Source organism: Butyrivibrio sp. (assembly GCF_017635265.1).
In the GTDB taxonomy this organism is placed as follows: domain Bacteria; phylum Bacillota; class Clostridia; order Lachnospirales; family Lachnospiraceae; genus Butyrivibrio.
Window position 1 is genome coordinate 1 of the sequence record NZ_JAGBLU010000031.1, and the last position, 57,671, is coordinate 57,671.

At 38.4% G+C, this 57,671-nt stretch carries 42 protein-coding genes (1 of these 42 running past the window's edge); 7 read left to right on the top strand and 35 right to left on the bottom strand.

Features of this window, described 5'->3' with window-relative positions:
- Positions 1-227: 227 nt before the first annotated feature.
- The 16 genes from fucO to J6O61_RS04760 form a co-directional block, all read right to left on the bottom strand.
- Complete coding sequence (gene fucO / locus J6O61_RS04685; RefSeq protein WP_292210208.1) at positions 228-1,376, bottom strand: lactaldehyde reductase; 1,149 nt, start codon at positions 1,374-1,376, stop codon at positions 228-230.
- Positions 1,377-1,498: 122 nt separating this feature from the next.
- Positions 1,499-2,266, bottom strand: a complete 768-nt coding sequence (locus tag J6O61_RS04690; protein ID WP_292210210.1) for a response regulator — start codon at positions 2,264-2,266, stop codon at positions 1,499-1,501.
- 14 nt (positions 2,267-2,280) lie between these two features.
- Positions 2,281-5,286 carry an ATP-binding protein gene (locus J6O61_RS04695; protein WP_292210212.1) on the bottom strand — a complete coding sequence of 1,002 codons (3,006 nt, stop codon included), beginning with the start codon at positions 5,284-5,286 and terminating at the stop codon, positions 2,281-2,283.
- A gap of 19 nt (positions 5,287-5,305) precedes the next feature.
- Positions 5,306-6,862, bottom strand: a complete 1,557-nt coding sequence (locus J6O61_RS04700) for a GGDEF domain-containing protein (RefSeq protein ID WP_292210214.1) — start codon at positions 6,860-6,862, stop codon at positions 5,306-5,308.
- Positions 6,863-6,927: 65 nt separating this feature from the next.
- On the bottom strand, positions 6,928-8,235 hold the full coding sequence (locus J6O61_RS04705) for an MFS transporter (protein WP_292210218.1): 1,308 nt from the start codon (positions 8,233-8,235) through the stop codon (positions 6,928-6,930).
- A gap of 18 nt (positions 8,236-8,253) precedes the next feature.
- Positions 8,254-9,891: a CoA transferase gene (locus J6O61_RS04710; RefSeq protein ID WP_292210220.1), complete on the bottom strand. Its 1,638-nt coding sequence runs from the start codon at positions 9,889-9,891 to the stop codon at positions 8,254-8,256.
- Positions 9,892-9,994: 103 nt separating this feature from the next.
- Positions 9,995-10,201, bottom strand: a complete 207-nt coding sequence (locus J6O61_RS04715; RefSeq protein WP_292210221.1) for a hypothetical protein — start codon at positions 10,199-10,201, stop codon at positions 9,995-9,997.
- Positions 10,202-10,290: 89 nt separating this feature from the next.
- Positions 10,291-13,371: a hypothetical protein gene (locus J6O61_RS04720; protein ID WP_292210222.1), complete on the bottom strand. Its 3,081-nt coding sequence runs from the start codon at positions 13,369-13,371 to the stop codon at positions 10,291-10,293.
- Between the two features lie 10 nt (positions 13,372-13,381).
- On the bottom strand, positions 13,382-14,626 hold the full coding sequence (locus J6O61_RS04725) for a glycoside hydrolase family 28 protein (RefSeq protein WP_292210224.1): 1,245 nt from the start codon (positions 14,624-14,626) through the stop codon (positions 13,382-13,384).
- Positions 14,627-14,630: 4 nt separating this feature from the next.
- Positions 14,631-15,527, bottom strand: a complete 897-nt coding sequence (locus J6O61_RS04730) for a carbohydrate ABC transporter permease (RefSeq protein WP_292210226.1) — start codon at positions 15,525-15,527, stop codon at positions 14,631-14,633.
- A gap of 11 nt (positions 15,528-15,538) precedes the next feature.
- Positions 15,539-16,480: an ABC transporter permease gene (locus J6O61_RS04735; RefSeq protein WP_292210228.1), complete on the bottom strand. Its 942-nt coding sequence runs from the start codon at positions 16,478-16,480 to the stop codon at positions 15,539-15,541.
- A gap of 67 nt (positions 16,481-16,547) precedes the next feature.
- Positions 16,548-18,305, bottom strand: a complete 1,758-nt coding sequence (locus tag J6O61_RS04740; RefSeq protein WP_292210230.1) for an extracellular solute-binding protein — start codon at positions 18,303-18,305, stop codon at positions 16,548-16,550.
- A 123-nt stretch (positions 18,306-18,428) separates the two neighbouring features.
- A complete protein-coding gene (locus J6O61_RS04745; protein WP_292210233.1) occupies positions 18,429-20,084 on the bottom strand; it encodes a response regulator in 1,656 nt (551 codons plus the stop codon).
- The gene (locus J6O61_RS04750; RefSeq protein ID WP_292210236.1) at positions 20,059-21,807 is read right to left on the bottom strand and encodes a sensor histidine kinase; all 1,749 of its coding nucleotides are present in this window, start codon (positions 21,805-21,807) and stop codon (positions 20,059-20,061) included. The genes J6O61_RS04745 and J6O61_RS04750 overlap by 26 nt, the downstream gene beginning before the upstream one ends.
- Positions 21,808-21,920: 113 nt before the next feature.
- Positions 21,921-23,720, bottom strand: a complete 1,800-nt coding sequence (locus J6O61_RS04755; protein WP_292210239.1) for a GDSL-type esterase/lipase family protein — start codon at positions 23,718-23,720, stop codon at positions 21,921-21,923.
- A gap of 174 nt (positions 23,721-23,894) precedes the next feature.
- Positions 23,895-24,764 carry a Uma2 family endonuclease gene (locus tag J6O61_RS04760; RefSeq protein WP_292210242.1) on the bottom strand — a complete coding sequence of 290 codons (870 nt, stop codon included), beginning with the start codon at positions 24,762-24,764 and terminating at the stop codon, positions 23,895-23,897.
- Between the two features lie 275 nt (positions 24,765-25,039).
- On the opposite strand from J6O61_RS04760, the gene J6O61_RS04765 reads away from it, so the two are divergent.
- Both J6O61_RS04765 and J6O61_RS04770 read left to right on the top strand, forming a co-directional pair.
- Complete coding sequence (locus J6O61_RS04765) at positions 25,040-26,680, top strand: ABC-F family ATP-binding cassette domain-containing protein (RefSeq protein ID WP_292195559.1); 1,641 nt, start codon at positions 25,040-25,042, stop codon at positions 26,678-26,680.
- A 138-nt stretch (positions 26,681-26,818) separates the two neighbouring features.
- Complete coding sequence (locus J6O61_RS04770) at positions 26,819-27,694, top strand: phosphoribosylaminoimidazolesuccinocarboxamide synthase (RefSeq protein ID WP_292210245.1); 876 nt, start codon at positions 26,819-26,821, stop codon at positions 27,692-27,694.
- Positions 27,695-27,739: 45 nt separating this feature from the next.
- On the opposite strand, the gene J6O61_RS04775 is transcribed toward J6O61_RS04770, so the two are convergent.
- From J6O61_RS04775 to J6O61_RS04820, 10 genes are all read right to left on the bottom strand, one after another.
- On the bottom strand, positions 27,740-29,449 hold the full coding sequence (locus tag J6O61_RS04775) for a hypothetical protein (protein ID WP_292210248.1): 1,710 nt from the start codon (positions 29,447-29,449) through the stop codon (positions 27,740-27,742).
- A gap of 72 nt (positions 29,450-29,521) precedes the next feature.
- Entirely contained in the window at positions 29,522-31,861 is a 2,340-nt protein-coding gene (locus J6O61_RS04780; RefSeq protein ID WP_292210250.1) for an ABC transporter permease, read from the bottom strand.
- 14 nt (positions 31,862-31,875) lie between these two features.
- The gene (locus J6O61_RS04785; RefSeq protein ID WP_292195565.1) at positions 31,876-32,607 is read right to left on the bottom strand and encodes an ABC transporter ATP-binding protein; all 732 of its coding nucleotides are present in this window, start codon (positions 32,605-32,607) and stop codon (positions 31,876-31,878) included.
- Positions 32,582-34,273: an HlyD family efflux transporter periplasmic adaptor subunit gene (locus J6O61_RS04790; RefSeq protein WP_292210252.1), complete on the bottom strand. Its 1,692-nt coding sequence runs from the start codon at positions 34,271-34,273 to the stop codon at positions 32,582-32,584. Before J6O61_RS04790 ends, J6O61_RS04785 begins: the two co-directional genes overlap by 26 nt.
- A gap of 120 nt (positions 34,274-34,393) precedes the next feature.
- Entirely contained in the window at positions 34,394-36,424 is a 2,031-nt protein-coding gene (locus J6O61_RS04795) for a methyl-accepting chemotaxis protein (RefSeq protein WP_292210255.1), read from the bottom strand.
- Between the two features lie 204 nt (positions 36,425-36,628).
- A complete protein-coding gene (locus J6O61_RS04800) occupies positions 36,629-38,662 on the bottom strand; it encodes a methyl-accepting chemotaxis protein (RefSeq protein ID WP_292210257.1) in 2,034 nt (677 codons plus the stop codon).
- Between the two features lie 80 nt (positions 38,663-38,742).
- The gene (locus J6O61_RS04805; protein WP_292210260.1) at positions 38,743-40,764 is read right to left on the bottom strand and encodes a methyl-accepting chemotaxis protein; all 2,022 of its coding nucleotides are present in this window, start codon (positions 40,762-40,764) and stop codon (positions 38,743-38,745) included.
- Positions 40,765-41,151: 387 nt separating this feature from the next.
- Positions 41,152-41,754, bottom strand: a complete 603-nt coding sequence (gene thrH / locus J6O61_RS04810; RefSeq protein WP_292210263.1) for a bifunctional phosphoserine phosphatase/homoserine phosphotransferase ThrH — start codon at positions 41,752-41,754, stop codon at positions 41,152-41,154.
- Between the two features lie 70 nt (positions 41,755-41,824).
- Positions 41,825-43,204, bottom strand: coding sequence for a TrpB-like pyridoxal phosphate-dependent enzyme (locus J6O61_RS04815; RefSeq protein ID WP_292210266.1), 1,380 nt, complete (start codon positions 43,202-43,204; stop codon positions 41,825-41,827).
- Between the two features lie 135 nt (positions 43,205-43,339).
- Positions 43,340-44,338, bottom strand: coding sequence for a radical SAM/SPASM domain-containing protein (locus J6O61_RS04820; protein ID WP_292210270.1), 999 nt, complete (start codon positions 44,336-44,338; stop codon positions 43,340-43,342).
- 122 nt (positions 44,339-44,460) lie between these two features.
- Here J6O61_RS04820 and J6O61_RS04825 point away from each other — a divergent pair, with 122 nt between their 5' ends.
- Both J6O61_RS04825 and J6O61_RS04830 read left to right on the top strand, forming a co-directional pair.
- A complete protein-coding gene (locus J6O61_RS04825) occupies positions 44,461-45,393 on the top strand; it encodes a UbiA prenyltransferase family protein (protein ID WP_292210273.1) in 933 nt (310 codons plus the stop codon).
- Positions 45,394-45,400: 7 nt separating this feature from the next.
- Positions 45,401-46,912 carry a glycosyltransferase family 39 protein gene (locus tag J6O61_RS04830; protein WP_292210276.1) on the top strand — a complete coding sequence of 504 codons (1,512 nt, stop codon included), beginning with the start codon at positions 45,401-45,403 and terminating at the stop codon, positions 46,910-46,912.
- A 66-nt stretch (positions 46,913-46,978) separates the two neighbouring features.
- Here the strand turns inward: J6O61_RS04830 and J6O61_RS04835 are convergent, their stop codons facing one another.
- The 6 genes from J6O61_RS04835 to pheA all read right to left on the bottom strand — a co-directional run bounded on the left by J6O61_RS04835 (position 46,979) and on the right by pheA (position 53,599).
- The gene (locus J6O61_RS04835) at positions 46,979-47,797 is read right to left on the bottom strand and encodes a Cof-type HAD-IIB family hydrolase (RefSeq protein ID WP_292210279.1); all 819 of its coding nucleotides are present in this window, start codon (positions 47,795-47,797) and stop codon (positions 46,979-46,981) included.
- Positions 47,798-47,803: 6 nt separating this feature from the next.
- The gene (locus J6O61_RS04840) at positions 47,804-48,058 is read right to left on the bottom strand and encodes a glyoxalase (protein ID WP_292210282.1); all 255 of its coding nucleotides are present in this window, start codon (positions 48,056-48,058) and stop codon (positions 47,804-47,806) included.
- 14 nt (positions 48,059-48,072) lie between these two features.
- The gene (locus J6O61_RS04845) at positions 48,073-48,657 is read right to left on the bottom strand and encodes a Maf family protein (protein WP_292210285.1); all 585 of its coding nucleotides are present in this window, start codon (positions 48,655-48,657) and stop codon (positions 48,073-48,075) included.
- 20 nt (positions 48,658-48,677) lie between these two features.
- Positions 48,678-50,834 (bottom strand): RNA degradosome polyphosphate kinase, encoded by a 2,157-nt coding sequence (locus J6O61_RS04850; RefSeq protein WP_292210287.1) that lies wholly within the window; start codon positions 50,832-50,834, stop codon positions 48,678-48,680.
- 16 nt (positions 50,835-50,850) lie between these two features.
- Positions 50,851-52,404: a Ppx/GppA phosphatase family protein gene (locus J6O61_RS04855; RefSeq protein ID WP_292210290.1), complete on the bottom strand. Its 1,554-nt coding sequence runs from the start codon at positions 52,402-52,404 to the stop codon at positions 50,851-50,853.
- A 64-nt stretch (positions 52,405-52,468) separates the two neighbouring features.
- Entirely contained in the window at positions 52,469-53,599 is a 1,131-nt protein-coding gene (gene pheA / locus J6O61_RS04860; RefSeq protein ID WP_292210293.1) for a prephenate dehydratase, read from the bottom strand.
- 117 nt (positions 53,600-53,716) lie between these two features.
- On the opposite strand from pheA, the gene J6O61_RS04865 reads away from it, so the two are divergent.
- The 3 genes from J6O61_RS04865 to J6O61_RS04875 are packed head-to-tail and all read left to right on the top strand — an operon-like array spanning position 53,717 to position 56,197.
- The gene (locus J6O61_RS04865; protein WP_292210296.1) at positions 53,717-54,718 is read left to right on the top strand and encodes a DUF5050 domain-containing protein; all 1,002 of its coding nucleotides are present in this window, start codon (positions 53,717-53,719) and stop codon (positions 54,716-54,718) included.
- Between the two features lie 47 nt (positions 54,719-54,765).
- Positions 54,766-55,713 carry an aspartate carbamoyltransferase gene (gene pyrB, locus J6O61_RS04870; RefSeq protein WP_292210330.1) on the top strand — a complete coding sequence of 316 codons (948 nt, stop codon included), beginning with the start codon at positions 54,766-54,768 and terminating at the stop codon, positions 55,711-55,713.
- 43 nt (positions 55,714-55,756) lie between these two features.
- Positions 55,757-56,197, top strand: coding sequence for an aspartate carbamoyltransferase regulatory subunit (locus J6O61_RS04875; RefSeq protein WP_292210299.1), 441 nt, complete (start codon positions 55,757-55,759; stop codon positions 56,195-56,197).
- A gap of 49 nt (positions 56,198-56,246) precedes the next feature.
- Here J6O61_RS04875 and J6O61_RS04880 read toward each other — a convergent pair whose 3' ends face one another.
- From J6O61_RS04880 to J6O61_RS04890, 3 genes are all read right to left on the bottom strand, one after another.
- The gene (locus tag J6O61_RS04880; RefSeq protein ID WP_292210302.1) at positions 56,247-56,417 is read right to left on the bottom strand and encodes a hypothetical protein; all 171 of its coding nucleotides are present in this window, start codon (positions 56,415-56,417) and stop codon (positions 56,247-56,249) included.
- A 272-nt stretch (positions 56,418-56,689) separates the two neighbouring features.
- Positions 56,690-57,247, bottom strand: coding sequence for a CAP domain-containing protein (locus J6O61_RS04885; protein WP_292210305.1), 558 nt, complete (start codon positions 57,245-57,247; stop codon positions 56,690-56,692).
- Positions 57,248-57,381: 134 nt separating this feature from the next.
- Positions 57,382-57,671: the 3' portion of a class B sortase gene (locus J6O61_RS04890; protein WP_292210307.1), read on the bottom strand. 478 nt of this gene lie beyond the right edge of the window; the window shows 290 of its 768 coding nt (coding positions 479-768); the start codon falls outside the window, past its right edge; it ends in the stop codon at positions 57,382-57,384.

The window sequence follows — 57,671 nt, forward strand, 5'->3', positions numbered from 1 at the left end:
ATATGAGCCAAAACTCCTTTATTCAAGCTTGGTTGGCGAACCCAAAAATCTTGTAATATCGGAGTTTTTCTACTTTAAGCTAAAGCAGCTGTTGTCCCCCTGCATAGCAGGGGGTTTTATTAAAGATGCTACACAATAAAATAACAGGGATTGTATGAGTGCCAAGCGCCAAACAATCCCTGTTATCACTTTTTATTCTTAAAATTTTAATTTAAGAATGCATGCTTTTATGCCATCAGCATGCGGAACATTTCGATAACCTGCTCTTTAGTAGCTTCTCTTGGGTTTCCTGGATAGCATGCATCATTAAGTGCATCTGTAGCAAGTGTATCAAGATCCTCTTCCTTGATCTTATCAAGAGTCTTCGGAATTCCTACATCCTCAGAAAGCTTCTTAACTGCTGCAATTGCTGCATCGCGGTACTCTTCCTGACTCATATTGTCAACGCCTTCTACACCCATTGCTCTTGCAACTTCGCGAAGTCTCTCTCCTGTATATTCGCGGTTGAACTCCATGGAAATAGGAAGGAACATAGCACATGCAACACCATGTGGTGTGTCATAATGAGCTGAAAGAGTATGTGCCATAGCATGGTCGATACCAAGTCCGACATTAGAGAATCCCATACCGGCGATATACTGGCCAAGTGCCATTCCCTCACGACCTTCTTTGGTATTTTCAACAGCTCCGCGAAGATTCTTTGAAATAAGTCTGATAGCTTCGAGATGGAACATATCTGTCATCTCCCAGGCTGCTCTTGTTGTATAACCTTCGATAGCATGTGTAAGAGCATCCATACCTGTAGCTGCTGTAAGTCCCTTAGGCATTGAACCCATCATTTCAGGATCAACAACTGCAACGATAGGCATATCATGTGTATCTACACAAACAAACTTTCTCTCTTTTTCTACATCTGTAATAACGTAATTGATTGTAACCTCAGCTGCTGTTCCGGCTGTAGTAGGAACTGCAATAATAGGAACACAAGGATTCTTTGTAGGTGCTACGCCTTCAAGTGAGCGAACATCTGCAAACTCCGGATTTGTAATGATAATACCGATTGCCTTTGATGTATCCATAGATGAACCACCACCTACTGCTACGATGCAATCAGCCCCGGACTTTTTAAATGCTTCAACGCCGTTTTTTACGTTCTCAATAGTTGGATTTGGCTTAATATCTGAATAAATTTCAAAAGGAATACCAGCCTTTTCTAAAAGGTCTGTAACCTTAGCTGTTACACCGAACTTGATTAGATCTGGATCTGATGCAACAAAAGCCTTTTTAAAGCCATGTCCATTGATTTCATTTACAATCTCATTGATTGCCCCTGCCCCATGATAGGATGTTCCGTTAAGTGATATTCTGTTTGCCATATAACCTTCCTCCGTTTGTAATTTTGCGGCTTTGCCGCTGGTAACCCAATAAAATTTTATCATATAATACCGGTGGAAAGTTATTCGAAAACGCTTAATTATTGTGCATTTTCAATCATTTTTCAGTTGAATTTTTTTGCCTTTTGTTTTTCAAAAAACTCATCAATATTGGCAATCAGTTCAGCAGGTGGCATTGTCTTTAAAAGATATTTCTCAGGTTTAAGATCAATGACCTGCATTACACTTTCCTTGTCGCTCTTTACAGTCAAAAACATTACAGGCAAACTACTGGTTGAAGGTTCTGACCTTAACATTTTTAGAACCTGAGGTCCTGTAGTAACCGGCATTTCATAATCAAGAAGTATCAGATCAACTTCATTTTTTGCCAAAAAGGTTATGGCTGCCATTCCGGAATTAACCATAAAAACCTGATATTTTTCAGAAAGCCAGCTCTTAATAGTTCGAAGCATTGTTCCATCATCATCTACTACCAGAATTTTTTTCTTTTGAAGGCGCAGATCTTCTTTCTCCACAACTTCAATCATTTTGTTTCCAAGTTCTTTTACATTCACAGGGCGCTCAAAAATTGCCGCTATCCTGTCCTGTGGCACACTGACTCTTATCTTGTTTATTTCATCAGGAGATCCGATAATGCTTATTGACAGATCGTCTTCAACAGCCTGATCTCTTATATAAACCAGAAACTCCATCATATCTTCAAGATCATCTATATAGATAAGATATACCTTTGGTTTATTCTCTATTCTCTCCACTTCTGTTACATTTGCACTTGCCTGAACCACTTCAAAATTCTTTTCCTTTAACTCCTTGGCAATTGATGTAACCATAAAGCTCTTTCCGCCGCCTATAAGTAATACTCTTTTTTCCATTTACGTTCTCCTTGTCATAGGATAGAAAGCAGTGAATCTCTATCTACTAAAGCCATAAACTCCGCTACCTTTTTATATTTTTCCTTGTAGGAATCCGGTATTTTATATCCTTTCAGCATATCCATGATTCCATCCGCAGTATCATAATCATAGGCCTCAACAAGCTCTTTTATATCTGAAAATGCACTTAAAAGCTCATCCTCTGAAATCTCCGGTAAATCCGAATCATCTTCGTTTTCTGCTGCTGCCTTGAATTTATCCTTATAGCTCCTGTAAAGATATAACAGTTGTGGCGTTTTTTCTGCAATCTCTGCTTCATTCTCATCATTGCCGCACTTCTCAAGGTATGCTGCTTCTTTGGACAGTTTCATAGCTCCCACAAGCCTTGCAGAACTCTTAAGAGCGTGAACCGCAACCGTGTAGTTTCTAAAGTCTTTGCTATGGGCAAAATTTTCTATGTCATCAGCTTTTTTATTAAGACTTATCAAAAACTCCTTTACAACCGTAGTCAAAACCTCACGGCTGCCGCAGTTATTTAGTGCTTCCTTAAGATCAATCCCCTCAAGAGCATCGAGGAAATCCTCATGACTTGTTTCTTCTTTCAGCTTTGAATCAGAAGACTCTGTTATCGCCTCATCCTCGCTGCCTGCAGTTTGCAGTTTTTCTTTTGGAAGAAGCTTATACAGCATATCTTCCAGCGTCTCACCATTTACCGGCTTCGAAAGATAATCATCAAACCCTGCTGCAATGTATTCTTCTCTTGCCCCTGATCCGGCATTTGCAGTAAGAGCAATACACGGAACTCCGATATTCTTATTACCTTCCAGTGTCTTCATTGCTGCCAGAGTCTCAACTCCATCCATCTCCGGCATCCTGTGATCTATAAAAATAACGTCATAATGCTTCTGTTTAACCTTTTCAAGAGTTTCCATTCCGCTCTCGGCAGTATCAATCCTTATCTGTGTATTCTTTAAAAGCCCTTTTACAACCGTCAGATTCATTACTGTATCATCCACAACCAGAATTTCAGCTTCCGGCGCCCTGAACTTTTCATGGTATTTTTTCAGGCTGTTTAAATATTCCTTATATTTTTGCTTGAAATCTCCAAGCTCTTCCCACGAAAATACCTGCTGCCTTACTTCAAAAGAAAAATCAGACCCTTCTCCGTAAACACTCTTAACTTCCAGCTTAGTATCCATCAGTGCAAGAAGCTTTTTTACAATGCTCATTCCAAGTCCTGTTCCCTCAATGGATCTGTTCCTTATCTCTTCAATTCTTTCAAACGGTGAAAAGAGCTTGTTAAGATCCTCCTCTTTTATTCCTATTCCCGTATCCACCACCTGAAATCTCAGGAAAATGTTATTTTCATCTTCCTTGCGATATGATACGTTCATGGTAACAGAGCCTTCCTCCGTATACTTCACTGCATTGGTAAGAATATTTGTGACACATTGCTTGATTCTTATTTCATCTCCAAAAAGAGAAGACGGAATTGTCTCATCCACATTTATTTCCAGTTTTAATCCCTTGTCCTGAGCCTTTGTTGCTATCATGTTAAGAAGATCATTTATCATAGAGCCTAAATGATAGGGCACAGGTAAAATGTCCATTTTTCCTGCCTCGATTTTTGAAAAATCAAGAATATCATTTACAATTCCCAAAAGAGAGTTGCCTGCACTTTTTACATTCTGGGCGTACTCTTCTATCTGTGGATCATTGGTTTCTCTGATTATCATCTCATTCATTCCCAGAACAGCGTTTATAGGTGTCCTTATTTCGTGAGACATATTTGACAGGAAACTGCTTTTTGCTTCACTTGACTGTTTGGCAACCTCAAGCTCAGTCTTTAATTTCTGCTCTTCCTCAATCCTTCCGATATAGTCTTCAATGGAATGAACCATAGTCCGCGAAGACTCAAAAACCACACCTATTTCATCCCTTGTTCCGGATTTTATCTTATCAATTTTTTTCCCGACTTTAAGCTTTTCATCATCATCTGCATTGGCAAATTCGTACATAAAATCAGAGAGTACACCAAGAGGCGCACCTATAGACATCTTCGTGTAATAATTGGCAAAGCCTCCAAGGGGGACACCTACACAAAGCAGCAAAAGAACCATTTTTATATCATAATTGATAACAGATGTATCAAATGTAAACTCAAGCATTCCAATTCCTTTGGCAAAATCATCGCTTGTTATGTCAGTATCTTTACCAAGATTTTCTTCAATGACAGCATCCATTGCTTCCTTATTGTTCTTAAGGCTATTGATCATAACGTCTTTCATGTCAGGAAAAAGAGCTATCATAAACGCCGCAGCAGATATTCCCAAAAAAACTTCAATCCCTATTATTATCGTTGTTATTTTGACACTTACCCTTGTTTTTCTATATGTTCTCTGAATCTCTGCATTTTTTTGATATGCATCTGTGTATCCTGTGGCAATCGGAAAAGGCAGCTTACAAATATCAGGAGCTTTTGTAAAAAAGAAATGAAGTGCAAAGCCAACAGCAAATATAAGAACTACATCCCTTGATAAATATATTGTGAGATGTTTTAGCGCCGAAATATCATATTCTTCATTTTGAATTACAGTCAAACAGATCACTTCAGTAAATGAAGTTGCTAAAAGCGTATATAAGCACGCCAAAATAGTCTTTTTCCTGGTCTTAAACCAAAAATACTGCCCAAACAGAGCAAAACACGTGGTGGCCACCAGATAAATTGCCATGAAATAGACAGTATCCATGCTAATAAAAAATGTTGTTAGAAAAGACAGAAAAAAGGCTGCATATGCAAGAAGATACCCGTAAAGCCCTCCAAGAAGCAGATATGGCAGCAGAAAAAAAGTAGCAAAAATGATCCCCCATCTGTGAAATATCATATTATCTGCATGCAGTGAACAGTACACACACAGTCTTGTCAAAGAAAGCCATACCACAACAGAAATAAATCTCACCAAAAACCTTAACCACTTTTTATCAATATCTTTGATTTTCCGAATCTGTTTCATAAGCATTCATTACCTCATAAATACTTTATTCTCTTGCAGCCTTCATTGCCTTTTTGTCCTCATACATCAGGTTATCTGCTCTTTTAAATACGCTCTGCACTCCTTTATCATTTTCAGGATCAAACATTGTCCAGCCAATTGCAGCTGACACCTTCTCCCATGGCTCTAAAAAATCATCTCTTGCGATTTCTTCCAAAGTACTTCTGAACTTTTCCACAAGAAAAGAAGCATTGTCATAGTCTTCATTTTCAAGGACAATAACAAACTCATCTCCTCCTATTCTGAAAACAGGAGAATGAGCAAAATTCTTACACACTATCATACATATTTTCCTAATAGATATATTTCCCTTCTCATGCCCATAATTGTCATTGATGACCTTCAGGTAATTAAGATCAACCATGGCGATTCCAAACTTATCAAAGCCTTCATTTGCTATTTGGTGTTCTATTTTCTTAACTTCTTCGTCATAAGAGGTTTTGTTTCTAATACCTGTAAGCGCGTCTTTGTTAGCAAGTTCATTAACAGTTCTTATCTTATCCTGCGCCTCTGTAAGAAGCCTGTTTGTTTCAATAAGACTATTCATGTAAATTCTTATTGATGAGATCATGATGGAAATCTGAACTGCCAGATCATGTATTTCATCATTTCCTTTTATCCTGGAATTAACTCTGTCAACCACTGTTTCATCTCTGGTTTCAGTAAAGTAAACTACATCATCCTTTAACTCCAGTAATCTCTTAATGTACTTGGAACCAATTACAAAAGACAATACTCCACCAAATAAAACCATTAGTATCGCCATAATAATGGTTTGCCTGACAGCATTTTTAAAAATAGTATTGCTCACGTTTTCTATTTCAATTTCAGCTCCTACAACTCCTACTGTCACGTCTTCTATTACCAGAGGATAATAACATGCGTAGGTATGTCCATACTCATTATCAAATACATCATAGCCAGGCGTAAATTTACCTGTTTTCAATGCCTGCCATAAGTGTTCGTGCTCCTCAGTAGCTTCATATATATCCTGGTCAAGCACTATAAAATCTTTACCATCAACAGTTTTTGTTTCAGGTACAGGATCAATAATATAATATACATGCTCTTCTTCACCTGTAGGAACCAGGTAATATGTGTAAAAGACACCAAAATTTTCACTAGTGGATTCAAATATATGCATCCAGTATTCTTGTCTATACGTAACATACAATATCTGAAGTTTTTGGGGCATAGCCTTATAAGGCACTTCTTCACCGGGAGTTTTCCCCGGATATTTTCTGTTAAACGCATTGTAAAAAGCAATTTTAGCTTCATGATAATTGCCATCAAAATCAGCCGGAATATTTATCTCATCTTTAAGAGCAATAGAAAGCTCCTGATAGGCAAGAAAATCCCTCCCATCAGCCTTCATAAGTTCTGATAAAAAAGTGACCGTATTCTGGAGCTTTTTTTCAGATTGTTCCCTGTAAACACTTAACTGGCTAAAATACGCACTAAAGCCTGTTAGTGCCAACACGGAAACCAACAGAATAAAAAAGAAAATTATTAACTTTTCAACAAGGCCATGTCGTCTAATCATGACATAATTGTACTATATATCGTCAATCTTTTCCTCGTTTTTATGTATTTTTTATAATTGCAATCTCAATCATCAACATCGAAGTTTTCAAGTATATTCTCTTTTTTGGGTGGCTTAACATCTCCATGCTTTACCATCATCATTGAACAAAAAGCCAGCACCGAAAAAACAACTGCATAGGGAAAAAGTGTTCTGTATGAAATGTACTCAAGAAGCATTCCCGAAAGAATTGGCGTAAATACCTGCGCTGCCATCGAAAATGTATAATATGTTCCTGTATATTTGCCAATATCCCCGGATTTACTCATCTCAACTACCATCGGATAAGAGTTGACATTTATTGCAGCCCAGCCTATTCCGATAAGTGCAAAAAATATGTTTATCGAACTTGAATAACTAGGCATAAATGCTGCCACAAGGTAACATATAGTCATAATAATGACACCGCCAAGAATAGTCTTTTTTCTGCCTATTATTCCGGAAATAAAACCGATAGGAATATAGCTAAGTACTGCTGCCACTGTAGCTATAAGAAGTGTAGTTGCATATCCTCCGTCGCGAAGGTTCCAGACTTCCTCAACATATCTGGTGTAAGCAGTTGTAACTGCATTATAAGCCATATACCAGAAAGCGACTGACATAAGAAGAAAACAAAGGCTCTTATATACTTCCTTCGGAAGCTTTTTGGCAGAATCAGAAGTATTTTCTTCCTTCTCAATCTGCTCTCCCAAAGACTTAAGGCCGCCCTCTTTTTCTATTTGCTTTTTTATCTCTTTTTCTCTTGTAGTAAATACGAGAATACAAACAGAAACCGCCATAAGTATCACAATACTAAGCATAAGCGGTGTGTAATTGGTATCAGCAGGATTATCAGCGGACTTTAAAAGAACAATTGTCATAACCAAAGTAAAGACTCCGCCAAGTGCTCCCATTAGATTGATAACCGCATTTCCTGCACTTCGAAGCGGTGCCGGTGTAAGATCAGGCATAAGTGATACTGCGGGCGATCTGTATATTCCCATGGAAACAAGGAGCATTAAAAGAATAATTATAAAGAACACAAGATTCCCACTTGGTCTTGCCACTTGAATAAGTGTTACCAGAAAAACAATTGCCAAAAAAGTTCCTGCCAAAATATAGGGAATTCTTTTTCCTAACTTTGTATTGGTTCTATCTGACAGTGTTCCGAATAATGGAAGTAAAAACAGAGCAAATACATTATCAAGTGCCATAATCGCACCGGTAGCAGTTTCCCCAAGATTAAAACTATATTTTAGGATTTTTGGTATTTCATTGTCGTAGAACTGCCAAAAAGCGCAGATTGATAAAAATGCAAAACCAATAAATATAGTTCTCTTATAATTAAGTTTCATAATAGCCCCCAAAGTGATTTATGCTTTTTTCCTAAACCCAATCTTCCCATCATTAAAATACATATTCCCGTTTCTGTATGTATTATCTTCTTTTCCTATATTGGTAGCAGGAGTTGTAAAATAGACATCTCCTACAGCAGTATCGGGAACTTTAGTGAATACTTCATTCCATGCAGATACCTTGGAATTATGTACTATTGTGCTTTTTCTGGTATCAAAGGTCACTCTTCCCTCGGATTTTTCCCAAATATCTGTACACTCATGAAGCCAGTATCCACCTCTTGATAGAGAACCTGTAACTGTATAACTTCCACCCTCTGTAAGCTGCAGTTTCAGAGCCTTTAATATTCCGGCGCAAAGAATCATTCCCGGAATATAATCAAGAGGTACACCGTTAAGGTTCACAGGCTTTTTTAATGATCCATTTCGCACACTAAGTCCTGTAATATCTTCTGCACATGGGGCCCACCCCGGTCTTTCATTCCAGACGGTATCAGAAAAACACCGTAAACTACCATAGATAACATTTGGATTTAACTTGTGAATATCTTTTTCCGAAAGTCCAAATTTATCCAAGGCTCCAACCTGATAAGAACAAACAACAATATCCGCTTCCTTAACAAGCTTTTTGGCCTTTTCAAGCTGCTTGGGATTATTAAAATCAAGCTGAATACTTCTCTTGCCTGCCCATCCGTCAAGCTCAAGCATCGCCTGTTCCTGTTCCGCGTATTTGCCTCTTCTGACCATGAGAACGTCAGCGCCTGCTTCCGCAAGAAGTCTGGTACACGCAGGCCCTGCAATAATATGTGTAAGATCCAGAACTTTTATACCTGAAAGCGGACCTCTTTCCTTGTCGTATTTTCCAAGCTTCTTTTTAACATCTGCCTTTTCTTTAGTCAGCCTGAAAAGCGGCATTTCACATACTGCTTTTCCAACTTCACTTTCTTCCCATTCCTGCCTGGTGCGGATCATGCATCCACAGGCTCCGTTTTCAAAGGTCTTCTCTTCAAGCTCTGCAGCGTTCCAATTTCTTACCGCCCTGGCTGTAAGAATCTTGTCAAATGGAAGTGAGCTCAGGACAAATTTTTCAGGCTCTTTCGTGATTCCTAAAGTATCCATCATTATTTTTTTCTGAGACTCATAATAAACATGCGCAGAAAACTTTCTTTTGTCTTTTGTCTTATATTTGTAAAAAGAACCGTTTAATGCATTGTCCACGCGAACTGCAGAGTTGTACCTCGCCTTAACAAACTCCTTGTTCCCTTCATATGAACTCATGTAAAGCCTTACTACCTGAAGCCCTGCCAAATCAACATCGCATATGACAGGCTGCTTTTCTTTTATGTTATTCCTTATATTACCAATTTCCTGAACAAGCACAGAATCAAGTGCAAGAATAGCCGCAGCCGGTCCTGTCTGAAGAACTTTCTCATCTTCGTACAGGCGCTTGACAGCCTTTTTTCTGAGTGATAAAAGAACCAGCTTAAGAAGACCGGGAAATGGATTATGTCCATATACCGACCTCTCTATCTGCTTTTTTCTCTCATCGGAAAGATTAAAAATAACCGGAGTATCTACTTTTAAATCCAGCTTTTCTAAAAGGTCATCATAGCACACAATTGCCTGAAGAGCCTTTTTCCCCATTACATTCCCCATAGCCTTCTCCTGTTTTTTTATTTTTTCTATTCAGTTTTTTACTCATATTCTCACGAAATCCGCAGTATATGCGGATTTCTGAAATTCAGTTCAAGAAGTCATGCTAACTTAACTTATTAAGAATTTCCGCAGCCCTTTCACTTCCATGTTTTGCCGCGTATGAAGCCCATTTTTTAGCTTTCACAAGATTCTTTTTTCCTTCAAGACTTCCTGTAAAATAAGCCAGAGCTATCTCCTCAGCCGCTTCGATACTGCCCTTCCCCGCTTTATCGATAAGATCAAGGAGCTGTTGTTTCTTTTGAATATCCATCTAAAACCTCAATATATCAATTGTACTTCAGTTATGAGTATACCACGATGTAGGAATAAGATACATCTGTAATCAAGCAAAAAAAGATTTCAATACACTATTGGCTCACTTTTTAACCCCCATTCTCTGATAATATATGAGGACGTATAGTTTTCTCCCTCCATCCTATAGGCTGCAGGTCCCACCCACAAAAAATCTTCGTTGGCATTATGAAGCGGACCAAAACCATTGTGACGGTTTCCATAAAGCTTAACCGTAATAGTATGCTGCCCCTTTTGTATATGTCCAAGTGACAGTCTATGAGGGGAAAAAGCGATATTTCCCACTTCCTTGCCATCAACATATACTGACGCGACAGGAGCGCTTAAATCCAACAATTGTAATGTATACTCCTTGTCAGAAAAAGATTCAAACAAAAAGGAATAGTTAAGGTTTCCCGTGTAAAAAGGAAGTCCCTGTCTTGTTACATCTCCAAGTCCTTTGTCTTCTTCTGAGGTTAAAACTCCTTTATTTCCAATCAGCTTCACTCCAAAATTGCCCAAAAGATATATCGGCTCAAGGCTGCTTTTCTGATTATATAATACTTTGATCACAAGCCTGTTTGTCCCTTTGTTTAAGGGGCTTATTGGTGTTATCCTTATGCACTCGTCCACATAATAGCCCTGATCTATAAAAGGTATTTCATTGTCGTTTAATAAGATGGTAGCCATTTCCGGATGCTCTAAGGCCAAGGTTACATCATTAAGATCAGCTTCAGATTCAAATAAATACTCAAGTGTAACTTCATGCGTCTCCTTTTCATCTAAAAACCATGGCTGCTCAACCTCATCGCCATGAGGCGTAAAGCCAATTTTTCGCCTTATCTTGTTGTCGAGCCTTAGTATGTCGTCTTCTTCAAACTCAAATTCACTGTCGACCAGAACCTTAGCCCTATCAAGTAAAAGCATGTTGGGCTCATCTCTGGTCACAGATATGAGTTTTTTTAGAACGGTTACATTCTCCTGTTCTAAAGCGTTGTTTAAGAGAAGCTCATGATCCTTATCTATAAAAGTTTGACTTTCATCTTTAACCTCAGGTATACCTTTCCTTAGCCTAAGTAACAATGAATCCTCGCCGTAACACTCCCATTCAAAAGAAGTCTCTGCGTCATTATAGGAAAGCATAAAATCCGATATTTCCCCACTTAGCGCATCATATCTTTGGGCGCATAATAATCCTTTTATATTGACTGTATAATGCTCCGCCTTAGTGCAGTCGCTCTTCTTGGGATACACATGGGATAAGAAAAGCCACATACATTCCCCATCTTTTCTTAACTGGTAAAAGATATTCTCAGACAAAAGACCATCCGCATTCCTGATCATAATATCTCTATAAATACTTAACGCATCAATCAGATCAATGTCACAAAAAACATTTTCACATTTACAGATATCTGTCAGATATAAAATAGCTTGTCTGTCAAGATGCTCGTCAGGTGTTTTTCCATTAATAAGCCTCGGTTTTTGCCCAAGAATAATTACTTTACCGCCGTTTTTCAAAAATGCATCCAGGCATTTCAAGGTGGTACTTCTTATAGTCAACATTCTTGGAAGAATAATGGCTTCATAATCCGATAAAATCTGCGTATTATCAGCCAGAATAGATTCTGAAATAAGGTCATAATCAATAGTCGCTTTAAGAAGTGTGCTCACTGTCTCTGAAAAGGCGTTATCATAGCTTTTTAGCTTATCTCCAAGTATATCTCCAGCTCCCATGTAAAGCCATGCGCTTTCAACCGGATGAATCATGCCAACTCTTACAATGGCTTTCCCCCTGGATAAACATAAGTTTAATCTCCCAAAATAATCCTCGATAATACTAAACTTTTTATACCAGGGTGACTGATAAAAGATAGATCCAGGCCAGTCTCTTTTAGCTTCCCCCTCCATTGACATCCATGAAAGATGAGGGACTCTAAAGGTCACTCCTAGAGCCGCCTGCCAGTCTCCCTGCAATTTAAAGGTCTTAAAGCTGCAATCCCACTGAGTTACTCCATAGAGCTCGCTCACAACACCTTCTTTGCCAAGTTGCCTTTGCACACTTACAGCCTGCTTTACTGCGAGAAAATTCCTATCATCCACAAGGACGTCAATTCCTGGAATATCCATTTTCCTATAGACTCTCATACATTCACCCAAGGCATATATCTGAGATGTAAGGCTATCCTCAGAAAGTACATGCCCAGTCATTGCAATTCCGTTTTCTTTGCACCAGTCTGCAATGTTGTCCATAAATGCTCTGGTAAAGCATTCCGAAAGGGCATCCTGATATCTGTATCTAAAAGTAGAAGGTCTGCCACTTTGGTCGTCCCATACGTATTCAGGCAGCATATCAAAAATATCCTCTTTGTAGTTAGATTTATAGAAATCAGCAACACTTTCCGAGTATGGAATCAGGATATCTTCCTCAGAAAATGCACTGGAAATGCGAAGGTTCTTTTTCCTTGGCGCCATCCTTGGTTCATCTGTAAAAATAGCCGGAGAAGAAGTGTTAAACAGTTCTCCCATTTTTACTTTGTATTTCTTATGGGTACTGTCTATAAAATCATCCACAGCATCTTTGTTCAAGGTATCTAAATAAGTCTGCCCCTCAAACCATCTCTCTTCGTCAAGAAGCTTTACAAAAGCTGCTCTTATCTGTGAGTTCTTAGAAAGTGTTATATCATCTGAGTCAGTAATTCTTTTGTATTCCGACAGATTACCCGAATCAGAAAGCTTCACATAGTAGACGATGTCATAATTATTAACCTGTTCCAGGGAAATACTGTGAAGAACAAGATATCTTCCGCGGTTTTTTATTTCCCTGGTCACAATTCCACCCGCTGCCCCAGAAGGAAATCTGTCATCATCATATAACCAGCAATATAGCCCCATCTCCCCACATTTTAGAGAAGCATACTTTGTAAGCTCAATGTATTCATCTCCAAGGTACTCTGTATCAAGGCCTGTGCGTGGATGAATTACCACTCCGCCAAAGCCCATTTCCTTAAAGATAACCAGCTGTTTATCAATCAGCTTTTTTGTCACTTTGCAGTTCCATGACCAAAATGGCAGTCCCCGGTATACTGATGAGGGATTTCTAAAATCTTCCTCACTCAGCTCATTAGTATTTTTTATGTCAAAAATCATTGTATTTTCCTCAATCAATAGTTAGCGTAACGTTAACCTCTTTTATAAACTCAGGGCAGCTGCCTTTTTCATTTGCCTGAACACAAATATCAGACAGTGCAAATCTTTTTATATCAAAATCTTCACCAAGCTCTGACATGCTGTAGAACCTCTTGCACTTCACATCGCAGTAGGAAATATCAAAATCATTTGCTTTAGAATAAGAAGGGGTTTCTATGGTGTCCCTTTCTGCAAATTGTTTCCATCTATACACGTTAAGGAAGTTATCCGTCTGGCCGTCAACCTCGCAAACCTTACAAAACTCATAATGCTGAGGCGTATCAGGTCTGAATTTAAGCCATATCAGATTAAAACCTGAATCCACACGTATTCGTCTCATAATAATATTTCTGTCATGAACTGACTCTGAGCCAAATGTAAGGCAGCTATGACAAAAACCATACTTACAGTCTTCAATCACGATTCTCTGATTGGACCCATTCTCAGGAAGCAAATTAGCCATTTTCCCTTTGCCCCCTTTAAGTGCAACAGCATCGTCATTTACAGACATATAGCATCCCTTAATAAGTACATCCATGCAAACATCTATATCAATTGCATCCGTACTCGGCGCTTTAATTGGCTCTTTAGGTGATAAAATCTTTAAATCCAAAAACTTCACGTATTGGCACTTGTAAATATGATTCGTCCAATAGTGGGAATTCTGCATGGTAATGCCTGATATGACAACATTAGTGCAGCCAGAAAGATATAATAACCTCGGCCTTTGCTCATCCTTATTGGTGCAATCAGGATTCCATTTTCGTCTTATCCAGAAAGCCTGCCACGATTTTATTCCATTTCCATCGATAGTTCCCTTTCCTCCAATTTTAAGTCCATCAACAGAATCAGCATTTATCAGAGCAGGGAAATAGAGGCAAGTCTCTCCCTCAATTCTGGTCTCACAAACCGGGTAATCCGAAATATCATCACTTCCAAGAAGCGTACCGCCCTCTTCAATAAAAAGGTTCACTCCCTGTTTAAGATGCAAAGCTCCGGTCTTGTAAATGCCTTTGGGAATAACTATGCATCCGCCTCCGTTTAAATGTATCTTATCAATCAACTCCTGGATTTTCCTGGTATGTACTTCGTTATCATTTTTAATCCCATAATCCGTTATGACATATCTTTTACCATACTCATGCAAAAGAGGAATACTACCATCATAGAAAAATTCTGCAATTTCAGTTCCATCTGGAAAAAAATCATTAGTCATATAATCAGCCTTTCACGCTACCAACAGTGAGTCCTGTGGTGAAATATTTCTGTAAAAACGGGTAGATAAGCATCAGGGGAATGATTGAAATAAAGATCATCGCCGACTGCATATTTGTCTCATTAACATTCATCATATCAAGCATACGATCGACATCCATATCCTCAAGTGAAAAAGAAGTGGATGTTACCAGCGTCTGCAAATAAGACTGCATAGGATAATTCTCCGTATGATTGGAATATATAAGTCCATCGAACCAGGAATTCCAATGATTTATCAGGGCAAATAATGTGACCGTAGCTATTGATGGCTTTGATATAGGCAGATATATCTTTGAAAGTACCTGGAACTGATTAGCGCCATCAAGCAAGGCAGATTCTTCAAGCTCTTCAGGGACTCCCCTAAAGAAATTCATCAGTACAATGCATGAAAACACCGGCACTGCCCCCGGAAGAATCAATGATGCCAAAGTATCAATAAGTCCTGTCTTGGAAACAATAAAATAAGTAGGCATCATTCCACCCGAAAAGAGCATAACACATAACATAAATGCCACATAGTACTTGCGGGCATGAAATTTGTGATCAGGTTTGGATAAGGGGTATGCCACCAGCATGATCATTATGACATTTACAATAACTCCAAATACTACCCTAAGTACTGTTACCTTCATTGATGTCCAAAATCTTGCATTACTGAGCACATATTTATATGCCTGAAGTGTAAAATCCTGAGGAATTATCGATACACGGTTTTCGATAATTGCCTGCGAAGAACTAAAAGAGTATGCCAGAATATTGATTATTGGCACAAGACAACTGATAGTAAGAAATGCAATAATAATAAAATTTATAACCTCAAACAGTATTCTTCCCTTAGATTTTTTGATTTTCATTTCCATAAGTTTCCTCCTTACCATACCCTATAGCCTGCAAATTTATCCGCAAGCTTATAACTTGTAAGAACAAGGATGCATGAAACAATGGATTTTAACAGACCAACCGCCGCTGAAAGAGAGAACTGCTTATTTACTAATCCCAGTCTGTAAACCAATGTATCAATAATATCACCTGTCTCATATACAGCAGGGTTGTACATATTAAAAATCTGATCAAAACCTGCACTTAACACATTTCCTATAGCCAGTACAGTCATAAGAATAATGAAAGGTGCAATACCGGGAATGGTAATGTGAACAGTCTGCTTCCATCTTCCGGCTCCATCAACTGCTGATGCTTCATACAGAGTCGGATCTATTCCTGTAAGCGCCGCAAGATAGACGATAGTGTTATAGCCAAAATTTTTCCAAACATCACTCACTACCATAGTCTGTCTGAAAGTTGAATTGGTCCCAAGAAAATAAACCGCCTCTTTTATTATTCCCAGTTTTAATAGAATCGTATTAAAGAGTCCCGGACTTGTAGCGGCTGAGCCTGGGGACAAAAATTTTATCAAAATACCTGAAAGTATTACCCAGGATAAAAAGTAGGGCAGATAAGTAACTGTCTGAACAGTTCTTTTTAACAACTTAACACGTACTTCGTTAAGAAGAAGTGCAAATCCTACCGGAATGACAATGTTACAAGCTATCTTTTCAATAGCAATTATCAGCGTATTTCTAAGTGCCGGTAAAGTATCGGGTAAAAGAAACAACTTTTTAAAATTATCAAATCCTACAAATTTAGATCCAAAAAAGCCTTTCCCTGGCTGAAAGTTTTCAAATGACATGAGTATGCCTGCTGGAATAGGCAGAAAATGATATATAAAAAGAAACAACACCGGCAAAAACAACATTCCATGAAAAAACAACTGGTCTGTGCTTCTCTTTTTTCTATTTAATTTAATCTTGCTCATATACTTCGTTCCTCTTTAGTTAAAATGCGAGAGGCTTAAACCTCTCGCATCTTCTTAATCGTAATGCTTACTTTGCTGCATTTGCCTCATCCATCGCGTCCTGGCCACCCATTGCATACCAGGTATCAACAAAGGAATCATAACTGTCCACATCCTGAGCTTTTGTAACTATCTTTACAATAGTTTCCACGAGAAGCTTCTGCAGGGTTGCTGATTCGCTTGAAACCATATCAGAAGGTATTCCATTATAAGCCGCAAGAACATAGTCATCATCAGCAATCATCTTGTGAAGCACTGACCAGGCACTCTTTTCATCTGCATGAACTGTATAGAGAGCAAGACCTCTCTGATGTGTGGGATCTGTAGGATCAAACGTTCCATCAGCCACAGCATCAATATAAGTTTTTATAGCAGTATAGTTTTCAAGTTGTTTCGAAGTAAGAGTAGAATCATCCCCTGATTCCAAGGCAGCCAAAATAGCCTTGTTTGTGGAACGTCCATTTGGAGCCTCTCCTCCAATTATAGAAGTCTTCCATCCGGTGAAATTTGCGCTATCTCCAAAATACATCTTGTATTCTTCTGCTGTGCAAAGATCTGCATTTTGATACTTGACGCTGAGGTTAAAGAGCTTTATAAGGACCTCCGGATTTTCGCACTGGCTGCTTACACAATAAATTGTTCCCGCACTGGAAGCAGCATAGGCCTTTGTTGCTGAACCTGTTCCTGAAGGAACAGCAGCCGCTACCATATGACAATTAATATCATTCTGAGTAGCCCCTGCTGAAGGCTGCATTGCTCCCCAGTTAGGCCCAAACCAGATTCCACAGTTACCTGCACCGGTTTCATTAAATACGCTCTCAGAATCCATAGTAATAAAATCCTTAGCAAGACTTCCGTCAGAATACACCTCCTGAAGCCAGGAAAGTGCAGCCTTCATAGCTTCTGTGTCAGCTCCGCCCCATACTATTTCTCCATCTTGTTCTATGTATGTAAGGCCATTCGTTCCAAGATAGGCTCCAAAAGCTTCAAAAACAGGCTCTGTATTTCCGACTGAGCTGCTAAGAACATTAATACCATCAAGAACCAACCCATAGGTGTCATCCTTGCCGTTCCCATCCGGATCATCATAAGTAAAAGCATGCGCAACCTCTTTTAACTCCTCCATTGTTGTAGGAATCTCAAGTCCCAGATTATCAAGCCAGTCCTGTCTGATCCACATCACATGTGCACTTGCCTTAGCATCTGATACTTTAGGAAGCCCATAAAGCTTTCCATCAATGTATAAGCTCTCAAGAGCCATTCCATCATCATATCCCGTCATATATTCCTTAAGCTCATCGCTTGCGTATTTTTCATATGCTTCTGTAATATCCGCAACTACCTCTGAATCTACATAATTCTGATATTCGGCCCCTGTAGATGTAAACACATCAGGATAATCTCCCGACATGATTGCTGTGGATAGTTTAGTATCAGCCTGAGAAGGATCAACTTCATAGAGAATCTCCGGAAATATATTATTCTCATGATATAAGTCCATCCAGGCGTTATTCTCTACAGTTTCCCCTCCATAAAAAGTAAAGTCTGCTGCTGATGCATAGCTTACTCCAATCTTGATATCTACTTGCTCATCAAAACCGTAGTAGTTAACTGTTTCTTCAGGCACCGCCTCTGTACTATCCGCTGCCTCTGTGCTCTCACTCTGAGCTGCGTCTGAAACATCACTTATCTGGTCTGTTTCATTTTTTCTTGCGCTTTCCCCACAAGCTGCTAATGATAATGCCATTGTTGCCGACAATAATATGGCAACTGCTTTTTTCTTCATGATAAACCTCCTATGACCTTTTGTTGTGAATTATAAACATCTATGTTTTTTGACAAGGTCATTATATCTTTGGAAAGCTTTCAAAATAAATGTGCATGTTTTTACATTGGTTGCATTAGATTACTACTTTTGTTCCATTCTCATTTCTCTGTATTCGGTCGGGGATAATCCTGTTGCCATCTTAAACGCTCTGGTAAAAGAATGCGGTGAAATATACCCTGTTTTTTCTGCCACAGCCTGTATTTGTATTCCGGGGGTTTCAAGAAGATTCTTTGCCAAAGCTATCCTCTTATCAAGTATATAATCGCTAAGTGTTCTTTGCATTTCCTGCTTAAAGAGCCTTGAAAGGTAACTTGAATTGAAGCCTCCTACCTCTGCCAAAGCAGTTAATGACAGCTCATCAGATAAATGCTCATCTATATAATCTATAACTCTCTTAAGAGCCCTGTCAGAGATAGAACTGTCATTATCTGTTAAAAGCGTAAATACTGCTTTTGATATTTCTTCAAGGTAGTCTGCTGCATCCTTCCAGGATTCATGAGCCTGGGCCATAGTAAGCTTATACGGTGCTGATTTAAAAGCAATTGCTTCATTCAGATTATTGGAGTTTATGAACTGTAAAAGAAAAACAGATATCCCGTAATATATCTGGAGCGAATAAGGATCATGCATGCTTTGAGCCTTTATCATATAATCTGATATCTCATCAAGTATTTCAAAATACTTTTCTTTTTTGCGCAGCTCAAGATAGTTTCGCATACGCATTGTATATGAATATACATCCGGACCAAATAATTCAGATCCTCTATCCTCCAAAGCATCACTATTACCGACAAGCTGCGGCAAAAGTATAGCACCCCTGGCTCTTCCCAGAAATCCTGCCAGATGGCTCTTCAATATTTTAAGCTCTGCCCACAGTTTATCAAAGTTCTGAGCCGTCCTTGGAACAACAATAGAAAAAGATCCCTGGCCGGTGGCCAAAAAACGTTCCTGGACATACTCCAATGCCCCCTGGATAATGTATGAATCCATCTGCCATTCCTCGTCGCTTTTCCGCTTGTTATTGGGCTGAACCATCAAAAGCATAAGGTCATTCTCCAGATCATGAACATAAAATGCAAATCTATCAGATATACTTGTTCTAAGCTCATCAGAAAAAATGCCTTCTTTTAAAAGCTTGAAGGAATAGAAATTTTCGTTTTCTTCATCCCTTTCCAATCTGATAAGAAAAGAGAGCACTTTATCATCTCTTAGAGGTGAGCCAAGCTTTTTTAGTTTCTCATCTATGTTTTCTATTCTTTCCCCACGCAGCAGTCTGTCAAAAAAATCTTTAAGCATAAGCCTGGCAGATTCTTCAAGAAGCTTATCCAAAGCATCCTGATTCTGAAGCTTTAAAACTTCTTCTTTAGCTTCAGTTAATGAAGCCTCTACCTGTCTTTTTATCACCTCATCATCCTCGCTTTTAAGCACGTACTTAACACCAGGGTTATTTATGACACTGTATATATCCTCAAAATTTCTATACCCGGTAAGAAACACTGTCCTGCATCTTGGCCAGTTTTCTTTAACATGCTTAAACAAGGTAATTCCATCCATTCCAGGCATCTTTATATCTGTAAGAACGACGTCAAATCGAATTTTAGATAAAAGCTTTATAGCCTCTAAAGCTGAGGAAGCTGTGTAAACAGATAACTCCTCAGGATGTTCGAATCTGAACATTTCTTCAAGCCAGGACAATATTTCTCTTTCATCATCAACTATTAATAGATTCTGCACCATAGTCTATTTCCTTTGGAATAACAAGCATTACCCTTAGTCCACCAAGAGAGCTTCTCTTTATTCTAATTCCATAATCCTCTCCAAAATAAATTTTCAACCTTCTGTGAATGTTTATAAGTCCGGTAACTTCCTTTGTTGCATTATTATTTAGCTGTTCATTCAGTCTATTGATTGAAGCCTGGGTTACAGCTTCTCCATTATCCTCCACTATAATAACAAATGTATTTTCCACATATGCAAAAGATACCTTTAGAAGAGCGTTTTCAGCTTTATCCTCAAGGCCATGCTCAAATGCATTCTCTAAAACAGGCTGCAGTATCAGTCTTGGAACTAACCTTTTTCCCTGCTCATCAGGGAGTTCTGCAAATTCCGCCGTAAATCTTCCGCTAAAGCGCTCCTGCTGAATTGCTACATAGCTTCTTGCATGCACAACCTCCTGATAAAGCAGAATGTAGTCAGCTCCGTCTCTTGTAAGATATTTGAAATAATTGCTAAGATGAATTGAAAGTTTCTCCGCTCCTTCAATGTCTTCTCTCTTTATTCTTCTGGATAAAATAAAAAAGCTATTATACAGAAAATGGGGACTAATCTGAGCCTGAAGTTGTTTCATTTGAGCCTTCTGCGCCAGGTTTTTTTGGACATACACCTCATCAATAAGTTTATTTAGCTTATCCTCTGTATCATTGAAAGCCTCATAAATATAAGAGAATTCATCTTTGGAACTATGATGGATTCTACTATTTAGATTACCTTTTTTCATCTCATTAAATGCATCCATAAGCACCATGATCGGTTTGTGAACTATCTTATGAATATATGCAATAAATAAAGCAGACATAACAATCAGTGCTATGAAGAAAAAAACATAATATATAAGCATTGTTCTTAAGCCTTTTTTTACAACAGACTCTTTTATATACTGAACATATATTCCAAGCTCACCGGGACTACTGACAGTGACATAGTATTTTTCACCGGCAATTATTATCTTTTGCTTTTCTAAACTGTCGAGCTTGTTATTATCTACATTAAATCGTCCCAATATCTCTTTTCCTATTTCTGAGGAATTATCATCCGATATGAGTACATTTCTTTGAGAATTATATATAAAGCTCCCTTTTTCTCCATCATACGTATCATTTAGATAATTACGAATCTTTTCTGTAGAGAAAAATAACACGAAAACAAATTGTGCATTCTCTGTATACATGTTTCCTTTCTGTCCTGTCCTAACTGAATAAAAATCCTGTCCATCATGCTGAAGTCCGCTGCTATCAACACTCAGGTAGTTAAGCATATTATTAACATCATCAGCATTCATTCTTCTTATTTCACTGTCGGATATGTAATAGTCAGTTCCTGGAATGTAAAGAATCCCCTTGGATACGAACTTACCGGAATCAACAATAGTCAATATTCGTTCCTGAACACTAAGTGCATCTTCTCTCTCCTCATATGCATTTTTTTCCATGTTAGGAATAGCAAGAAATGGAAGTTTTCTATTGTTAAAAAAATCTATTTGCAAATCTAAAATGCTTTGAATATCCCAATTCAACGCATCATTAAAATACACTCCCTCCTGTTCCATTTTTTCATAAGCATTTGCCTCAAGACTCTTAGAGTTCTCTATATATAAAGAAATAGTAATCAGCATAATTACAGCGATTACTACGGAAAATGCCATGGCAAGCTTGGACTGCAATGAGTTTTTAATTCCAAACATACAAAAGCCTCCCTGATGTTTAGCATAAATATACACTAATCATACACCAGGGAGACTGATATTTGTTTACATTGTTTAGGTACAATTTTTTACATATAGGACACAATTTTACATTAGTGAACCGGATGAATATCAAGGCCTGATGGCAAATCACTTTCTATACCACCTGCTATATCCATAAAACGGGACAGCCCGGCATAAACTTCAGCTCTTGAAATGTTATCCCCTTTTGCTACTTCATACTTTTCTTTCTCTAAAACAGTCTTTACCATGCCAAAGCTTTGTTTATACTCTTTACTATGTTCCTTATCCCCTAGCAATTTTAGTTCATCCGCTTTTTTCAGACATTCCGCCATTGACAGTTTCTTTCTTTTTTCTATATCTTTTTCTAAAAATCTCACAAGAAAACTGATAAATTCATCATACTTAAGGGGATCATCCGGTCTGAACATAAGCTTGCCTGTAACCTTTTCTTCCGCTATTGTTGCATCATCTATAAGTTCTTCATCAATAAGCGCCTGAACATATCCGGCATCCCAATCATATTCATTTATGTCTGAAAACTTTTTTTCATAAGGACGCTTTCCTGCCATTCTGAATGCCTTGAACATAACCATGAGAAGCTGTGCTCTTGGCATAACAGCATATGGATGAAGATACATTACACAAGGATCTAATAGTCCGTAATTATATGCCTTTTTTACTCCCTCACTATCTGGAATATCTGTTATATCAACATATGGAGGTTCAATACTGAAAATATCAGGTCCCGAATATTCTTTTGGAAGTTCTTTTTCTGCCTGTTCTATTGAATATTCATTACAATCATCATCTATAAATATCTGCCTTCCAAACACTCCATCTAAACATTCAGAGTAGCCACATGAGGCTGATTCCAAAGTTTTTTCCTTAAGAATTTCTTTTACAAAATAATCTGCAATAAGCATCGCACCATACTCATTGGTATGTGTAATATCCCCGGGAATAAAATAATCTTTTGCATTTTCTCCAAATTCCTGCCATTTTTCAAAGGTGAAATCATGAAGATCAATAAATGGAATATCCAGCTCCTTGGCTGCTTCAAGGCAGGCATCTCTGTATGGTTTTAAAAGAGAAAAATCAGAATTACGGCTTATGGGTGAACAAATTACAGGCTTTGCACCAAGTTCTCTTACTTCACAGGCATACCTTTTCAGATTTTCTTTATAGCCTTCAAAAGCCTTTAGATTTCTTCTCTTTTGGTCATTATGTCCAAACTGTATGATAAAAAAGTCCCCCTTCTTTATCATCTCTTTTGCTATATCAAAATGTCCATCATCCCTAAAACAATTGGTTGTCATTCCCGAATGAGCCAGATTGCAGACAGCACCTTTACCTGTATATCCAAGAAGCATCTGAGCCCAGCCCGCGCAGCTTCCATATGGATAATACGGTATCCCGGCATTCTGATCAGTAAGTGTAGAGTCACCGGCTACCCAGATAACAGGCACTTCCTCTTTAACCACCTTTATATCGCAAAGCTCAACAATATCAGCATGAGTAAAGCTTACATATATAGTCTTGTCATCATACCTCTTTGCTGATAACGCCGGAATATATGGAGTAACGGCAATGTAAAAGCTCTTTTTATACTTTTCGCCCTTGGCTAGGTTTATTCCCCGGGAAACCATATTCCTTCTGCCTGCAAAAAGTGACATATCCCTGATATTATCTTTTGCCATAAATTCTAAATCTACTCTGTAAGTTCCAAATTCAGAAACATCGACTTTTTTTACAGCAATGGCTCTCTTAAAGTCCTCGCACTTATAGCCTTCTTTCAACCTCCTATTTGTCCATCCGCCATTATTAAGCGCTTTCCAGGTGTCAGTATCCTTAATATTCATATCCAATACATTTTCAGTTTCTCTACTCATAATGTGCAGCTCTCTTATCCTTTCAAAAGGTAAAGAACTATAGCAAAATACCTTTAATTCCGCTATTGTTCCTGATATATGTGTTAATGCCACACAAATATACTACTTTTTCTCTGACAGAATATAAACTAAATTAACTAACATTGTTGCGCATTTTCGCCCATTTTTAGAAGTTTACTCTCCAAACTCATCTATGGATGCTGCTATCTCGTCCAGACTGATTTTCAATTTTCCGTCATATATAGCCACCGGTGCCTCACCCTTTAAAGGCATCATAACAGGCATAAAGTCCTCTTCCATAAAGTTATATATAATCAGCATACGTTTGTGAGGATCAACTATCCAATACTCCCTTACCCCGGCTTCACTATATTTTGTAAGTTTAATTGTCATATCTTTTTTTCTGGTGGACTTAGAAAGTATTTCAACCAAAAAATCAGGAGCACCATATATTCCAAATCCTTTTATCTTTTCCCTGTCACAAATTACCAAAACATCCGGCTGTACCATGGTCTTGTCGTCACAATCAATCTGAACATCCACAGGAGCAGAAAAAGCTTTGCATTTGCCTTTATTCTTTTTAATATAGTCTGCAATTGCTGAATGTATCACATATGATATATCCTGATGAACAACCCTGGGAGCAGACATATCGTAAAAAACGCCGTCGATGAGTTCAACCCTCTGTTCATCAGGCAATGCATAATAATCATCAAGCGTAAATTCGCCCTGTCTTTTCCCAGGATTACCATATTTAATTCCATCGGGATTTCCAAATACAGGCTCCTCTTCCCTTAAAATATTGCCATGATCATCACCGGTAGAATAACCGCTTTTTCCATATTCAAAGGCCTTGCCCTGAAACTGCTCTTCAGCTCCACCAAGCACCTTCTCAATAGCATTTAGCGTTGCAACTCTTGGTGATTTGGTCTTTCCAGAAAAAATTTTCTGTAGAGTTATTGCCGGAACTCCCGTATACTCTGAAAGTTGTGCATAACTATATCCTCTTTTTTCCTTAATTTCTCTCATCTGCTTTATTGTCATGTAAGTGCCCTCCATTAGTCCCATACGTGTATCATGGATACAAAAAGATATTATCATCCTGTATTTCATATACTTTAATATACTTTTGTATATAATTATATCTTTCGATATCCTTATAGTCAATATAGAATCTGCTATGCTTTTTCACAATATTGCCGCCAAGCAGATGCTTGATATTTATTCATCATTTTTCGATTGCATTTTATAGTAGATTCTCATATAATACGAACTGTTGCAAAGGTATATTTTTGTTTTTTAGAAAGGCTATTTTGTAAATGATAAGTGCAAATAACGTAACACTCAGAGTAGGTAAAAAAGCTCTTTTTGAAGATGTTAATATTAAATTTACACCAGGCAACTGCTACGGAATTATCGGAGCAAACGGTGCCGGTAAGTCAACATTTCTCAAGATCTTGTCAGGTCAGATAGAGACAACAAATGGTGATGTTGTTATTTCTGATGGCGAGCGTCTTTCATTCCTTGAACAGGACCACTTTAAATATGATGAGAACGTTGTTCTTGATACAGTAATTGCAGGTAATGCCCGTCTCTTTGAGATAAAAAATGAAAAAGATGCCATCTATGCCAAGGAAGATTTCACAGACGAAGATGGTATCAGAGCCAGCGAACTTGAAGCTGAATTTGCTGAACTTAACGGATGGGAAGCTGAATCTGATGCGGAGAGTCTTCTGAACGGACTTGGAATTGAGTCAGAATTCCACTACAAGCTTATGAAAGAGCTTGATGGTGCACAGAAGGTCAAGGTTCTTCTTGCAAGAGCCCTCTTTGGTAATCCTGATATTCTCCTTCTGGATGAGCCTACCAACCATCTGGACCTTGATGCTATTGCATGGCTTGAAGAGTTCCTTATCAATTTTGAGAATACTGTCATTGTTGTATCCCATGACCGTTACTTCCTCAATAAGGTTTGTACTTATATTGCTGATATAGATTATGGCAAGATTCAGCTCTATGCCGGTAACTACGACTTCTGGTATGAGTCATCACAGCTCATGATCCGCCAGATGAAAGAAGCTAACAAAAAGAAGGAAGAACAGATCAAAGAGCTCAAAGAGTTCATCGCCCGTTTCTCTGCTAACGCAAGTAAGAGTAAGCAGGCTACATCCAGAAAGAAAGCTCTTGAAAAGATCGAGCTTGATACTATCAAGCCTTCAAGCAGAAAATATCCTTACATTGATTTCAGACCAAACAGAGAGATCGGTAACGAAGTTCTTACTGTAGACGGCCTCTCCAAGACAATTAACGGAGAAAAAGTTCTCGACAATATTTCTTTTGTTATCCAGAGAGACGACAAGGTTGCTTTTGTAGGCGGTAACGAGCTTGCAAAGACTACTCTCTTCCAGATCCTTACAGGTGAGCTTGAACCAGATGCAGGAACTTATAAATGGGGTGTAACAACATCTCAGGCTTACTTCCCTAAGGACAATACAAAAGAATTTGACAACGACTACACCATTACAGAATGGCTTACAGGTTATTCAGAGATTAAAGATGCTACTTACGTAAGAGGCTTCCTTGGAAGAATGCTCTTTGCCGGTGAAGACGGAGTTAAAAAAGTTAAAGTTCTTTCCGGAGGAGAAAAAGTAAGATGTCTCTTGTCCAAGATGATGATAAGCGGAGCCAACTGTCTTATCTTTGATGAACCAACCAACCACCTTGATATGGAATCGATTTCCGCTCTTAATGACGGAATGATCAAGTTCCCGGGCGTTGAACTTTTTGCCTGCCGTGACCATCAGGTTGTGCAGACAACAGCTAACAGGATTATGGAGATTCTTCCCGATGGATCTCTTATCGATAAACGTTCTACTTATGACGAGTACCTTGAAAATGATGAAATGGCAAGAAAGCGTACAGTATATAATACTGCCGCTGATGAGGAAGAGGATGACTGATTACCATCCCAAAAGCTGTAGCTAAATTAACCAAGCTTTTACTACAGTTCCTAAACCATTCAATATATAACCACGTAATTATCCGGATCAACAGATCCCGATATTAATACACTTATAAGTTTATAGGAGGAGCAAATTATGCAGCAGTTTACCCCAGTAAAAGAAGGAAAAGTACGTGAAATCTACGACATAGGTGAAAACCTGATCATGGTAGCAACAGACAGAATTTCCGCATTTGACGTAATCTTAAAAAACAAAGTTGAGAAAAAAGGTACTGTTCTCACCCAGATGTCACGTTTTTGGTTTGATTACACCAAGGATATCGTAAGAAACCACATGATCAGCGTAGATAACAATGATATGCCTGAATTCTTCAGTGCTCCACAGTTCAAGGGAAACAGCATGCTTTGCAAAAAGCTCACTATGATCCCTGTTGAATGTATTGTACGTGGTTATATAACAGGTAGTGGCTGGGTATCATATAAAGAAAATGGAACAGTTTGCGGAATCAAGCTTCCTGAAGGATTAAAGGAATGCGGTAAGCTTCCTGAACCTATTTATACACCAAGTACAAAGGCTGAGATTGGTGATCACGATGAGAACATCGATTTTGAGAGAAGTATTGAAGTACTTGAGAAAGCATTCCCGGGACACGGCAGAGAATATGCTACAAAGATCAGAGATTACACAATTGCTCTTTACAAAAAATGCGCTGACTACGCTCTCACTCGCGGCATCATAATCGCTGATACAAAGTTTGAGTTTGGTATCGATGAAAATAGCGAAGTTGTTCTCGCCGATGAAATGCTCACTCCTGACAGTTCAAGATTCTGGCCAGTTGAAGGTTATGAAGAAGGTCATGATCAGCCTTCATTTGATAAGCAGTTTGTTCGTAACTACTTAAAAGCTAACCCTGATTGTGATTACAATCTTCCGACAGAAGTTATTGATAAGACTATTGCCAAATACCTTGAAGCTTATAAGCTTCTTACAGGAAAAGATCTCAAAGCCTAATAAAAGAAATAATCCCACAGGTTGCAAAGCCTGTGGGATTTACTTTTAATCCTGAAGCATTATAAAATTTCCAAACACAGAGACATATTGCCTGTTATTTAAACCGGTATACATTACATTATCAGGATACTCATAATAACCTGTCATAAGGCTCTCACATTTATCTGATATTTCTTCTACTGTTCCATCATCTGACAATGCTCGTAATTTATTATCACTATCGCAGTAATATAGTTTCTGAGAATCGGTGTCCCAAACAATAGAATCAATGTTTACGCCATTATAATCCTGATTTAGTATAGTTTCTGTACCATCCTCATCCAGCATGCTAGATATCGTACCGCCTATGCCATAATACAGACACCAAACCTTAGAACCATCATCATTCATAGCTATATTTTCCATGGTCACATCATTAAGAAGCGTTCTGCTCTCCATATTACCACTACTATCTACATCATATCTTATGAAATTTTTCTCATCCATGACATAATATATGTCTCTGTCATCACGCCTTGCATGACCCACGATGCCATAAAAGTCATGTCCAAGCTTAGTGATAGAGTAATCCTCATTCAAAAGATATGTATCATATTCACTGTCGTAAAAAATGCCTCCGGCAAAACTATCTGTGTCATAAACAAATCCATCATACTGATGACCTGTTGCTCTTTCCTTTTTTACATCCATAATTATTCTGTAGAAGGAACCACAGTCAAAGGAATAAGCCTCATCCATGCCCGCTTTATAATAGTAATTTGATTCCGAATCCCTAAAAATAGCTTCTGAACAATCTCTGTTAAAAATAAAATATCCCGGACGATTATTTGAAAATTCTATCGATTTCCCATTATTCCATACAAACTCGTGAGTTTCAAATTCATCATCAATTTCTTGATAAAATACGGTCCCCCCGTCATTAGAAACAGCTCGAACATCATATACACCTTCAACAATTAATTGCGGCTTCATATCTATTCCGGCTACATACAGACTTTTCTTTCTAAAATCACTTGTGTACTTAAGGTAGGCAACTTTACTACCATCCGTAGAAATAACAGCAATAGAAGCTATATCTTTATCGATCAGATACTTCTTATTGTTTTTGGCATCCACAATATAAATATAGTATTCTCCTTCATCGTAGGAGATTACATACATATTATCTCCAAAAAGAGACGTTTCAGCTCTTAAGGCATCATCTTCTACGGGAATAGTTTTTAAATCAGCTGTTACATAAACGGCAGTGTCTTTAGCGTCTATCAGCACACCTGCAGAATGATCAATATTGTAGGAAAACGGATAAGAAAAACTATCCTCCGGATACATTCCTTCAAGGCTCTTTCCTGCATTATTATAAATCACACCGTCCACTACCATAAGCTTTGTTGCTTCTTCCCTGTACACATCGGTATCAATTGATGAATATGATTCAGAACCGCTATTTCCTGTATTTGGATTTTGCCCATCTTTTTCTACAAATAGCCCCAGATTACATACGATTCCAAAGATAATAGCAAAGGCTGCCATTCCGGCAATGAGCTTTTTATTTATTTGGGTATTTTGCTTTTTTTCTTTAATCCTTTTTTCATTACTTTTTACTGTTACTTTTTTATGTTCCTGCTTTTGGCCGAAAATATCCGGTGTATAAGCCGGCACATTATTATAATCTATCTCTTCTAATATCGGCGCTCCGCAAACACTGCAATGCCCATGAACAGGCTTAATTTCGTTCCCGCAATTACTACACTTCATAAAAAATGCTCCATCCTCCCGTATAAAAAAATACAACTAATTATACAAGGCTTTGGAGCATTTTTACACCCTTTATTCAACACCCTTTAAGGCTTCGACCATATTTATATCTTTTACCTTTGAAGAAATAAGCCCATTTACAATAAGCGATAGCAAAAATGTAACGACAAATGCAACTATAGCAGGTATAGGACTTAGCTTAATGATAAAATCAGAATCCGCATCAAGCTGGCCCATCAAAAATCCCAGAGTCCGGTAGCCAATGACTATTCCTAAAATCGTGCCAATTCCTGTTACTGTAATGTTCTGTTGTTGCAGAATCCAACGTATTTTATTTGTTGAAAATCCAAGAACTTTAAGTGTTGCAATTTCTCTTGCCTTTTCTATAAAGGACATAACTCCCAGATTATACATAACTACTACGCCGATTATCACGGCAACCACCATCATATATATAACTTCAACATCCACTCGGGCTGAATTTGCTCTAAGAGACTCTATATAAGCATCTTTTGAAAAAACACTGACAACTTCTTCTCTGGTATTTACATATGACTCAGGAACAGTAACATTAGTATAAATAGTATTTGGCAAAAACTTTAGATTAAGGCTCTCATAGTACCCTCTTGTCATTGATATTCCTTGAGATCCAGGCGTCTTGTAAAGAGTTACAACGCGCCCCTCATAGTCGTTCTTCTGTCCCGGCACCTTGAATCTGACAAAATCTCCAACTTTAACCTCAAGCCTTTCTGCGGCTTTTGCACTTATGGCAATACCATTCCCCGGCAAACTAATGTATTCTCCTTGCTCATTCTGAAATCTACATAAATTCCCTTCATCAAGAACAGTGATTTCTAAAAGCTGGAATCCATCACCATTTCCATATATTTCTGTCTGCATACTCATGACCATTTGACCATTGTACCTATGCGCGTAGTCAGTAACCGTCTCGTAATCTGTGTCTGATGAAAATCCAATGGTATATAGCGCCGGTGTAAGCTCGTTGTACTCCCAGCTTTCAGTTCTTTTCCAAAGTTCATTAGCACCAAATGCAGTAAGCGTCAGCTGTGAACATAACGTTATTCCTATTATTGCTGCAAGTGTCCTGAGACGATTTCTGTTAATATCTCTTATATTCCATCTGGTAGCAAAGCTAAGCTTTTTCCATATTCTGCTTTTTTCCAAAAGACCTGCTCCTGTGGCAGAGGGAGCTTCAGATCTAAGTATCGTTGATGCCTGCTGGGAAAGAAGCTTCTTGCAGGAAAAGTAATCAGTAACAGCTGCCATAACTGAAATGATCACTATCGTCAGCACTATTTTGTAAGATACATCCATTTCAAACTCAGGAAGGGAATAATAATCAAGCATTGAAACATGGATATACTTCCCAAGAGTCCACCAGCCTGCTGCCGCTCCAAGAATTGACCCCATAACGGAAATTAGAACAGGATATGACATATAGTGAACATAGATGGCCATCTGACCAAATCCAATGGCTTTAAATGTACCAATAACAGTTCTTTGTTTGGTAACAAGTCGTGTCATTGTAGTCATGATTCCCAAAAGAGCTATCAAAATAAAAAGGGCTGGAAAAATCGTCTCCAATGTATTATTTGACTCCAGGTCCCCCTTTATAGCGTCAAATCCTGATTGATTCTGCTTATACACAAACTCAACACCGGAAATACTTAAATTATCCCTGATAGATTCCCTTAGCCCTGAAAGCAGAGCCTTATCTGTGTCGTCTAAATCAAACTGATTGTTAACATCTTTTGCATCAATAACTATTCTGTCATATAAAAGATTCTCGCCCGGATATTCATTATCAGCTAAATATGCATATCCGTAGGCTCCTATATCAGGCTCCGTATAAGTCTCATCAATCAAAAAATACATATATTCAGGATTTAATATGATTCCTTTTACAGTCTCATAAAACTCAATTCCATCCAAATTCAGATCAAGTACATCTCCAACTGCTATCCCCTGTCTTTTGGCAAAATCATTATCAATCCAGATTCCTGCGCTTCCTCTTTCAAAAGGAGTGCCATCACAAAGTACCATCTTAGAGATTTCATTTTCTTCAATGAAATTAAATTCAAGCTTTTTTTCGGTTCCAAAGAGCCTTATCTTTCCAATCTGCGTACTTCTAAGTTCAGCATTTTTTACCCCATTTATCTTTTTTATCCTGATAAGATCTTCAGATGTAAAGCCATTTAAGGAAGTGATATACATGTCAAGAAAGTTAGTGTCTTTGTAGTACTTATCGACATATTTTTCTATAGCTGTCGTATCTGAGTCAAAAGCCTGCATTACAAACATGCTCAGAAAGCACATAATAAAAATTGCTGCAAACTGAACAAAATTCTGCCTAATATCCCTTAATAGTTTTTTTCTAAGATTTTTACTCATATATAAAGATAGTTTTACCAATCAAGTTCAAATGCATCTTTCGGATTATCATTATGCACAACATCAACAACAGTTCCATTTTTCACATAAACCACTTTATCTGCTATATCCGCAAAAAGATTGTTATGGGTTACCATTACAACAGTCTTTTTATGTACTCTGCTCTGATCCTGTAAAAGTTTTAAAACTTCCCGGCTGGTACCTGTATCAAGCGCACCTGTAGGTTCATCACACAAAAGAAGTCTTGGTCTTTTAACTATGGCTCTTGCTATAGATATTCTCTGCTGCTGACCTCCCGATAACTGCGCAGGAAAATTGTCTTTCCTATCAGCAAGCCCCACCATCTCAAGCGCCTTTAAGGGGTCCATTATCTCGACTCCCAGTTCTCTTATAATATCAACGTTTTCTATGGCCGTAAGTGTGGGAACTAAATTATAAAACTGAAATATGATTCCAACATCTTTTGCCCTGAATTGTCCAAGGCGCTTGTCATCAAATTCTGCAATATTTTCTCCTGCAAAAAATATGTTTCCGCTACTGGCACCATCAAGTCCGCCCAAAAGATTAAGCAGGGTGCTTTTTCCAGCTCCACTGGGGCCAAGAAGTACCACAAGCTCTCCCTCGTAAACTTCCAGATTTACATTTTTTAGTGCCTCGTAAGTGATCTGGCCAGTTTGGTATATCTTTCCAACGTTTTCAAATTTAATCAGCAAATTATCATTAGTTCTCGACAAATCTTGTTCCAATGTCTTCCTCCGTTAATGGCGATTCAATTACTTTTACGCCTTCCGATAGTCCGCTTAAAACCTGATAGTATCCATTGCCTTTAAGCCCCGTCTCCACATTTGCCCTCTTGGCCTTTCCCTTTTCAAGCACATAGACAAAAGAACCCTCATCATCTGTGTAAACTGATTTTTCAGGAATACTAAGCGCATCTTTTGCATCCCCTGTATTTATCCTGACCTCTGCTTCAAGACCAATTGTTGGCTTAACATCTTCATCAAACAAAAGTTCAACTTTTACTCTTGGTTTTCCTGCTGAATCATTTGTTGCAATTGGTGCTATAGTTTCAACTGTTGCCGTATATGTCTCTCCGCTTACTACCACGTCTGCACTTTGTCCTATTTCCACACTTCCAATATCGTATTTCGAAATCATTACAGCAACCTTATATCCACTGTCAGGCTGAATAGTAAAAAGAGCTTCTCCTTCGGAAACTGTCGCTCCAGCATCTATCATTTTTGAAATAATCGTCCCGTTAACAGTAGTTTTTACACCTTCCTTGGATTTAGACAAATTACTTAAAGCTTTATCAACATCTATCCGGGCCATTTCCATGGAATCCTCATACTGCTTTATCTGATATTCATTTACAATTTTTTCTTCAGACGTCTGCTTTTCTGTAATTTGTTTGTTCCATTCTTTTTCAATGATATCCAGCTGCCTTGTAAGTTCTAAGTAAAGTGCATATTGTTCCGTAGTCAGATTGTCAACAGGAAGAGATGAAAGCGCATCCCTGCTGCTCGTGATATTATCCTTAATAGAATTAACTGAAGACTGTACACTGTCTTTCGTGTCAGAGGCTTCATTTACAGCGTCTTTTAATTTGCTGTATTTTGAATTTGCACTTGCCTGACTACTTTGTAGTTCCACCAGTGTCTCTGAGAGTTTTTGATTTAGTTCCTTTAAAGCCTCTGCTTCTTCTGTCTTTGATTCATCATCTTTTATAGCATCATAGGCTTCAGCATTTGACTTTATCTGGCTCTCAATACTTGATATCTGACTGCTTAATCCTGATATTTCCGCCTGAGCCTCTAAAAGTTTCCCACTTAAATCAGCATATGTACTTGAAGCAGTTTCAAGCTTTGCCGACTCAACCTGCATATTAGTCTCCATGTTACTAATAGCGCCTTCTATTCCTTTCATGGTAGACTGAATATAATTGCTCTTCTTATTTTGCGCAATACTAATATCATCTCTGTTTTCTTCAACAAAAATATATTGGCTTTTTAGAGCATCTGCAGATGAAGATGCCTTTGCTGCCTTTGCCTTGTTTTTATCATTTTCAGCAACTGCAGCGTTGTATCCATCCTCATAATATTCTGAATTAAGTGAAGCTTTTTGATAGTCCTCCTCGAATGAGGTCAGATCATAGGAAGCAAGAACACTTCCGCTTTTTACCAATTCATTTACCCTTACAGGTATAGCACTTACTTTTCCCGAAACAGGTGCATATATGGTCACAATGTCGTCCGCTTCTATAGTTCCTACAGTATCTATACTTGCGTTTATATCAAGTTTTGATACTTCCCACACATCCACACCGTCCGGATATGCTACATAGACTACACCACCAATAAGAACAGCAAGCCCTGCTCCACCTGCAATGATTCTTTTTACTAAAGTATTCATAATCCCCCTTATTGTTGTCAATCCGTTAATCTGTAGATGTAAATACAATCATATTATAACATAAAAAATCCCCCAAAGGCATAAAGCCTCTGAGGGAGTCATTTATACTTATTCAGATTATCATTTAAAGAATTCCATGTCGGCACTTAGCTTATCCGCAATATCTTTCAGCGATCCTGCTGAAGCAGACAAAGTTGTAACTGTAGCGGAAAGCTCCTGCATTGATGCCCCGGTTTCTTCTGATGAAGCCGCGTTTTCTTCAGAAATTGCTGACAAAGAGCTCATTGCATCTGATACAACATTTTTGGCACTTACACAGGTTCCTGCATCTTTTTCAATACTCTTTACACTTACTACCGTTGAAGAAATATCGTCTATCATTGCATTTACACTCTGAACTGTTGCTCCAAGAACAGACTGCTGCTCATCATTACCTTTTTGAACTTCAGCTGCCATTCCAACAGCTGCCTGAGACTCTGCCAAAAGAACATCCATCTCTTTTCTGATATCATCAGCCATCTGTCTGGAATCGTCGGCAAGTTTACCAATTTCTTCTGCAACAACCGCAAAGCCTTTTCCTGCCTCTCCTGCTCTTGCAGCCTCTATAGAAGCATTAAGAGAAAGAAGATTCGTCTGAGTTGCAATTGAAGCAATTCCCTCAACCTTTTCGTTAATGTTTTCAACTGCTTTACTTGTTGCTCCAATCTTTTCAGAAATCTGAATAATATTATCACTCATATTCCTGCTGCTCTCCTGAAGATCAGCAAGAGACTGGGCAGACTCTGTACTTACCTCCTGCATTCTGTTTGCAATGTTTGAAAGCTCATCAGTACTTGTCTGAACATTTCCTGTAGCAACGTCAATATCACCGACACTCTCTGTAACACTTTGGATCTCATCTGCCTGCTGTGTTGCGCCTGATGCAATTTCCTGAACTGCATTAGAAACATCATCTGCAGTCTGTGAGATCTGGCTTGCTGCGTCAGCAAGTTCAACAGAAGACTCATGTACAGAAAGCGCAGACTCTTTGATATTTTTAACAATTCCGCCAAGAACATCCAAAACAGAATTGGTATTGGTGATCATATCTCCAAATTCATCTTTTCTTCCCTGGAACTTATCAATCGGAACAAACTCTCCTTCTGAAAGATGATGAAGAGCCTTATTAACTTCATTAAGAGGTCCTGTAAAGGACTTAGCCATTCTAAAGGAAGCAAGGATGGCTATTATTACCATTATAACTCCCATAATGACTATAAATGTTGCGCTCCTTTGAGCTGAAGCAAGTGTAGCCTTATAATTTGACGAAACAACAACTATCCATCCTGTAGTTGCTTCCTGCTGAAAAGATACTATCTGCTTATCACTTCCGGAGCCTGTGAGATAGGTGCCTGATGTACTACTTTGAGCCATCTTGAAAAAGTCCCTGTCACTTCTGTTATCTTCTGCGTCTTCCGCAGATATCTCATAATCTGAGTGTGCAATCACTATTCCGTTTCTATCAGTGATAAATGCACGCTGACTGGAAGAAATGTTTTCCTTTAAAAGATCATGCAGATTAGAAAGGTCATAGCTTCTTTGTGCAACTCCTATAGGCGTTGAATATCCATAATCATAAATCGGAACTGCCGGTATGATGATCCTGGATCCCGTAGCCTTTGAGATCAACACATCTGAAACATAAGTCTTACCGGAAATGGCATTTTTAAAATAGTCTCTGTCAGCAATATTTGAAAGGTTATTCCCATCATCTCTTGCAAGCTGCTGTCCGGTGGAATCCGAAAAAACAATTGCATTGCCATCCGCATATGTCTTATTGACCTGAGTTAAAAATGCAATCATATATTCGTCATTTCTTGCACTTTCATTTTTGATATAGTCAATAGTAAACGGGTTGTCCGCAACGCCTTCAAGAGTCCTTATCTGTTGCTCTAACTCTGTTTTAAAAGCATCCTCTACTATCTGCGCCTGTTTAGAATTGATATACTCTGCATCCTCAACACTTTTTGATATAGAGCTTTGATAACTGACAGCAATAGCAATCATAAGAGGAATAGCCACAAGCAGGGACATAGTCAATATAAGACTTGTCTTAACACTATTTTTCCAATCCATCTTTGGTATTCCGGATGTTTCTTCTATCTTTGCCATAATAACCTCCATCAACAGAATGTGCATTTACGATATTACGTACATAAATTATATAACTCTGCACCATAAATAATAGTATTTGAGCATATTATTTATAATAATTTAATGAGTTAATAACCGCTGAAAATAAAAGCCTCATTCCCCATCACAAATTGGCCTGAAGGGAAATGAGGCAGATTATTTTTGTATTGTGAAACTATTTACTTATGATTTAAAGAACTTCATCTCTTCATTAAGCTTATCTGCAATTTCTTTAAGTCCGTTAGCAGAGCTGGCAAGTGTCGTAACAGTTGCCGAGAGTTCCTGCATGGAAGCTCCTGTTTCTTCCGAAGAAGCGGCATTCTCTTCAGATATAGCCGAAAGAGCACTCATGGTGTCTACTACTGCATTCTTTGAAGTGTCACATGTATCTGCTCCACGGGAAATAAGCTGAACACCACCAACTGTACTTCCAATATCCTCAAGCATTCCGTTAACTGCATCAAGTGTTTCTCCGAGAGCTATCTGCTGGTCATTATTGCCCTGTCTTACATCTTCTGCCGCTCCAACAGCTGCCTGTGCCTGTTCAAGAAGGATATCCATCTCCTTTCTGATATCATCTGCCATGGTCTTGGAATCTTCAGCAAGTTTTCCGATTTCTTCTGCAACAACCGCAAATCCTTTTCCTGCTTCTCCTGCTCTTGCTGCTTCGATAGAAGCATTAAGAGAAAGAAGGTTTGTCTGGGTTGCAATTGATGTGATGCCTTCTACCTTTTCGCTGATGTTATTAACAGCCTGCTGTGTAGCCTGAATTGTCTGTGATATTTCATCAATCTTCTCTGTCATCTCATTGGAAGAATTCTGAAGGTCTGCCAAAGACTTACTTGAAATTTCAGACGCTTCTTTCATCTTCTCTGTAATTCCGGACAAGTCATCTGTTGATCTTTGAACATCACCAACTGCTTCGCCAATCCTTCCAACATTTTCAGAAGCACTCTGAATTTCATCAGCCTGCTGGGTAGCTCCGGATGCTATTTCCTGTACAGCATTTGATACGTCTTCTGCGGTCTGTGAAATCTGATTAGCCATATCTGAAAGTTCTGTAGATGATACTCCAACATCCTCTGCAGAAGCTTTTATATTTGCCACAATGTCATCAAGCTTGGTTATTACAGCGTTTGTTGCCTTTGAAATTGCACCAAACTCATCTTTCCTTGAATCAAATCTCTCAACTTTAACAAAACGTCCATCAGAAAGAGCCTGTAATGATTTTCCAACAGCCTCTACTGGTTCTGTAAAGCTCTTTGCCATCATGAAGGAAATGACTATTGCAACTATTACTAATATAATTCCTATAATGACTACAATCAAAGCTGAGCGAATAGCTTCAGCCATAACTTCAGATTCCTGTGCTGCAACTGCAACATAGTAGCCTGTTACAGGTTCTTTGATCCATGAAATAAAAGTATTGTTTCCACTGAATTTTTGCTCATAAAAACCACTAGAAGTTGAAGCAGTCATGAAAGGAGAAGAACTCATGTCATACTCATCTTCAGTAGTTATTTCAAACTGAGCATGTGCAGCCATCATACCGGTTGTATCTGTAATATATCCATCAGAAATATTTTCAGCAAGGAAATCATGAAGGTTGTTAAGATCAAAGCTTCTCTGTATTGTTCCAATTACCTCGCCTGTAACATCATCAAAAATAGGAACGCAGATAATTGTTATCCTGTTTCCTGCGGATTTACTTACAACAATATCTGATACAGCAGGTTTTTTGGTGGATACAGCTTGCTGGAAATATGCTCTGTCCGCGATATTTGCAAGAGCATTTCTATCTGCTCTTATAAGCTGTTCACCGGAAGCCAGTGAAAGAATAACACTTACATTACCATCATCAATGTTTGTATTTATGGCATCCATCTGAGCCAAAACAACTTCAGTTGGTATTGGAGCATCAGGAGAATTATAGGTCTGCAAATATGTTATAGTACTCGGAGCTCCTGCAAAAGTCTGTAAAGCTATAATATTCTGGGATACTATTTCAGAAAACTTAGCCTCCACATATTTGCCTCTTGCTTCCAAAACATCAATTGCATCATTTTTTGCTTTAGTGGTTGAGGTAATGTAGCTTACAATAACAGCAACAATAAGTGGAATTGCTGCTACAAGTAGCATTACTGTGATCAGTTTTGTCTTAATACTGTCCTTGAAACTTATCCCTGCAGGATTTTTTACTTTCTTTTCCTTTGCCATAACAAACCTCCAAAGAATACTTATATAAAATTATAATTGTCTCCTCCAGCGATTTCCCCTTAAATAATTGTTCCCTTTTCTTATGACTTAAAGAACTTCATCTCTTCATTAAGCTTATCTGCTATTTCTTTTAATTCGTTTGCAGATCCCGCCAAGGTTGTAACTGTAGCTGAAAGTTCCTGCATTGAAGCTCCTGTTTCCTCTGAGGAAGCTGCATTTTCCTCAGAAATGGCAGAAAGAGCGCTCATAGTATCCACTACAGCATTCTTTGAAGAGTCACATGTCTCGGCTCCTTCAGAAATAAGCTTAACGCCACTGACTGTGCTGCCTATATCCTCCAGCATTCCGTTTACTGCATCAAGTGTCTCGCCAAGGGCAAGTTGCTGGTCGTTGTTGCCCTGTCTTACATCTTCAGCTGCTCCAACAGCTGCCTGTGCCTGCTCAAGGAGAATATCCATCTCTTTTCTGATTTCATCAGCCATAGACTTGGAATCTTCTGCAAGTTTTCCGATTTCCTCGGCAACAACAGCAAATCCTTTACCTGCTTCTCCTGCCCTTGCTGCCTCGATGCTGGCATTAAGTGAAAGAAGATTTGTCTGGGTTGCGATGTTTGTAATACCTTCTACCTTATCACTGATATTGTTAACAGCTGCCTGAGTAGCCTGAATAGTTTGTGATATTTCATCTATCTTTTCAGTCATCTCATTGGATGAATTCTGAAGATCCGCAAGAGACTTACTGGATACTTCCGAAGCTTCCTTCATCTTACCTGCAAGTTCAGAAAGTGATCCCGTTGAACTTTGCACATCTCCTACTGCGTCTCCGATTCTTCCGACATTTTCTGATGCATGCTGAATTTCATCAGCCTGTTGAGTTGCGCCTGTTGCTATTTCCTGAACAGCATTGGAAACATCTTCCGCAGTCTGGGATATCTGATTCGCCATATCAGAAAGTTCCCCTGAAGATTTTCCTACTTCAGCAGCAGATTCTTTAATGTTTGAAACAATCTCCGAAAGTGTGTCTATAACTGAGTTGGTATCTCTGCTTATTTCACCGAATTCATCTTTTCTCTTATCATATTTATCTACTTTTTCAAATCGTCCATCTTTAAGTACCTGGAGGCTCTTACTGATTCCTTTTATCGGTTCCGTAAAGTTGTTTGCCATCATAAATGAAATCACAGCGGCAATAGCTATAAGAATTACACCGATAATAATAACAATAGTCGCAGATTTTCTTGCTTCAGCCATGACAGCATTTGATTTTGCAGCGACACATACCGTAAAGTTCGTATTTGGCTCTTTTACAAAGGCAACATAAGCTGTATACCCTTTGCCGGTATTGGACTCATAATACCCTTCTGATTCAGAAGCCGTATACCAGTAAGAACCTGACCTGTCTTCTTCATCAACATCCTGACCGATGATGTACTGAGAATGAGCCGCTACCATACCTGTTCTGTCAGCTACGTATGCATCCTCAAACTCCGATGCAAGAATCTCATGGAGCTTAACCATGTCATAGTTTCTCTGAACACATCCAAGTATCTCTCCTGTTTCATTATCATAAACAGGAATTGCAATTGTTATCTGCCTTGATCCTGTTGACTTACTTGTGATTACATCTGATACATAAATAGGAGTTCCGGACATAGCCTGCTTAAAATACTCCCTCTCTGACACATCAACACAGTCGCCAAAAGTTCTTAAAACCTGCATACCGGTTTTTGATGTAATAACTGTAGCGCTATCATCCGCAAGATATTCATCAATTGCATTCATTGAACCCAGCATTACTTCATCCGGAATTGTTCCGGCATCGGGGTCCTGCAAGTAAGTGATTGTCGATGGTGCAGATGCCAAAGTTTTCATGGCAGATACATTTTTATCGATAATCTTGGTAAAGATATCTTCCATATACCACGCCTGCCACTCAAGTGACTCGATAGCATCTGCTTTAGCTTTACTCGTTGATGTAACATAACTCACCACAGTTGCTACAGTAAGCGGAACTATAGTAACCAAAAGCATTGCAACAATAAGCCTTGTCTTGATACTGTCTTTTAATCTGATGTTTGTCGTATTTTTTCCTTCCTTAGCCATGACACGCCTCCATAAGAATGAACCATCTACTATTGCCGTATTATCACGTATTAATATACGTAAATATATTATATATCCCAAACCGGAAATTTGATTATTTTGCACGTATTTTTAATATTTTTTTAATGTTTATATATGCATTTTGTAAACTATTAACTTTTTTTTAAGTTTCTCTATAAACAATTAGATTTTTATTCCGATATAAGTTTAAAAGGAGCTGGTAATAAATGAATAAACTTACAGAAAAAAAATAAAGCACCTCCACTGTGGCATGATCCCGGTGGAGGTACTTTTTTAGTGTGCTTAACGAATTTTGTATAGTCTTAAATGAACAACATCTGTACACTCAGTAAGGTTATATTTGGTTTAGTGTAGCAGATATTTCCTTTATGTAAGATGCTCTTTAATAGCGTCAAGAAGCTCGTTGTATTCTTCAAATGCTTTTAAATGCGGATAATCGGCTTTTATCTTATCTGTTGTTCTGAACAAAAAGCCCGCTTTACTTGCTTCAATCATTGCCAGATCATTGTAGCTGTCACCACTTGCAATTGTATCGTAACCAATAGACTGTAAAGCTTTTACAGTGGTAAGCTTTGAATTCTCAATTCTCATTTTAAATCCTGTAATCTCACCATTTGGAGCTACTTCAAGCGAATTACAAAAAATAGTTGGCCATCCCAGCTTTTTCATAAGCGGAGTTGCAAACTGTGTAAAAGTATCACTTATGATGATAACCTGTGTCAGACTTCTTAATTCATCCAAAAACTCTTTAGCTCCCGGAAGCGGATCAATCGTGGCAATTGTATCCTGTATTTCTTTAAGTCCGAGACCATGTTCCTTTAAAACTCCAAGGCGCCATCTCATGAGCTTATCGTAATCAGGTTCATCTCGTGTTGTCTTTTTTAATTCAGGAATCCCCGATGCTTTAGAAAAAGCAATCCAAATTTCGGGAACAAGTACACCTTCTAAATCCAAGCAAACAATATTCATAGTTAAGTCCTCATCATTATTTTTTCATAAACAAGTGCCAAAAGATTTACCTTTGGCACTAAATTATCAATTAAAGATCAATTTTAGGAAGTTTTTCAAAGCTCTTTTGAAGCTCATCATCAGTTGGAATGTAATCCATCATGACACCATCATTGAATTTCTGATATGCAACCATATCAAAGTATCCCGTTCCTGTAAGACCAAAGAGAATTGTCTTTTCCTCTCCTGTCTCTTTGCACTTAAGTGCCTCATCGATAGCTACTCTGATTGCGTGGCTGCTCTCCGGAGCAGGAAGAATTCCCTCAACACGTGCAAATTGCTGTGCTGCTTCAAATACAGAAGTCTGTTCAACCGATACAGCTTCCATATATCCATCATGATAGAGCTGTGAAAGTATAGGGCTCATGCCATGATAACGAAGTCCTCCGGCGTGGTTGGCCGATGGAATAAAATTAGATCCAAGAGTATACATTTTGGCAAGCGGACATACCATTCCTGTGTCACAGAAATCGTAAGCAAATTTACCTCTGGTAAAGCTTGGGCAGCTTGCAGGCTCTACGGCAATAATTCTATAATCCTTTTCTCCGCGAAGCTTCTCTCCCATAAATGGTGAAATAAGTCCGCCAAGGTTTGAGCCGCCTCCTGCACATCCGATGATAATATCAGGAGTTTCTCCATACTTCTCAAGAGCTTGTTTTGCTTCAAGACCAATTACTGTCTGATGTAAAAGTACCTGATTAAGAACACTTCCAAGAACATATCTGTAGCCTTCTGTCTTTGTAGCTACTTCAACTGCCTCTGATATTGCACACCCAAGACTTCCTGTTGTGCCGGGATGTTCAGCATTGATTTTGCGTCCAACCTCTGTATCCATTGAAGGTGATGGAGTTACTGACGCTCCATATGTACGCATTACCTCACGCCTAAATGGTTTCTGCTCATATGAAACCTTAACCATATAGACTTTACAATCAATTCCAAAATAAGCAGATGCCATAGACAAAGCTGTTCCCCACTGGCCTGCTCCGGTTTCTGTTGTAACACCTTTAAGCCCCTGCTTTTTGGCATAATAAGCCTGAACTATAGCAGAATTGAGCTTATGACTTCCACTTGTATTATTTCCCTCAAATTTATAATAAATTTTGGCCGGTGTGCCAAGTGCCTTTTCAAGGAAATATGCTCTTACAAGAGGTGCCGGTCTGTACATTTTGTAAAAATCCAAAACCTCTTCCGGAATATCAATGAAAGGTGTTGTATCATCCAGTTCCTGCTTTATAAGCTCATCACAAAAAACAGGTCTTAAATCCTCATATCCCATAGGTTGTAATGTGCCGGGATTAAGAAGCGGTGCCGGCTTGTTCTTCATGTCAGCTCTTACGTTATACCACTGTTTTGGTATTTCATCCTCAGACAGATAGATTTTATAAGGAATTTTTTTCTCTTCGCTCATTTTTTTACTCCCCTCTGTAACTTTGGCAATTTAAACTATTAAAGCACATTTTTACTTTCAATGTCAATAATATAAGAATTGTCTCCATAAAGCAAAAAGACACTACGCGCCGGGTGTACATAGTGTCTTTTATAATTATTCATCTTTACCGATTTTCATTCGTTCATGACCGCCTAGTTTATTGGCAGCTTCCTGATTGCCGGATAAAATAGCCTTAACAAGATGCATTCTAAATCCTGCATCAATAAAATCGCAGTGCTTGCAGAATGGATAATTCTGTCTTCCTGCAGCTATATCCCTTCTGACTTTCTGAAGTGCTTCACTTCCCCATGCTTCTTTAAGGCTGATCTTTGTAAGGTCGCCAAAGTTTGTTGTTTCAAAATTGTCACAACAGCAAAGTCCCATCTTTCCGTTAGGCATGATCCACATGTCTGTAAACGGAAGAAGACATGTTTCCTTTATGACTTTTCTGGTTTCTTTTTTGTTTGGGGCACTTCCGGCTCTGTTAGTAAGCACTTCGTGAAGATATCTCATCTGAATCTGTATATCCAGATTTTTAAACTCATCAGGATTGGCAGTCACATAGTCATAAACCTCCTGAATACTCTTGTGAAGCTTCATCTCCATTGAATAGTTGTTAATAATAAGCTGGTCAATATAAGGAGCAACTGCTTTAAGCTTATCAACAGTTAAAATAAGCCCGTTTGTAGACATAAAAATAAAGCAGTCAGGAAGCTTTTCTCTGGCATATTTATGTCTTTCCACTATCTTAGTATCAAGCCAGGGTTCATTGTTGCCATAAAGAGTGAGATGTCCTTTGTAGCCCCAATCGGCAAGCTGATCGATAATACTCTTATATAGCTCATCAGAAATTTTTGCCAGTGGTCTGCATTCAGCGTTAACATTAGCTGTGCAGAAGGCACAAGTCGAATTGCATCTGTTGATTGTCTCTATATTTACAACATTGGGCATCGGAATTTCTTTGGCATTAAGGAAGTAATCACAATACTCCTTTTGCGACTTGCTTCTGGTAAAGAACTGCATTTTAAGATATGCGCTGCTGGCAAGCATAGGAAACTTTTTCCTTGCTACCCATCCGAATTTACCCATGAAACTATTTATCTTAATTGACATAAAAAATCATCCCCTACATATCACTACTATTTTTAAAGTCCGTGTATGATAATAGCATTCTTTAATCCAATATGCTATAATATTTTAGTTAATTTATAAAAAAAGATTAGTTAGGGGAAGACATGAAAAAATACATCAAAATTGCAAGATTAGATCATTGGATCAAACAATTTTTTATTATGCCGGGTATAGCAGTAGCCCTGCTGCTGACAGATATCAGGATTACTGAGCTTAGCCTGTTGAAGCTCCTTTTGGGATTCTTTGGAACATGTTTTATCGCAAGTGCCAATTATGTAATCAACGAATGGCTTGACGCACCTTACGATAAATATCATCCGGTTAAAAAGAACAGACCTGTAGTTACAGAGAATATGCAGCTTAAGTGGGTTTTAGTCGAGTATGCTATTTTAGCGGTTTTTGGTCTTTTACTCTCATTTCTTGTTAATAAACTCTTCCTTATTACAGCTGCAGTTCTTTTAATCATGGGAATAATCTACAATGTAGAGCCGATTAGAAGTAAGGACATAGTGTATTTCGATGTCATTTCCGAATCCATCAACAATATGCTTCGTCTTCTCATGGGATGGTTTATAGTTACATCTGATTCCATTCCGCCTTCAAGCATCCTTATTGGTTATTGGATGGCCGGTGCATACCTTATGGCTACCAAGAGATTTTCAGAGTACAGAATGATCGGCAATCCCGAAATTGCAGGTTTGTACCGCAAATCTTTCGTAAAATACACAGAGAAAAAGCTTTTGGCATCATCAATCTTTTACGCTTTATCATCAACATTTTGCCTTGGCGTTTTTCTTATAAAGTATAGAATCGAATACCTGCTTTGTATTCCATTCATTTTCCTGCTTTTTGCTTATTATTCAGCAATGTCACTTGATAATGACTCTGCTGCCCAAAAGCCCGAAAAGCTCTATAAAGAAAAAAAGCTTATGCTTCTCGTACTTCTTATAATTGTTTTATTTATCATTTGTACTTTCTGTTCTTTTGACTTTTTAAAGCCACTTACATCAAGTGCACTTATTAAACTTGAGGTATAAACGTTCAATGAACCTTAGATATTTTGCAAAAAAACATTTTGAAGCCATTTGGTGCATCATTACAAGTTTTTTAGTTTTAACCTTTACCACCAGATCATCATTTCTTTTTCCTTACAATAACTGGGATGATGTGAACAGCTATTTCACAATGGGAAAAGGAATGATGAATGGGCTGGTTATTTATAGGGACCTTTACGATCAGAAAGGTCCTTTTCTTTATTTTCTTTACGGCATCGGGTATCTTCTCAGTCATAATAGCTTTCTGGGAATATTTTTCTTCGAGATAATAGCCGGATTTCTCTTTTTATTTTTTGCCTTTAAGGTTATAAAAAGACACAGTTGCACTACTGTAGCTATTGTGTTTATCCCTTTACTGGCCTGTGCAGTATACTCATCAAGAAGCTTCTATTGGGGCGGCGCTGCTGAAGAGTTCTGTCTTCCGGCTCTTTCCTATACTCTTTATATTCTTGATATTTTCATGCATCCGCAAAATGAAAAAGAATCTGAACTGATATCAGATTCAAAGACATATTTTACCATCGGAGTTTTAACAGGAATTGTTGCTTTAGTAAAATACACCATGATGGGCTTTTTCTTCTCTTTTGCCGTGATTTCAATATGTATTATCATTTCCAAAAAAGGCTTATTTGAAGTATTAAAAAAAGCTCTGTTCTTTCTTTTGGGAATCGCCACTCCAATCATTCCTTGGCTAATATACTTCGGGGTTAACGGTGCTCTGGATGACTGGTACAGATGCTATATTTACAATAATCTCTTTTTCTACAGCAATATAACGGGCAATTCCATAGGTCTTTATGATAAATTCTATAAACTTGCCAAATTGCAATACTGGCTGACACTAGATAATCTGGAATACTTTATATGGATAATAGCAGCCTTTATATTGGCGCTGTTTTTAGAAAAGCATTTCGCAAAAAAAATAGCATACATTTTTATGTATGCTTCAACCTTTTTGGTTATATTCTACGGGGGAGGAACACTACCTTACTACTCTATTCCTCTTACAGTATTTACAATACCGGGAGCTGCCTATCTATCTGAATTAATACAAAAAAAGGTCTATCCAAGACATAACAAAGAAATAGTATGGTGTAATGCAGCTGTTCTGATTCTGTCAATATCTGTTGTATTTGCAAAGTATAATTGCCTTAGCACAGATTATTTTCTGACAAGCAAAAATGACCACTGGCTTACAAGAATGGCCACACAGATCACTGGAGCTCCCGATACTACTCTTTTAAATGTTGGATGCCTTGACGTAGGACTTTACACCATAACCGGCATTGTACCAACCTGTGAATACTTCCAGACAAACGGTATTGCTCTTCCCACAATGTTTGATGAGCAGCAGCGCTATATTGATGAAGGAATTACGGAATACGTCATTGCAGGAGAAATGGAGCCAAACGGCATATATCAGCATTATGAACTGATTGACAGCGTATCGTTTTTTGATAACTCCTATGATCAAGTTTATTACCTATACAAAAAGAAATAATAACAATAAAAGCACATGAGATTAATAATAATGCATCTCATGTGCTCTTTTTCAATTAAGACTACCTCATATTGCATTCAATATAAACTCTGCAAGACCGTCGTGATCATTGTCAAGCCGCGTTATCACGTCAGCACTTTTTTTGGTGGCTTCAGTACCATTTATCATGGCTATTCCACAGCCTGCTGCCTCAATCATAGAAATATCATTCTGTTCATCACCGGCAGCATAGGTATTTCTTATATCTATGCCAAGATAATCTGCAAGCCTTTTTACTGCGCTTCCTTTTCCGGCATCTGACGGAAAAATTTCCAGATAATACGGATTGGAATATAAAAGAGTAAGCTTATCCCCTGCCATCTCCTGAAGTGCCATTCTGAATTTCTCATGCTTTTCATGATCATGAAGTTCTATAGCAATCATTTTAGATGGCGGAGTAGGCAACTCCTTCATAATGTCATCGGTAACTACTAAAGGAGTTTTGATAACTCTCCTGTAATACTCCATGCATTCGCCGTTTTTTTTGCTTACAATATTATTTTCGTTGTAAGTGTGACAGTGTACATCAAACTTTTCCGAAAGTTCTATTATGCGAGGCACCAGTTCAAGAGGTACCCCTGTTTTGTACACGTATTTTTCATCATCTACACTGTATATCTCAGTTCCGTTAGAACCGCATAAAAAACTGCCCTTAAAGTCAAGATGCAACCCCTGATAGACAGCTTTTGCACTGTCTATCGCTCTTCCGGTGTTTATACAAAAGTGATTCCCTGCATCAGTAAACTTTTTAAGGGCATTCATAGTCTTTTCAGAAATTTTCTTTTCGCTTGTAAGAAGTGTCCCATCAAGATCAAAGAAAAAAATCTTAGAACAAGATCCTGCCATTTTTACTCAAGCCTCAACAATCAGAAATCTACCGTCACCAATATCAAAAACTTCATCTGCTTCAAGCACATTGGCGCCTTCAGTGTCAACTCCGGCCTCTTCAAAGTACTCTTCTACTTCGTCAGGTCCGTCAACAACCACAGCCATACAGTCCTCTAAAAAAGCTTCCGCTTCCTCAGTTGTCTCCGCAACATCCTCAGGAAAAAGCTGTCCCTGATTCTCCAAAAAACATCTTAGAACTGCATCATCATACTCGTGCATAACAACCTCCAAAATTACAATAAACTTTTATTCTTTAATTCCTTATAGAGTCTGGCAATCGGAAGTCCCACTACATTGTAATAGTCACCATTTATACCTTGTATATAGATAGCAAAAAGCCCCTGAATACCATATGCTCCTGCCTTGTCATCAGGCTCACCTGTATTTACGTAAGCTCTAATCTCTTCAGGTGTCATATCATTCACATAGACCTTGGTTTCTTCATAGAAAGTAAAATAATCTGCCTTATCTCCTGTCCTGTAATAAACAGTTACACCTGTATACACCTCATGAGCATTGCCTTGAAGACTTTCAAGCATTTTTCTTGCGTCTTCCCTATCCTTTGGTTTACCAAGTACTCTATGGTTATATGATACGACGGTGTCTGCACCTATTACAACTATGTCGCCTAAGCTATCCGTTAAATTTTTGTGAAAAATCTCTGAAGCTTTTTGGAAAGAAAGCTCCTTTGCTATCTCTCCGGGTTCCTTCGCAGTTGTTATTTCTTCTGAAACCGCAGGAATAATTTCAAATTCAGGTACCACCTTTCCAAGTAATTCTTTTCTTCTTGGTGACCCTGACGCTAAAATGTAATGCATAAATCAAACTATCCTATCTGTTAAATTTTCATTTCCGGTGTGAATACCCTTGAGTTTTGTGGATTTCCCACCTTTCCCAAAGATGCAGCCTCATCACCGAATATCTTCTGGGAATTGATCCTCTCTTCAGAAGATGAAGAGCTTTCTTTTACCTTTTCAAAATCGCCCCTACTGTTCATGACATGCGCTTTTTCATTGTCCCTAAGCTCCAGATCAAGAATATGCCATACCTTTTTCCTAAGCTTTTCATTTTCAATCGGGAAAAGAATTTCCACTCTTCTTTCAAGGTTTCTGGGCATCCAGTCTGCGCTGCTTGCGTAGTATTCAGGATTCCCGCCATTTTCAAAGTAAAAAATCCGGCTGTGTTCAAGGAAATTACCTACAATAGACCTTACTGTAATATTATCCGATATTCCGGGAATTCCGGTCCTTATGCAGCATATTCCTCTGACGATTAAGTCTATTTTTACCCCCATACTGCTGGCTCTGTAGAGCTCTGCAATTACATCCTTGTGACAGATTGAGTTCATCTTGGCAATGATTCTGGCAGGTTCTCCGCTTAGTGCATGTTCTTCTTCTCTCTTAATAAGATCCAGTATTCTGTCCTTAAGCCAAAGTGGTGCAAGAGAAAGCTTATTCCATCCAAGTGGTTCCGAATACCCCGAAAGCATATTAAATACGGCCGTTGCATCTTCACCAAATGCCGGCGCGCACGTAAAGAGCCCCACATCCGTATACTGTTTGGCTGTAGAATCATTATAGTTACCTGTTGCAAGATGAACATAACGTTTTATTCCGTCATCTTCTCTTCTTACCACAAGAGTAATCTTACAATGAGTTTTTAATCCAACAAGTCCGTATATAACATGGCAGCCTGCTTTTTCAAGCATCTTTGCCCATACAATGTTATTTTCTTCGTCAAACCTTGCTTTCAGTTCCACGAGAACCGTAACCTGTTTTCCATTATCAGCTGCTTTTGCAAGAGCAGCTATTATTGGTGAATTACCGCTTACTCTGTAAAGAGTCTGCTTAATTGCAAGAACCTGCGGATCAACAGCTGCGTTCTCAACAAACTTTACAACATTTTCAAATGTCTCGTAAGGATGATGCATAAGCACATCACCTTCTCTTATGACTTCGAAAATATCTTTATCCTTTGAGAACTCAGGTACAGGCTGCGGCGGTTTATACCCATGTTCTTTCAGTGCCTCAAAGCCTTCCAGCTTGTACATTTTCATAAGAAATGTGAGATCCAAAGGACCGTTTATGGTATATATATCATTTCTGTCAACTCCGAGATCTTCAACAATATAATCAAGGAGCTTTTTGTCTATATTTGATCCAACTTCAAGCCTTATAGCCTGTCCCCACTGCCTGAGTTTAAGCTGCTTTTCAATTTCTTTTAAAAGGTCTTCCGCTTCATCCTCATCAATGGACAGATCTGCGTTTCTACCTACTCTGTAAGGTGCACTCGTAACAACATCATAATTCAGAAACAGCTTGTCAACTTTGTCCTCTATAAGCTGTTCAAGAAGAACGACCTTTCTGAAATTGTTACTTCCTTCCGTATATGGAATCTCAATTATCCTTGGCAGCACATCCGGAACCTGAACTGTCGCAAAATCAATTTCCTCTTTGCCCTGCTTTTTTTTCAAAAGAGCTGCTATGTTGAGTGTCTTGTTTCTGATAAGCGGAAAAGGTCTTGAGGAATCAACCGCCATAGGAGTCAGAACAGGAAATACATATTCCTCAAAATATCTGTCTATATATGCTTTGTCAGCACCTTTCAAGTCTGAAGGAGCACATATCTTAAGCCCGTTTTCCAAAAGCAGCGGCAAAAGCTCCTCATTATATATTTCATATTGCCTGTCAACAAATTCATGCACAGCGTAAAGAACCTTATCAAGCTGTTCCTGAGCCGTCAGACCAGCAATATCACGCTTTTGATATCCTGCATTTATCATATCCTTAAGAGAAGCAACTCTAACCATAAAGAACTCATCAAGGTTACTGGCAGAAATGCTAAGAAACTTAAGTCTTTCAAAAAGAGGATTATTTTGATCCTCCGCCTCTGACATGACTCTTTTGTTAAAATCAATCCAACTAAGTTCTCTGTTTATATAATACTTGGGATTTTCAAAATCTTTTTTTTCTTTATCCTTTATCTTTTTTGCCATAGTCCCCTCACTATCATCAAAGCATTATTTTTTGTCTGATAACAGGCATTACGCCAAATACTTCCTCGAAAAAACCTGCCCTGTTGCCAAACATTCCCTTTTCCAGAGTCGTATCCGCCATAGTATCCACGTTGATTATAAGTTTCTTTTCCTTAAGTGTTACAGTAACATCCTTAAATTTCTGCTTATGCGTCCTGTCAAGCCCGTTTGCAACTCTCATTATCGCAGTAAGCTTTGTCATTCTCAGATAATCTTCTCTTGAAAAGTCCTTATAATATCCGCTTCCGCCGTTGTAATACTCAAATTCCTCATGGTTGAATCTGACGACATTTGCCACTATTGCTCTTTCTATATGAGACAGCCCTATGATTTCAGTGGACATTATTATGTTATAACAGCAATCTCCAAGGTAAACGAGGCTTATATACTTTCCGCAATCATGAAGAATCGTTGCAATATTTAAAAGAAGCCTGTCTCTTTTGGTAAGTCCATGAAGCTGAGTAGTGCTGTCAAAAATAGTAAGTGCTATTTTCTGAAGTGTTTCTCTTCTTGACTTACTTCCCAGAAATCTTTTTGATATATTCTGTGAACACGCGATAATATCCTGCTCAAAGTCATGGGGCGATTTAATATAGTTCTTTCTGTCGGCATACTCATAAGCAATTCCATCACATAAGGTTATTCCGGGAGCCCATATATTTTCTGCCTTTGTTATCTCTAAAATACATCCCATAAGAGCACCGGAAACATATAAAAGAGGCACGTTGTCTTCAGGAATGGTAAGGAGCTTTGCAACCTGCTGATCACTTAAGCTCTCACCTTTTTCCAGATATTTCCTGAATTCTTTTCCTGTAACACTTCCACAGTCGTCTCCCTTTTTTCCATGTCTAATCTTCTGTATACTTGGAGAAACATAATCATCAATAAGGATGATATTCTCGATCTTTTTATCCTTCATGTGCATTTTGGCAAAGACCTGAAGCTGTGAATTAACAAGCTCCGAAATAAGCTTACTGTACCTTGCCCTTGTAGCCTGAACCTGCTTCATGGCAGTATGCAAACGGAGAACACCCATTTTCAGATTCTGTGTTGCAAACAGAGTATCCTTTTCAAAAAGAGAAATCTGTATACTTCCGCCGCCTATATCAACTATTGCTGTAGGCCGTGATATAACTTCTTCAAACTGATCATATTTTAAAGCGATGGATTTATAATCAAGAAACCTCTGTTCAGAGTTACTAAGTATATCAATGTGAATTCCTGTTCTTTGCTCGATAAGGTCTCTGACAATCAAAATGTCTTTGGTTTCTCTCATGGCGCTGGTGCCATATGCCTGATAATGCGTAACACCATAGCTTTTCATTATCTTTTTATACTCAGACAAAATCCTTATCATCTCATCCACATGAGCAGAGGAAATATGCCCTGAAGCATAGGTTTCACTTCCAATGTCCATCCTGTGTCTGATATAATCCAGTTCATGGACGCCTCTGTCCATTGACAGTTCAAATATCTTAAGTGCTATTTCATAAGATCCCACATCTACTGCTGCAAAAACTTCACCCATCATAAGAAAAACACCTCTTCAAATTAGGAACTGTAGTAAAATGTTCAAGTTATTTCGCTATAATTCCTTAGTAATTGCCCAGAATTCTCAGCATTTTTGCTTCTTCGCGAAGACCTCTTAAAGCGTTTTTAACTGCGCTGTCGGAAAGATTGCCTTCAAAATCAATAAAAAATCTGTATTCCCAGTTTCTGTCCTCAATCGGACGAGATTCTATTTTGCTCATATTAAGGTCATTGTATATAAAATGAGACATCAAATGATAAAGAGCTCCCGCTTCATGCGGAATTTCCATTATAAGGCTGACCTTTTTGGCATCCTTACAAAAAATCTTCTGGTTTGTTACAATTATAAATCTTGTGGAATTGGAATCTGCCTGATTTACGCCTCTTTGAAGTACTTCGAGTCCATATACGGCCGCAGCTCCTTCGCTTGCAATAGCAGCCTGAGTTATATCTTTATCCTCAGCTACCTTCCCCGCAGCAAAAGCATTGTTCTTCATACTTATCTGTCTGATATCACTATGTTCCTGCAAAAATCTCGCGCTCTGCATAAGTGACTGAGGATGAGAATAGATTGTTTTGATATCACTGATCTTCGCCCCCGGAATTCCCAAAAGGCAATGCTTTATCTCAATAATCTGTTCTCCCACAATATAATGCTCATATTCCGCCAAAAGATCATATATTTCACTTACAATGCCTGCTGTAGAATTTTCAATGGGAAGAACCGCAAAATCACAGCTTCCGTCTTCCAAAACAGCCATCGCATCCCTAAACGTCTCAACTGAAATAGAATTGACATCATCTCCAAAAAAAGTTTTCATAGCCATTTCCGAATATGATCCCGCAGCTCCCTGATAGCATACACGGGAGTTCTTTTTATCAATACCGTCAATCTGCATAAACGGAAGCTTACCTGATGCTCCCGCATCCGATAGTTTTTGATACTGAAGCTTTCTGCTCATCGACATAAGCTGTGAAAAGAGCTCCTCAACCCCAACTTTATTAAAGTCAGAATGAGCAAGTGCCTTAACTGATTTTAACTTAGCCTCTTCCCTTTCCTTGTCGAAAACCTTTTTTCCATTAGCAATCTTGTAGTCTGCAACCTTTGATGCAATATCCATTCTCTTTTCAAAGAGCTCTACAATCTGCTTGTCTACTGTGTCAATTTCACTTCTAAGTTCTTTTAAATCGATCATTTCCCCGGTCTCCATTTAGCTGCATTTATGATATAAATTTTAGAACAATTAAGGCTTGATAGCAAGAAATAACGCGCATATAATGGTTTTAGGGTATAAAACTTAAGGGGTCATATAATGAGAAAAAGAACAATTCTGGTTATTTCTATAATTGTTTTATTAGTTGTGGGCATGATTGCTGTTTACATCAATGAACAGATTATTCCAATGTCTCCTTCTGATACCGGTAACTTGGCCGGCAATCTTCATAATAACGGATATTTTTTTGAGATGGATGACAAGGTTTACTTTGCCAATCCCTATGACAATTACTGTCTTTATTCCATGAATCTTGATGAGTCAAAACCAAAAAGACTTACCAGCATGGGAGTTAAGTACATCAGCGGTGCAAATGATCTTTTGTACTTTTACATGGATTCCACTTCTGTCGGCAAGGGTATAAGCGGACTTGGAAATGCCACCAATCAGTACGGAATCTACAGATGCAAAACAAACGGCGGAAACCAGACCTGTCTTTTACGTGATTTTTGCGGTCAGCTCCAGCTGTGTGGCGAATATCTGTATTATCAGGTAAAAACCGATAATTCCCTAAATAAGATTCGTGTAGATAAAAAGGACAAGTCTCTTGTGGCAAATGAAATGATATCTCCTGTCTGCTACGATAACGGAATAATCTACTACACAGGTGTAAATTCAGACCACAATCTTCACGCCATGTACACTCAAAATGGCGATGCTACAACAATCGTTCTTCCGGGATACTGCTTCTTTCCTGTAGTTCAGTATGGATATGTATATTATTTAAATGGAGAATCCAATTACAGTCTGTGGAGAGCCAATCTTTATTCCGGCGAAGCTGAACTTATTACCACAGACAGAGTTGACTGTTTTTCTTTAAATGACAGTCACATCTACTACTCCTATTCAAGCGAAGACGCACCTGCCCTTCGCAGATGTGATCTGGACGGTTCAAATAAAATCGATCTGTACAGCGGAAATGTTAACAGCATAAATTTAACATCACGTTTTGTATATTTTAAGGTTTACGGACAGGACGATGTGATGTATCATATGCCTTTGGATGGATCTGCACCTGCTTCTTTATTCATTGTCGATTAAGCAGGCAAGGTTACAAATATAATATATGAGGAGACGGTATGAATAATATTAGGCACATGATGAATCCTCTTGACTTCTCGGTAGAAGAACTAGAGGCGCTATTCGATGTAGCTGGTGACATCGAAAGGAACATGGATAAATACGCACATAAGTGCGATGGAAAGATTTTAGCCACCTGTTTCTATGAACCAAGTACCAGAACAAGACTTAGTTTTGAAACCGCTATGTTACGACTTGGAGGTAAATGCCTTGGATTTGCAGATGCCGGTAATTCTTCGGCAGCTAAAGGCGAAAGTGTTTCTGACACGATACGTGTTATTTCCTGTTTTGCAGATATATGTGCAATGCGTCATCCCAAAGAAGGGGCTCCAATGGTCGCAGCTTCTAAATCTCTTATTCCTGTTATCAACGCAGGTGATGGTGGTCATCAACATCCTACACAGACACTCACAGATTTATTGACAATCAGATCTTTATACGGAAGTCTTAACAATTTTACTATCGGACTTTGTGGCGACCTTAAATTTGGTCGAACAGTTCACTCTCTTATAAATGCCCTGACAAGATACAGCGGCATACATTTCATTTTCATTTCTCCCAATGAATTAAAAGTTCCGGACTACATAACAGAAATGCTTGATTCCAAGGGCATAACATACGAAGAAGTAATAAGACTTGAAGATGTAATGCCTCGTCTTGATTTCCTGTACATGACAAGAGTTCAGAAGGAAAGATTCTTTAACGAGGAAGACTACATAAGACTTAAGAATTTCTATATACTGGATAAAGAGAAAATGGCTCTTGCCAAGGAAAAGATGTATATTCTCCATCCTCTTCCACGTGTAAATGAAATATCCGTAGAAATAGATTCTGACGAAAGAGCCGCCTATTTTAAGCAGGTTCAATATGGTCTATACGTGAGAATGGCACTTATATTAACCCTTCTTGATATGACGGATGCTCACATGAACCGGGGGCTGCTCAGAAAATTCTAATATGCTATCGCTCAATAACAATCTTTTTTGAAAGAGGTAAAAAATGTTAAATATCGGAAAAATTGAAGAAGGCTTTGTGCTTGACCACATTCAGGCCGGCAAAAGCATGCAGATATATAAGCACCTGGGCCTTGAAAAAATGGATTCTACCGTTGCTATTATAAAGAATGCCAAAAGCAAAGTAATGGGCAAAAAAGACATCTTAAAAGTCGAATGTGACATTGATTCACTGGATCTTGACGTACTTGCGTTCATCGACCATAACATTACCGTTAATGTAATAAAAGATGGCGCAATCATAGAAAAAAGATCTCTTGTACTCCCAAAAGAGATTACAGGTGTCATCAAATGTCACAACCCAAGATGCATCTCATCTATTGAACAGGAGCTTCCACAGATTTTCTATCTTGCAGATGAGAAAAAAGAAATTTATCGCTGTAAATACTGTGATGAGAAATATTCTGAAGTAGCAGTATCAAAATAAATATAAAGAAAAATCCAGGGAGCTGATCCCTGGATTTTATCGATCCTATTCATTTAATATAGCCGTTTTGCCTGTAGTAAATGTCATCCCCATGTTTTACTCTGCGTCTTTCCTCATTTCTGAGCATTTCCTGCATGTAAGGATTATCATTTGCCCCGGATACTGAAATAGGTGTTGTCTCCTTGTTTACATAGATATCTTTTGATGATTGTCCAAACATAATAGTGTACCTCCCTCATGAGAATATTATACCACATCATTGTTGTGCAAACATCTTCGCCATACCTCCAGGCTCGGAACATTCGTTCCTCGCTGGAGCGGCATTATATACGGATATTAAGCGACGGATTTCTCCGCTTCACTCCCGAAATCCTAAACGCCATTCGGAATCCGCACTATTCGTGCTACTTCCTCATGGTGTTTGTTCGTCAAAGTATAAAAAAGCACAGTACACTTGCAAGCAAGCACTGTGCTTTTTATACTTTTCCTCGCTTAATATCCAAACTCTTGAGCCCAGTACCAGCTTCCGTCACCGGTCTGACATATTGCTATTCCAACAGTCTTGTATCCGCTGTCCATAATGTTGGCGGCATGGGTTGGCGAATTCATCCATGCTGCATAAACGCTGTCAGCTGACTGATAAAGCTTTGCAAGATTTTCACCGTACTGAACACTGCTATCTACTGTCCAGAATGCTGAGCCGTCAGGTCTTGTGTGTGAGAAAGATGTTGTAATCTCATTGGCACGAACCTGAGCTGCATTTGTAAGAGCATCGCTCCAGATAAGAGCTGCAAGTCCCTGCGCTGCTCTCTGCTGATTCATAAGATTAAAAACAGCTGAACATGCATCAATCGCTGCCTGACTTGATGCAGCCGATCCTGCAAGAGCTATTGCTTCATCATCAATATAAATCTCGCCTTCACCTTCATGAATTCCTCTGGTTGCAGCCTGATCATCAATTACGCCATCCTTAACGGCTCCACAGGCTACAAATGTCAAAGCAAGAACGCCGGCCACAAATACGGCAATAAATTTATTGATCTTTTTCATAAACACTCTCCTGTGTATACTAATCCATATTTCTAATTTAATGTTAACGTAACATCATGGTTTGTTCAATGAAATATGGATGATTTTTTCGTAAAACTAAAATAAAGATTCACTTTTTGGGATTACTGTAGAAATTATTTTTCCCACCCGTTTACTTTCAGAGAATGAACAACAAATCGCTGCTTCCCTCCCGTTTTTCCGCTACAGGTTGAAAGAGTCAGGATACTGTTTCCACTATCAAGATCAACATCGGTTGGAATCTTATAAGCTGAATGAGTCTGAATAAAAGAGATAAAATCTTTATATCCGTCAAGGTCAGAAACAACTGTGTATGCCTCACTTCCCACAGTTGTTATGTAGTAGGCAAAAACCTTGTACTGATAAACATAATCCCTTGTGTAGATATATACGTAGGGATCTTCTT

Bases quoted from the DNA above. Each gene is read 5' to 3' on its own strand.
- J6O61_RS04755 (WP_292210239.1), bottom strand. From the start codon at position 23,720: ATGAGTAGAGAAACTGAAAATGTATTGGATATGAATATTAAGGATACT.
- J6O61_RS04765 (WP_292195559.1), top strand. From the start codon at position 25,040: ATGATAAGTGCAAATAACGTAACACTCAGAGTAGGTAAAAAAGCTCTT.
- J6O61_RS04885 (WP_292210305.1), bottom strand. From the start codon at position 57,247: ATGAAAAAGATCAATAAATTTATTGCCGTATTTGTGGCCGGCGTTCTT.
- J6O61_RS04690 (WP_292210210.1), bottom strand. From the start codon at position 2,266: ATGGAAAAAAGAGTATTACTTATAGGCGGCGGAAAGAGCTTTATGGTT.
- J6O61_RS04800 (WP_292210257.1), bottom strand. From the start codon at position 38,662: ATGGCAAAGGAAAAGAAAGTAAAAAATCCTGCAGGGATAAGTTTCAAG.
- J6O61_RS04745 (WP_292210233.1), bottom strand. From the start codon at position 20,084: ATGGTGCAGAATCTATTAATAGTTGATGATGAAAGAGAAATATTGTCC.
- J6O61_RS04825 (WP_292210273.1), top strand. From the start codon at position 44,461: ATGAAAAAATACATCAAAATTGCAAGATTAGATCATTGGATCAAACAA.
- J6O61_RS04730 (WP_292210226.1), bottom strand. From the start codon at position 15,527: ATGGAAATGAAAATCAAAAAATCTAAGGGAAGAATACTGTTTGAGGTT.
- J6O61_RS04840 (WP_292210282.1), bottom strand. From the start codon at position 48,058: ATGCACGAGTATGATGATGCAGTTCTAAGATGTTTTTTGGAGAATCAG.
- J6O61_RS04710 (WP_292210220.1), bottom strand. From the start codon at position 9,891: ATGGGGAATGTAATGGGGAAAAAGGCTCTTCAGGCAATTGTGTGCTAT.
- J6O61_RS04700 (WP_292210214.1), bottom strand. From the start codon at position 6,862: ATGATTAGACGACATGGCCTTGTTGAAAAGTTAATAATTTTCTTTTTT.
- J6O61_RS04780 (WP_292210250.1), bottom strand. From the start codon at position 31,861: ATGAGTAAAAATCTTAGAAAAAAACTATTAAGGGATATTAGGCAGAAT.
- J6O61_RS04835 (WP_292210279.1), bottom strand. From the start codon at position 47,797: ATGGCAGGATCTTGTTCTAAGATTTTTTTCTTTGATCTTGATGGGACA.
- J6O61_RS04880 (WP_292210302.1), bottom strand. From the start codon at position 56,417: ATGTTTGGACAATCATCAAAAGATATCTATGTAAACAAGGAGACAACA.
- J6O61_RS04820 (WP_292210270.1), bottom strand. From the start codon at position 44,338: ATGTCAATTAAGATAAATAGTTTCATGGGTAAATTCGGATGGGTAGCA.
- J6O61_RS04775 (WP_292210248.1), bottom strand. From the start codon at position 29,449: ATGAAGTGTAGTAATTGCGGGAACGAAATTAAGCCTGTTCATGGGCAT.
- J6O61_RS04720 (WP_292210222.1), bottom strand. From the start codon at position 13,371: ATGATTTTTGACATAAAAAATACTAATGAGCTGAGTGAGGAAGATTTT.
- J6O61_RS04855 (WP_292210290.1), bottom strand. From the start codon at position 52,404: ATGATGGGTGAAGTTTTTGCAGCAGTAGATGTGGGATCTTATGAAATA.
- J6O61_RS04770 (WP_292210245.1), top strand. From the start codon at position 26,819: ATGCAGCAGTTTACCCCAGTAAAAGAAGGAAAAGTACGTGAAATCTAC.
- J6O61_RS04790 (WP_292210252.1), bottom strand. From the start codon at position 34,273: ATGAATACTTTAGTAAAAAGAATCATTGCAGGTGGAGCAGGGCTTGCT.
- J6O61_RS04795 (WP_292210255.1), bottom strand. From the start codon at position 36,424: ATGGCAAAGATAGAAGAAACATCCGGAATACCAAAGATGGATTGGAAA.
- thrH (WP_292210263.1), bottom strand. From the start codon at position 41,754: ATGAATATTGTTTGCTTGGATTTAGAAGGTGTACTTGTTCCCGAAATT.
- J6O61_RS04845 (WP_292210285.1), bottom strand. From the start codon at position 48,657: ATGCATTACATTTTAGCGTCAGGGTCACCAAGAAGAAAAGAATTACTT.
- J6O61_RS04695 (WP_292210212.1), bottom strand. From the start codon at position 5,286: ATGCTTATGAAACAGATTCGGAAAATCAAAGATATTGATAAAAAGTGG.
- J6O61_RS04760 (WP_292210242.1), bottom strand. From the start codon at position 24,764: ATGACAATAAAGCAGATGAGAGAAATTAAGGAAAAAAGAGGATATAGT.
- J6O61_RS04725 (WP_292210224.1), bottom strand. From the start codon at position 14,626: ATGACTAATGATTTTTTTCCAGATGGAACTGAAATTGCAGAATTTTTC.
- J6O61_RS04815 (WP_292210266.1), bottom strand. From the start codon at position 43,204: ATGAGCGAAGAGAAAAAAATTCCTTATAAAATCTATCTGTCTGAGGAT.
- J6O61_RS04705 (WP_292210218.1), bottom strand. From the start codon at position 8,235: ATGAAACTTAATTATAAGAGAACTATATTTATTGGTTTTGCATTTTTA.
- pheA (WP_292210293.1), bottom strand. From the start codon at position 53,599: ATGATCGATTTAAAAGAACTTAGAAGTGAAATTGACACAGTAGACAAG.
- J6O61_RS04850 (WP_292210287.1), bottom strand. From the start codon at position 50,834: ATGGCAAAAAAGATAAAGGATAAAGAAAAAAAAGATTTTGAAAATCCC.
- J6O61_RS04830 (WP_292210276.1), top strand. From the start codon at position 45,401: ATGAACCTTAGATATTTTGCAAAAAAACATTTTGAAGCCATTTGGTGC.
- J6O61_RS04750 (WP_292210236.1), bottom strand. From the start codon at position 21,807: ATGTTTGGAATTAAAAACTCATTGCAGTCCAAGCTTGCCATGGCATTT.
- J6O61_RS04715 (WP_292210221.1), bottom strand. From the start codon at position 10,201: ATGGATATTCAAAAGAAACAACAGCTCCTTGATCTTATCGATAAAGCG.
- fucO (WP_292210208.1), bottom strand. From the start codon at position 1,376: ATGGCAAACAGAATATCACTTAACGGAACATCCTATCATGGGGCAGGG.
- J6O61_RS04875 (WP_292210299.1), top strand. From the start codon at position 55,757: ATGTTAAATATCGGAAAAATTGAAGAAGGCTTTGTGCTTGACCACATT.
- J6O61_RS04735 (WP_292210228.1), bottom strand. From the start codon at position 16,480: ATGAGCAAGATTAAATTAAATAGAAAAAAGAGAAGCACAGACCAGTTG.
- J6O61_RS04805 (WP_292210260.1), bottom strand. From the start codon at position 40,764: ATGGCTAAGGAAGGAAAAAATACGACAAACATCAGATTAAAAGACAGT.
- J6O61_RS04740 (WP_292210230.1), bottom strand. From the start codon at position 18,305: ATGAAGAAAAAAGCAGTTGCCATATTATTGTCGGCAACAATGGCATTA.
- J6O61_RS04865 (WP_292210296.1), top strand. From the start codon at position 53,717: ATGAGAAAAAGAACAATTCTGGTTATTTCTATAATTGTTTTATTAGTT.